Consider the following 56,379-nt stretch of genomic DNA (forward strand, 5'->3'; position numbering starts at 1 on the left):
TTCCCCTGCGCGACGCCCCTATATCCTGATTCAGCGCACCAAGTCCCTCTGCTGCGCGATCTGGCGGCGGACGCGCCCCCCGCTCCCCCCTCTATGCATGCGCGTCCGCCGCTTTTTACCTCCGCCGGACCCCCCCCCCCCAAAGCCTCCTGACCTCGCGTCAGGCGCCGTCGCGGATGCGGCGCCGTCTCCCTTGTCCGGCGCGCCGGAGGGGTCTACCTCTGCGCCTTCCACGAGTTCGCAGGGGGGCGCGCATGTATCCTTTCGTCAGATTGATCGGGCTCTACGCCTCCGCGCGGCGCCGTCCCGCGCTGACCTGGGAGGAGACGAGCGAGTTCTCCACCTGGACGCGCCCCTGGGACTGCGACATGTTCGGCGAGATGAACAACGGCCGCCATCTGACCCTGCTGGATCTCGGACGCTTCGACTACGCCATCCGCATCGGCATGATGGAGATGCTCAGGAAGCAGGGCTGGGGTCTGGTGGTGGGCGGCGGCTCGGTGCGCTACCGCAGGCGGCTTCTGCCCTTCGACCGCTTCTCGATCCGCACGCGCCTGGCGGCGGTGGACGACAAGTGGTTCTATTTCCAGCAAAGCCTCATCCGCAAGGGCGAAGCCTGCTCCTCGGCGCTGATGCGCACCGCCGTGACGCGCGGCTCGGGCACGGTGCCGACCGCCGAAGTGGCCGCCGCCCTGGGCGTCCCCGACTTCTCCCTGCCGACGCCCGATTGGGTCCGGGCCTGGATCGAGGCCGACGCCGCCCGGCCCTGGCCGCCCGATTCCGACCTCAAGGCGCCCGCCCGACGAGTCGGGGCCCAAGTCTCCGCAGATTGATTCTTTCTCTTCACGCGAGAGTCTGCGAAGAAGAAATATCTTTTATGGCGTAAAAATCTCCGGAAACGAAGTCTCCGTCGGCCCCGAGACGACCTTGCGGCCTCCGCGAGGTCGTTCCGGGGCTTTTTCACTGTGGTTATTATGTGTCTCTCGCCTTTTCGGCGCAGGGGGCGGAATCTCTTCGGATGACCTTTGGAGGACTATTCCAAAGACGTAGGTTTCTTGCGGATTTTCTCGAATCCTGTCCGGAATCCGGCGATTTTTTTCTTTGACGATATTTATCTGTATTCTGATTAACCCCCTGAGTTCTTCACCGCTCCGCGTGAGTTCTGAAAAATCGTTATTCTTCGGGAGTCTGGCGCTTGGCAGGGGGCGGGCTGAGGCATATGCCTTACGAAGTATGAGAGAGTGCACCAGTGAACATAAGAACCATAAGGAGATATCATGCTGAAGACAGGGCTCCTGACTTGCGCTTTGCTCGCCGCCGCCGCATCTCCCAGCCTTGCGCAAGTGGTCGCCGCCAACCCCGCCGCCTTCACCCAGAGCCTGCGCGACGCGCGCGTGGGGATCATCACGGGCGGCGCAGGGGGGACCTATCTGCAACTCGGGGCTGATCTGCAGCGCCTCGTCGAAGGAGCCGCCCAGGGCTCCGATCTGCGCGTCCTGCCCACGGTGGGGCGCGGCTCGGTGGGCAATCTCCAGGATCTGCTCTATCTGGAGAACGTGGACTTCTCCTTCGTCCAGGCCGACGTGCTCCACTCGATCCGGCTGAAGAAGCCCGAGGAGTTCGAATATCTCAAGAGCCGCGTGGCCTACGTGACGCGCCTCTATCCCGAGGTGATCCACATCGTGGCGCGCGGAGGCGCGCGGAGGCCCGAGGATCTGCGCGGCAAGACCGTCGCCATCGGCGGCGCGGGCGGCGGCAGCGCCCTGACGGCGCCCATCGTGCTGCGCGACCTGCTGAAGGTGGAGTTCGCCGCCTCGCCCATGGGGCCTCAGGAGGCGCTGAACAATCTGCTCTCGGATTCCCCGACCATCGACGCCTTCGTCTATGTGTCCGGGCGGGGCTCTCCGCTCTTCACCTTCTTCTCGCCCGAGATGGAGGCCCGCATCCGCGAGAAGGGCGTGGGCTTCGTGGCCCTGCCCGAGCCGCCGCAGAACTCCGGCGCGCCCTACGAGCGCATGACCATCCGCGATTCCGACTATCCGGCGCTGATTCCGGAGGGCGCGGGAGTTTCGGCCTGGGGCGTCCCGGCGGTTCTGGCGGTCTACAACTGGGACACCGACCAGACCTCCCGCACGCGCCAGCGCTATCGGCGGATGGAGCAGTTCATCGAAACCTTCTTCAGCCGCCGCCATGATCTGAACGACGGGCCGGGCGGCTATAACGAAAACTGGTGCAACGTCGACATCGGCCAGAGCCTCGACGGCTGGGACGGCTGGACGCGTCTGCGCGCCGGACAGGAATGGCTGACCGCCCATCCGCGCGCCAAGACCGCGGTCTGCGCGGCGCGGCCCGGAGACGTCGGCTTCCTGATGGCCTACGAATGCGCGCCCTTCCACGCGCATCTCGCCCGGATCGACCTGCGTCTGGAGGATCTGGCCGAGCCCGAAACCATGTTCGAGCGCTGGCTGGAGAGCAATCCGAACGGCTGCGCCGGCACGCTCTGAGCTTCGGGAGCCTTTCCGCCCATGTGAGCGGTCTCCGTCGGCCGCGGCCTCGGGGGATCTCCCGGCCCGCCGCGGGGGTTCGCGCGCTCCGGAGCGCGCGTCCTCCGGGGAGGCCGCGGCGGAGCGGCTCCCGGTTTTCCTTCGAAGGGAATCCTGATGCGGATCATCATCGGTGTGATGAATGTCCGTATAAGGATTTATCTATCTTCGGGACCAGACGTCATTCTTCGTAACGCTTCGGGAAAACTTGTCGTAGCATGCGCGGCCAGAGCGTCGACGTCGGGCTCCGCTTGCGCGGTCCGGCGGAGGGGAAAGGCGCTCCAGGAGGCGAGGGTCGACGCGTCGGAGACGGCGCGCAAGCGCGCCGAATCGCGCAAGAAGATCGCAAACTGGAGGGAATGATGCTGAAATGGGGGATTCTCGGCGGTCTGGCGGCGTGTTTCGCCACGCCGGGACTTGCGCAGGTGGTCGCGCCGGATCCGGGCGCCTTCGCGCGGAATCTCCGCGAGACGCGGATCGGAATCATGACCGGCGGACCGGGCGGCGTCTACATCCAGCTCGGGGCGGATCTCCAGGGCCTGGTCGAGAAGGCGCAGGACGGCGGCCTGAGGGTGCTGCCCATTGTGGGACGCGGCTCGGTGGGCAATCTTCAGGATCTGCTCTATCTGGAATACACCGATTTCGCGCTGGTCCAGGCGGACGTGCTGCTCTCCATCCAGCAGGGCGATCCGCAGGAGTTCGATTTCCTCAAGCGGCGCATCTCCTATGTGACGCGCCTGCATCCCGAGATCATCCACATTCTCGCGCGTGAGGGAATCCGCAGGCCCGAGGATCTTCAGGGCAAGACCGTCGCGGTGGGCGGCGCGGGCGGCGGCAGCGCCATCACGGCGCCGGTCGTGCTGCGCGACCTGCTCGGGGTGGAGTTCGAGAGCTCGGATCTCGGCCCGGGCGCCGCGCTCAACGACATGGTTTCGGAGGAGCCCGACGTGGACGCCCTCGTCTACGTGGCCGGAAGGGGCTCGCCGATCTTCCGCGAATTCTCGGAGGAGATGCAGGAGCGTCTGCGGGAGAAGGGCGTGGGTTTCGTCTCCCTGCCGCCGCCTCCGGGCGAGGGCGCGCCCTATCAGCCCGCCGTCCTCCGGCATGAGGATTACCCGCTTCTCGTTCCGGAGGAGGAGGACGAGGTCTCGGGCTGGGCGGTTCCGGCGGTTCTGGCGGTCTACAACTGGGACGCCGACAACAGCGCCCGCACCCGTCAGCGCTATGGCCGGGTGGAGACCTTCATCAACGCCTTCTTCGACGCCCGCCACGAGCTCAACGACGGGCCGGGCGGATATAACGCGAACTGGTGCGACGTGGATCTGGGCGCCTCGATCCAGGGCTGGACGCGTCTGCGGGCGGCTCAGGAATGGCTGAACCGCCATCCCCGGGCGGTGACTCAGGTCTGCGGGGTGAAGCCGGGCGGCCCGAGCGTGATTCTCGCGGCCGATTGCCGACCCTTCCTCGACCATCTCGGGCGGGTGGGTCTGCGTCTGGAGGATCTCGTGGATCCCTACGCCCAGTTCGAACGCTGGCTGGTGGCCAATCCGAAGGGCTGCACGCCCTCCTGAGGGGGCGTCGCCTCGCGAGGAGGACTGACGAAGATGGTACCACCTCCCCGGCTCGAACGGGGGACCCCCAGATCCACAATCTGGTGCTCTAACCAACTGAGCTAAGGCGGCGCCTGTCTTCGTGGCGCGCACCTTAACGGCTTCGTCGCCCCGAGGCAAGAGCCGATCGCGCCCGGGCGCGCGCTCAGGATCAGGACGGAGAAGGAGAGGCTTCGGGCTCCCTTCTCCCCCTCGTGCGCCCGCCTCCGCGCCGGGCCTGTGACGCCCAAGCCCCTTTCGCCCGGACGCGGAATGCGCTACCCCCGTTCGGGACAGCGGATGACGGCGCAGGAGCGGCGCCGGCGAGGAGGGCCTCATGCCGATAGTGACCATGTTCGGCGGTTCGGGATTCATCGGGCGCTATGCGGCGCGCAAGCTCGCCCGACGCGGCTGGCGGGTGCGGGCGGCGGTGCGCCGCCCCAACGAGGCGCATTTCCTGCGTCCTTACGGCGACGTCGGGCAGATCGAGCCCGTCCAGGCCAACATCCGCGATGAAGACTCCTGCCGCCGCGCCCTCGAAGGCGCCGACGCGGTGGTGAATTTCGTCGGGATCCTCAGCCCCTCGGGCAAGCAGAGCTTCGACGCCGTCCAGGCCGAGGGCGCCGGACGCGTGGCGCGTCTGGCCGCCGAGGCGGGCGTCCGGCGCTTCACGCAGGTCTCGGCCATCGGCGCCGATCCGCGATCCGACGCCGATTACGCCCGCACCAAGGGCGAAGGCGAGGCTCTGGTCCGCGCGGCCATGCCCGAAGCCGCGATCCTGCGGCCCTCCATCGTCTTCGGCGAGGAGGACGCGTTCTTCAACCGCTTCGCGCGCATGGCGCAGTTCACGCCGGTCCTGCCCGTGGCGGGGGGCGAGACGCGCTTCCAGCCGGTCTATGTGGACGACGTGGCCGAAGCCGCCGTCCGCTCCCTTGAGGGCGAGATCGCCGCAGGCCGCATCTTCGAGCTCGGCGGCCCCGAGGTCCTGACCATGAAGGAGCTGATGGAGCTCATGCTCCGGATCACCCAGCGCAAGCGCGTGGTGGCCGACGTGCCCATGGGGCTGATGCGCTTCGGCGCGGCGCTCACCGACTGGCTGCCCTTCGCGCCCGTCACCCGCGACCAGCTGAAGATGCTCGCGCATGACAATGTGGCCTCGGGCGAGCTGGCGGGCTTCGAGGCTTTCGGAATCGAGCCCAAATCCCTGGAGAGCGTGCTTCCGGGCTATCTCTACCGCTTCCGCCCCTACGGGCAATACGCCCGCATGGAGAAGCCCGCCCGTCCCGACGAGGCCTGAGGCCGGGCGGCGCTTCTGGCGGGGGCTGGCGGCGGCGCGGGGGCGAATTCGCCCTTGCGCCGATGCGCGTCCTGAGCCAGCATCCGGTCAGAGACAGACCACGCGCGCTGGAGGCCGCTTGACCGACGAGACCGGGTTTCCGTCCGACGCTCCATCCTCTCCCGAGGGGGTGGTCCTTGAATTTCCAGACAATCGTGTGGCGGCGGCCGTCTTCGGGCCGTTCAACCTCCACCTCGCCGAGATCGAGCGGGGCCTCGGGGTGAAGATCGACCAGCGCGGCAACCGCCTCGGGATCCGCGGTCCCGAGCTGGAGGTGGCGGCCGCTCTGGCGGCTCTGGCCCGCCTGCGCGAGCGCGCGCAACGCGGCGCGCCCATCGAGGCGGGCGACGTGCTCGGCGCGATCCGCTTCGCCCGCGAAGGCGACGAGGTCGGCGAAGCCTCGGGCGGATCCGGAGGAGGGCGCTCCTCGGGCCGCGCCGAGGCCGTCCGCACCCGCAAGAAGCTCATCGAGCCGCGCACCCCCGCGCAACGCGCCTATCTGGATCTGCTGGGGAAGAAGGATCTCGTCTTCGGGATGGGGCCTGCGGGCACCGGCAAGACCTATCTCGCGGTGGCCGCCGCGGTGGCCGCCTTCCTCGACCGCAAGGTGGAGCGCGTGGTCTTCTCGCGCCCCGCCGTCGAGGCGGGCGAGCGGCTCGGCTTCCTGCCCGGCGACATGAAGGAGAAGGTCGACCCCTATCTGCGCCCGCTCTATGATTCGCTGCACGACATGCTGCCGCCCGAGCAGGTGGCGCGGAATCTCGAAAGCGGCGCCTTCGAGGTGGCGCCTCTGGCCTTCATGCGCGGCCGCACCCTCGCCAACGCCTATGTGGTGCTCGACGAGGCCCAGAACTGCACCGTCATGCAGATGAAGATGTTCCTGACCCGCCTCGGCGAAAACGCCCGCATGGCCGTGACGGGCGACCCTTCGCAGGTGGATCTGCCCGGCGGAGTGGAATCGGGGCTGGCTCATGCGGTCAGGCTGCTGGAGAACGTCGAGGGCGTGGGCGTGGCCCGCTTCACCGGAGACGACGTCGTGCGTCATCCTCTGGTGGCGCGGATCGTCAAGGCCTATGACGCCGAGGGCGCCCGCCGCTCCGAGGCGCGGCAGCCGGGCCTGAAGTCGTGAGCGGAGCGCCCGAAGTGGAGGTCGACCTCAGGATCGCCGATCCCGCATGGGAGGCGGCGCTCCCCGAGGCCGAATCGCTCGTCGCGCGAGCTCTCGCGGCGCTCTTCGCCGGAGAGGAGGCGCGGGCGGCTCTGGAGGGGGCTCCGGCGGCGGAGCTGGCGGTCCTGCTGACCGACGACGCCGAGATCGCCGGGCTCAACGCGCGCTGGCGCGACAAGCCCAGACCCACCAACGTGCTCTCTTTCCCCGCCGATTCCTCAGGTTTCGGGGGGACTCCGCCCGGCGCGCCGCGCTTTCTCGGCGACCTGGCGCTGGCCTTCGGGGTCTGCGCGCGCGAGGCGCAGGAGGGCGCAAAGCCCTTGGCGGATCATCTCGCGCATCTTATCATGCATGGGGCTCTGCATCTTCTCGGCTTTGATCATGAGCGCGGCGACGCGCAGGCCGAAGAGATGGAGGCTGTTGAAATCGCCGCTCTGGCGCGCATGGGGGTGGTCAATCCCTATGCGGCCTGACGCGGCCTCGGGAGTTTGACCCTTAATGAGCGACGGCTCATCCGGCGGAGGCTCGCCCTCCGCAAGCGGCGCATCCCCTTTGTTCGAGCGTTTCAGGCGTTTCGCCGGCCTGGCCCCGAGGGGCGCCCCCGAATCCGGCGCTTCGGAGAACGCCGACGAGGCCTCCGAGCCTCCCAGTCCAGGGCGCGATTCGTCCTCGGCGGCCTTGCGGACCATTCAGGAGAACGTGCGCCGTCTCGGCGGATACACCGTCGCGGACGCGATGGTCTCGCGCGCCGAAGTCGAGGCGCTGGAGGAAGGCGCCAGCTTCGACGAAGTGGTCGAGGCCTTCCGCAACGGGCGCCATTCGCGCCTCCCGGTCTATCGGGAGACTCTGGACGATCCCATCGGCTTCGTCCATGTGAAGGACATCTTCAAGCTTTACGGAGCGGAAGGGGGTCTGCGCGCCTTCCACCTGCGCGACCACATGCACGCCGCGCTGATGACTCCGCCCACGATGCCTGCGGCGGCGCTGCTCCAGCAGATGCGCACCGAACGCGTCCACATGGCCTTCGTCATCGACGAATACGGCGGCGTGGACGGGCTCGTCACCAACGAGGACCTCGTGGAGCTGATCGTCGGCGACATCGTCGACGAGCATGACGACGAGGACGTCGAATGGACGCGCGAGGGCGAAGACGCCTGGCTCGTGGACGGCCGCGCCTCCATCAAGGATTTCGAACGCGAGATCGGCGTCGAGCTCTACGACGAGGACGAAGAGGTGGATACGCTCGGGGGGCTGGTCACGGCTCTGGGCGGGCGCGTGCCGCAGACCGGCGAGGTCGTGGCGCATCCCGACGGCCATGAATTCGACGTGCTCGAAGCCGATCCGCGCCGTGTGAAGCGGCTGCGGCTGCGCGTGGCGCGGGCGCGTCCCGAGGAGGCGCCTGCGGCGCCCCAGACGGAAGGAGCCTCTTCCGGCTCCGGCGAGGGTCCGGGTGGCGGTTGAAGCCGCGCCTGCGGTCGGGAGCGATCTGCGCGCGGCCTTCTGGCCGCGGCTCGCGGCGGCTTTCGCGGCGGGCCTGCTGGCCTCTGCGGGTCAGCCGCCGGCGCCGGGCTGGGCTTTCGCGGGGCTGGCTCTGGCCTTGCCGTCGCTGTTCCTGCTCCAGGGGAGCGCCGAGACGCGCCTGCGCGCCTTCCTGACCGGCTGGGCGGCGGGGTTTTCCTCTTTCGCCTTCGGGCTGCGCTGGATCGCCGAGGCCTTCCAGGTGGACGCCGCCGCTCACGCCTGGATGGCGCCTTTCGCCGTGGGAGGGCTTGCGGCGGGACTGGCGCTCTTCTGGGGCGCGGCCTTCGCTCTGGCGCCGAGGGGGCGGGGACTGGCGGGAGGCCTCGCTCTGGCGGGGATCTGGGCGCTGGCGGAGTTCGCCCGCGGCCATGTCCTCACCGGCTTTCCCTGGGCGCTCTTCGCCTACGCCGCCGTGGAGACTCCCTTCGCCCAGACCGGCGCCCTGATCGGCCCCTATGGCCAGACTCTCGTGATTCTCGTCGCGGCGGCGCTGCTGGCGGGCTTCTGGCGGAGCGGAGCCTCCCGGGGGCTTCTGCGTCTGGCGGGAGCGGCGGCGCTGATCGGCGGCGGCTGGCTCTACGGGACGGCCCGTCTGGCGGAGATCCCCGCCGCCCGCGCCGATGCGCCCATGATCGGAATCGTCCAGCCGAACATTCCGCAGAAGGAGAAATGGGATCCGGCGCTGATGCCCGGACATCTCCAGCTTCTGCTCGACCAGACCCGGGCGCTCGTGGAGGCGGGAGCGGCGGCGGTCGTCTGGCCGGAATCGGCGGCGCCCTGGCCTCTGGAGCATCCGCGGATGCGCGAGCTGGCCGCCTCGGCCCTGAGGGGGGAGGCGCCGGAGAGCCGGGCGGTCCTGATCGCCGGGACCCAGCGCATGGAGCCCGCGCCGCCCGAAGAGGTCGGGATCCTCTCCCGCGCCGCCGGTCGGGACCGCTGGTTCAACTCGGTCATGGTGGTGGAGGCCTCGGGCGAGGCGGGCGAGCGCTTCGACAAGCGTCATCTCGTGCCCTTCGGCGAATACATGCCCTTCGGCGCGCTCATGGAGCGGCTGGGGATCAGCAAGCTGGTCCAGGCGCCGGGAGACTTCCAGGCGGGCTCCGCGCCGCGCCTGATGCGGGCGCCGGGCCTGCCGCCCTTCGCGCCGCTCATCTGCTACGAGGCGATCTTCCCCGGCGAGATCGTCGAGCGCGGCGGCGAGCGCCCCGCCTGGCTGCTCCATCTGACCAACGACGCCTGGTTTGGCGTGAGCGCGGGCCCCTGGCAGCATCTGGCTCAGGCGCGGGCGCGGGCGATCGAACAGGGCCTGCCTCTGCTGCGGGCGGCGAACACCGGGATCTCCGCCGTCATCGACCCCTGGGGCCGGATTCTGGAGAGCCGCGGAATCGGCGTCCGGGGGATGATCCTCGCGCGTCCGCCCTCGCCGACGGCGCCGACGCCTTACGCCCTTTGGGGCGAGACGATCTTCCTCGGGATGGCGGGGCTCTGTCTGCTGGCGGGTTTCGGCTGGCGGCGGCGCGCGCCTGCGGCTCCGGAGCCGCGGAGGGGGCGCGGGGCCTGAAGCCGCCCCTTGCCGGCCCTTGACTCAAGAAGACGTCGCCGGACGTCGCCTCGCAGGAAATAAACGCCCGGATCGCGGCGGATGAATTTGCGAAAATGCGCCCTCCGCCCGGGGCGGGTCTGGAACAGACTCCGAATTCATTCTATCGTATGCCTTGGGCGAGGTTGCGCGAAGATTTTCCAACGCTCCGCATACGGGTTCCTGTTGCGTGCGGGAAGGCGAATCCCTATATGTCGCGACTGTCGCGGAGCTTGGGAACCGAACGTCATCTTGAACTCCTGAGCTCTGCGGGTGGAGCATTGGAGGAGGGCGTTCCGGCGAACCGGGTCTTTACGGTCATGTTCATGTGGGAACACCGCATCTTGAGCCGTCGCCGGTTGATCCGCCTCCGTGTGATCCCCAATATGTTCCTTCAACGCCGGGCGTTCGTGTTTTCTGAGCGCCTTTGACCTTTCGCAAGCCAAAGGAGGCTCTGTGTCCAAATCCCCCAATCCCATCGACGTACACGTCGGATCCCGCGTGCGGCTCCGTCGCATGCTGGTCGGGATGAGTCAGGAGAAACTGGGAGAAAAGCTCAATCTGACTTTTCAGCAGGTGCAGAAATACGAGAAGGGCGCGAACAGGATCGGCTCCAGCCGACTCTACACCATCGCGTCGATCCTGAACGTGCCTGTCCAGTTCTTCTTCGACGACATGCCCGCCAACATCGACATCTCGTCGCTGGCGCTCGCCGAGGGCGGCGTGGCCGAGGACGACGAAACCCCCATCGTGATGGATTTCGTCAACAGCTCCGAAGGCCTGCAGCTCAATACGGCGTTCTCGAAGATCTCCGATTCCGAGACCCGCAAGCGCATCGTGGAGCTCGTGAAGACCCTCGCCTCCGCCACGCCGGAGGATCAGTGAGCCGCGAAAGGGTCCAGAAGGCCTTCGCGTCCACCACGTCAGACCTGTAGCAGTTTCCGCCGCCGTCCGGGGCGGCTGGAAACTGGTCAGGGCGCCCCGCGAGAGAGCGCCCCTTCCCGAGATCCCCAGAAAACCACAAGACCAGCCCGGGGCGAAGACCGCCCTCAGGCCCGCGCGAGCGGGGTGCGATAGCTCATGCGCCGGACCGATCCGGTCTTGGAGCGCATCAGCACGGTTTCGGTCTCCAGATGGGTGCGGGTGCGGCGCGCGCCCCGCAGGAACGACCCGTCCGTCACGCCGGTGGCGGCGAAGATCACGTCGGCGCGCACCATGTCGTCCAGACGGTAGATGCGGTTGAGATCCTCGATACCGGCCTTGCGGGCGCGTCCGCGCTCGGCGTCGTTGCGGAAGAGCAGACGGCCCTGGATCTGGCCGCCCATGCATTTCAGCGCCGCCGCCGCCAGCACGCCTTCGGGCGCGCCGCCGGAGCCCATGTACATGTCGACGCCCGAGTTCTCGGCGTCGGCGGTGTGGATCACGCCCGCGACGTCGCCGTCGGTGATGAGCCGCACCGCCGCTCCGGAGGCCCGCAGCGCCGAGATCAGCCCCTCATGGCGGGGGCGCTCCAGCACGCAGACCGAAATTCCCTCGGGCGAAACGCCCTTGGCCTTGGCCAGAGCCCGCACGTTCTCTTCCGGGGTGGCGTCGAGCCCGACCACGTCCGTCGGATAGCCGGGGCCGATGGCGATCTTCTCCATGTAGACGTCGGGGGCGTGCAGCAGCGAGCCGCGCGGCGCCATGGCGATGACGGTCAGGGCGTTGGGCATGGCCTTGGCGGCCAGAGTGGTGCCCTCCAGAGGATCGAGGGCGATGTCGACCTCGGGGCCGTTGCCGGCGCCGACCTCCTCGCCGATGAAGAGCATGGGGGCTTCGTCGCGCTCGCCCTCGCCGATGACGACCACGCCCTTGATCTCCAGCTGATTGAGCTGGTCGCGCATGGCGTCCACGGCGGCGGCGTCGGCGGCCTTTTCGTCGCCGCGTCCCATGAGTCTCGCCGCCGCGATGGCCGCCGCCTCGGAGACCCGGGCGAGCCCGAGCGACAGCAGACGATCCTTGAATTCCGGCGTCACGGTCTCGGCCATGGCCTCTTCCTTCACACAAACACGACTGGGGGAGCGGGAGCGCCGTCCGGGTCTGGCCGATCCGGCGCTTCGGCGTTTCATGCGGCCGCGCGGATCTCCGGAAGCCGGCTCCGGCTCCCGGAGGGCGCGTCAGATCTCTTCGATGCGCAGCGCCACCGGCGGCTGAGCCAGGGCGGGCAGGGCGCCGATCCGCGCCAGAGCCCGACGCAGGTCGCCTTCGCGCGCCTCATGGGTGACGATGGCGGCGGGAGCGGTCTGGTCGGTGGGGCGCAGCTGGCGCATCGACTCGATGGACACGTTCTCCGCGCCCAGCGCCGCCGTGACGCTCGCGAGGGCGCCGGGGCGGTCCTGGAGCAGGAAGCGCAGATAGAAGCGTCCCGTATGATCCTCGATGGGCCGCGCCCGGATCGGCGCGAGATCCGCCGCCGCCACGCCGAAGACCGGACGCCGGTCTCCGCGCGCGAGGTCCAGCAGATCCGCGACCGCCGCCGAGGCGGTCGGGCCCGCGCCCGCGCCGGGGCCGGTCAGGAAGATCCGCCCGACGGGCTCGGCCTCGATTCCGACGGCGTTGGTCACGCCCTTGAGCCGCGCGATGTCCGACTTGGCGGGCACGAGGCAGGGGCTCACGCGCTGTTCGAGGCGTCCGTCGGCGTGACGCGCCGCCACGCCCAGCAGCCGGATGCGGTAGCCCAGATCCTTGGCCAGGTCGATGTCGGCCACGCTGAGCCGGTCCACGCCCTCGATCTCCATGGCGGAGAGGTCGGGCTCGGCGCCGAAGGCGATGGCGGCCAGGATCGCGAGCTTGTTGGCGGCGTCGAAGCCGCCGACGTCGGCGGTGGGGTCGGCCTCGGCGTAGCCCAGAGCCTGGGCCTCGGCGAGGATCTCGGGGTAGTCGCGGCCCGAGGACTCCATCTCGGAGATGATGTAGGCGCAGGTGCCGTTCAGCACGCCGTAGACGCGGGAGACCTCGTTCGCGGCCAGCCCCTCGCGCAGCAGCTTGATGGCGGGCGCGCCGCCCGCCACCGCCGCCTCGTAGCGCAGCTGCGCGCCGTTGGCCTCGGCCAGCCGGGCCAGAGCCCCGCCATGGACCGCCAGAAGCGCCTTGTTCGCCGTGACGACGGATTTCCCCGCCTTCAGCGCCGCCTCGACGGAATCCCTGGCCGGACCCTCGGAGCCGCCCATGACCTCGACGAAGACGTCGATCTCGGGCGAGCGGGCCAGAGCCACGGGATCCTCGTGCCAGATCGCTCCGGAGAGGTCGAAGCCGCGGTCCCTGCTCCTGTCGCGGGCGGCGACGGCGGTCAGCGCGAGGGGGCCTCCGCCCCGCGCGGTCAGGGCTTCGGCGCGGTCGCGCAGAAGCCGGACCACGCCGCCGCCCACCGTCCCGAGGCCCGCAAGCCCGACGCGCAACCCGTTCTCCCTCATGAAAACCCCACCCCTCAGGCCGATTTCGCCGCTTTCGAGGCCGGCGAGAACTGCCCGTAACGGGCCATGATCGCGTCGGCGTTCTGGAACATCTTCTTCACGTTGCGGGCCGCCTGACGGATGCGGTGCTCGTTCTCCACGAGGCCGATGCGCACGAAGCCTTCGCCATATTCGCCGAAGCCGATGCCCGGCGCCACGGCGACTTCGGCCTCTTCGACCAGCAGCTTGGAGAACTCCATGGAGCCGAGCGCCTTGAAGGGCTCGGGGATGGGGGTCCAGGCGAACATGCTGGCTTCGGGAGGCTCGATCTCCCAGCCCGAGCGGGCCATGCTGTCGATGAGCGTGTCGCGGCGCTTCTTGTAGGTGGCGCGGATCTCGGCGATGCAGTCCTGCGGGCCGTTGAGCGCGGCGACCGCGGCCACCTGGACCGGCGTGAAGGCGCCGTAGTCGAGGTAGCTCTTGATGCGCGTCAGGGCGCCGATCAGGCGCTCGTTGCCCACCGCGAAGCCCATGCGCCAGCCCGCCATGGCGAAGGTCTTGGACATGGAGGTGAACTCCACGGCCACATCCTTGGCGCCCGGAATCTGGAGGATCGAAGGCGGCGGGACGTCGCCGTAATAGATCTCGGAATAGGCCAGATCCGACAGCACCCAGACGTCGTAGCGCTTCGCCCAGGCCACGATCTCCTTGTAGAAATCGAGGTCGGCGACATGGGCCGTCGGGTTCGAGGGGAAGCAGACGATGGTCGCCAGAGGCGAAGGCACCGAATGACGCGCCGCCCGGTCGAGGGCGCGCAGATATTCCTCGGGGTTGAACTTGCCCTCGTGCAGCGCGGGCACATGGCGCAGCGCGGCTCCGGCGATGATGAAGCCGTAGGGATGGATCGGATAGGAGGGATTCGGCGCGAGAATCACGTCGCCCGGCGCGGTGATCGCCTGAGCCAGATTCGCGAGGCCCTCCTTGGAGCCGAGCGTGACGATGATCTCGCTCTCCGGGTTGAGCTTCACCCCGAAGCGGCGTTCGTAATAGGCGGCCTGGGCGCGGCGCAGGCCGTTGATCCCCTTGGAGGCCGAATAGCCGAAGACTCCGGGGCGTCTGGCGGTCTCCACGAGCTTTTCGACGATATGGGCGGGCGTGTCCATGTCGGGGTTGCCCATGCCGAAATCGATGATGTCCTTGCCCGCCGCCCGCGCTGCGGCCTTCAGACGGTTCACTTCGGCGAACACATAGGGCGGCAGGCGCTTGATGCGATAGAAATCGGTCTGCATGGCGGACTTCATGATTGCGAGGGAAACGCGGTGGAATTGCGCGCTGCGGGCCTTATAAGCCCGCGCCCGCGTGAATCCTAGAGTCAAAACCGCGCGCCGGAATGGGCCGGAAGGAGGAGGCTTCAGGGCGCGGCGGCGGGCGGCTCCTCTGCAGGGGAGGCCTCGCGGCGCATCTCCTCCTGACGGCGGCGCAGCTCCTCGACGCGGCGGAGCAGCTCCTCCGCCTCCGGATCCCCGGCTTCGGCCCCGGCCTCCGGAGAGGCGGGCGCGGCCGGAAGATCCGGCGCGCGCATCCTTTCGGCGGCGCGGCGGCGGGCCTCGGCGGCGAGGGAGTCGAGCGCGCCCGCGTCCAGATCGAAGGCCCCCGAGGCCCGGGCCCGGGCGGCGGCCAGAACGGCGGCGTCGGCAGCCGGGGAGCCGGCGGCGCGGGCGGAGCCTGCGCCGAAGGGGCGGGCGGCGCGGGCGCGGGCCTCGGCCAGAGCGGCGGCGTCCGCAGCCGAGAGCCCCGGAGCGGGGGCGGAAGGCGGCGGGCGGGCGATCTGCGGCGAAATCCGGGGGGCGGGGCGGGCGGCCCGGCTCCGGGCCTCGGCTCCCGCCGAATCCAGCGCCGCGACGTCGAAGGGCGCGGCGGCGGGCGGCGGCGCCTGGCGGGCCAGAGCGGCGAGGCGCGTCGAATCGAAGGGGGCGGCGGGGCTCGCGGACGGGGCGCGCCGGGCGAGGGCCTCCAGAGCCCCGACGTCCGCCGGAGCCCCCGGAGAAGCCGGAACGCGCGCCCCCAGAGCCGCCAGCGCGGCGGGATCGGGAATCGGCGCGCCCTGCGGCTGGGGCGGCGGCGTCACGCCGCGCGCCTCGGGGGCCACGTCCACCGCGCCGACCACGACCGCCCGCGCGGCCAGGCCTTGCGCCTGAGGCTCCAGAATCGCCCGAGCCTCGGCGGCGCGGGCGACGGCCTCGCCCAGATCCGTGGGGGCGAGCGGCGCCTCGGCCAGATCCGGCCAGGGCGCGGCCTCGACCCAGGGGCTTTCGGGCAGGACCGGGATCGGCTTGAGCGCGCAGCCGCCCAGAGCCAGCAGCGCGAGAAGCGGGAGGGAGCCTCGAAGGGGGGGCAAGGGACGCCTCCTGACTGATTTCACACGCGCCTTGGCGGTCATAGCCCTCCCTGCGCGCCTCCGGCAAGAGGATCGGACGGAGAAGGGGCCCTTCAGGATGCGGCCCCGGCCTCGGGGCGCCAAGGGGCGAGTGACAGAAGACGAACGTCTTGCTAATTTTCTGAGCGACGCCGCGCTCCGGGATGCGCAGAATGTCCGGGAGGCGTCGGCGCCCCGACCGCAGGCGCAAGCCCGCGCCGGAGCCGCCGCCTCTATACAAGAAACAGGAAGCGTTCCGCGGTCCGCCCGGATCAGAGAGCGCGCCAGGGAGGAGACAGCATGTCCACGACCAAGCCCGCCGATTCGTCGGGCGACAAGAAAGACCCGCAGGCCATCCCCGCCACCCCCGCCGACGCCATCGAGGATCTGAGCGCCTTCGGCGAGAACCTCGCCACCGCCTGGACGCTCGGCCAGCAGGCCTGGGCGCGCATGGCCACCGGACAGAAAGGCCCCCTCGCCGGAAGCGGCTCTCCGGCGGTGGACCCCTTCAACGTCATGCCCGCCTGGATCGAGTTCGCGCGCGGGATGATGACCCGGCCCGACAAGGCCGCCCAGACGGCCATGAACTTCTGGACCGACTACGCCCAGCTCTGGCGCCAGAGCTGGATGCGCGCGCTCGGCGCCAAGCCCGAGGCCCTCGCCTCCTCCAGGGGCGACAAGCGCTTCGCCGATCCCGCCTGGACCGAGAACGCGCTCTTCGACCATGTGAAGCAGAGCTATCTGCTGGCGGGCAACCATCTGCTCTCGACCATCGCCGACCGCGACGACCTCTCCGCCCACGAGCGCCAGAAGGTCGAGTTCTTCATGCGGCGCTTCGTCGAGGCGCTGTCGCCGACGAACTTCTTCGCCACCAATCCCGAGGCCCTGCGCGAGACCCTCGCCCAGCGCGGCGAGAATCTGGTGCGCGGCATGCGCAACATGATCAAGGACATCGAGCGCGGCGAAGGCACGCTCACCATCTCGCAGACCGACACCAGCGCCTTCAAGCTCGGCGAGAACATCGCCAATACGCCGGGCAAGGTGGTCTTCCGCAACGACGTGATCGAACTGATCCAGTATTCGCCGACCACCGAGAAGGTCTATGCGCGGCCCCTGCTGATCTCGCCGCCCTGGATCAACAAGTTCTACATCATGGACCTCGACCCCAGGAAGTCGATGGTCAAGTGGCTGGTGGATCAGGGCTACACGCTGTTCATGATCTCCTGGCGCAATCCGGTTCCGGGCGGCCCGCGCCTCGGGATGGAGGAGTACATCCGTCAGGGCTTCTTCGCCGCCGTGGACGCCGTGCTCAAGGAGACCGGGCGCAAGTCGACCAACGTGGCGGGCTATTGCGTGGGCGGCACCATGGTCGCCACGGCTCTGGCCTACATGGCCAAGACCGGAGACGCCCGGGTGAATTCGGCCACCTTCTTCACCGCCCAGACCGATTTCGACCTCGCCGGAGACCTCAAGGTCTTCGTGGACGACAAGATCCTGGAATCCCTGCGCGACAAGATGGAGAGCGAAGGCGGCGTCCTCGATTCGCAATACATGGCGCAATCCTTCAACATGCTGCGCAGCTCGGATCTGATCTGGAGCTACGTCATCAGCAACTACATGCTCGGCAAGACGCCCTTCCCCTTCGACATGCTCTACTGGAACAGCGATTCCACCCGCATGCCCGCCAAGCTGCACTTCAACTACCTGCGCGACTACTATCGCGACAACCTGCTGAGCCGGGGCAAGCTCACGGTCTTCGGCCAGGAGGTGAATCTGGAGGAGGTCATGACGCCGATCTACTCCATCTCCACCCGCGAGGACCACATCGCGCCCGCCGCCTCGGTCTATCGGGGCATGCGCAAGATGGGCGGAGAGGTGCGCTTCGTGCTGGGCGGCTCGGGGCACATCGCGGGAGTCATCAATCCGCCGGGCAAGGGCAAGTACCAGTACTGGACCCGCGAGGACGGACAATGGCCCGAGACCCTCGAAGCCTGGATGTCCGGCGCGTCCGAAACCGCCGGAAGCTGGTGGCCCGACTGGGACAAGTGGCTGGCGGAGCAGTCCGGCGAGATGGTGGCCGCCCGTCCGCCGGGCCGCAAGCTCGGGGTGATCGACGACGCGCCGGGCGCCTACGTGCGCGAACGGGATTGACATCCCGCCGCAAGCGGAGAGGGTGAAGAAACCGTCACGCTTGCGCGGCCATCAAGGCTTGCGGAAGGCGAGGACGCGTCGCGTCCTCGCCACGACATCATCCGGGAGAGGGGATCCCCCATGCGTCAATTCTTCGTCGGCGCCGCGGCCTCGGCGCTTCTGGCCGGCTTTTCGGGCTTCGCGCCCGCCGCCCGCGCCCAGGAGGGGGCGGAGCCCTTCGCCCTGACCATCCTGCACACCAACGACTTCCATTCGCGGGTCGAGGCGATCAACCGTTTCGACTCCACCTGCTCGGCCGAAGAGGCGGGCAAGAACGAATGTTTCGGCGGCGTGGCGCGTCTGGCGAGCGCGATCCGCGCGCGGCGCAGCGAACTCGACGCCGCCGGACGCCCCTGGCTGCTGCTCGACGCGGGCGACCAGGTTCAGGGCACGCTCTACTACACCCATTACAAGGGCGCGGTGGAGGCCGAATTCCTGAAGGCGCTCGGCTATCAGGCGATGGCCATCGGCAATCACGAATTCGACAGCGGGCCGGAGTCCCTCGGCGAGTTCATCCGCAATGCGGGCGGGGTGCCGGTCCTCTCGGCGAACATCGCGCCGGAGAAGGAGGCGGCCCTGAAGGGCCTCGTCCGCGGCGCGACCATTCTTGAGGCGGGCGGCCAGAAGATCGGCGTCGTCGGCCTGACGCCCGAAGACACCTGGGAGCTGGCCTCCACCGGCGAGGTGGCCTTCCTCGACGCCGTGGCGACCGTGCGCGGCGCGGTGGCGGCTCTGACGGCGGCCGGAATCGACAAGGTGATCCTGTTGTCGCATTCGGGCTATCGCCGCGACCAGCAGATCGCCGCGCAGGTGCCGGGGATCGATCTGATCGTGGGCGGCCATTCCCACACCTACCTCTCCTCGAAGGAGCCCGCCGAGGGCGCCCAGAAGCCCGAAGGCGCCTATCCGACCTGGGTCGACTCGCCGGACGGAAGCCGCACGCCCATCGTGCAGGCCTACGCCTACGGCAAGTATCTCGGCGAGGTGACGGTGGCCTTCGACGCCGCCGGAAACGTGGTCTCGGCCGAGGGCGAGCCGATCCTGCTCGACCACAGCATCCCCGAGGACAACGAGATCTCCGCCCGCGTGACCGATCTCGCCAGGCCGCTGGAGGAGATCCGCAGCCGGGTGGTGGCTCAGGCCGCCGCGCCCATCGACGGCTCGCGCGACACCTGCCGCGCCGGAGAATGCGCCATGGGCGACCTCGTGGCCGAAGCCATGCTGGCGCGCGGGGCGGCTCAGGGCGTCCAGATCGCGATCCAGAACGGCGGAGGCCTGCGCGCCTCCATCGACGCGGGCGAGATCACCATGGGCGAAGTGCTGACGGTTCTGCCCTTCCAGAACACCTTGGCGACCATGCAGCTCAAGGGCTCCGAGATCGTGCAGTCTCTGGAATCGGGCGTCAGCCGCGTCGAGGAGGGGGCGGGCCGCTTCCCGCAGGTGGCGGGTCTGCGCTTCACCTGGACGCGCGAACGTCCCGCCAACGAAGGCCGGATCATCAAGGTCGAGGTCTCCGACGGCGCGGGCGGCTGGAAGCTCATCGATCCCGCCGCCTCCTACATCGTGGCGACCAACAACTTCATGCGCAACGGCGGCGACGGCTATGCGCTCTTCGCCTCCAATGCGGTGAATCCCTATGACTACGGCCCGAACATGGAGGATGTGACGGTCGAATATCTGCTGTCTCTCGGCGGGGCCTACGAGCCGAAGCTCGACGGGCGCATCTCGGAAGTGAAGTGAGCGGCCCATGTGCGGGCGGTTCTTCCTGACGCAAGGCCTCGCCGATCTGGCGGGGCTCTTTCGGGCGCAGCTTGATCCGGCCCTTGCAGAAAGGCCGGAGCTCGCCGAGCCGCGCTTCAACATCCGCCCGACGCAAGAAATTCCCGTCCTCCGGCGCGATCCGGAGGGCGGGCGGCTTCTGACGTCCATGCGCTGGGGCTTCATTCCGGCCTGGTATGGCGCGCCCGGCGCGGGACCTCTGATCATCAACGCGCGCTCGGAGGGGATCGCGGAGAAACCCGCCTTCCGCGAGGCGGCGCGGCGCACGCGCTGCCTCATCCCGACCTCCGGCTTCTACGAATGGACCGAGAGCGCGGGCAAGGGGAAGGAGCCCTGGCTCGTGCGGCGCAAGGGCGGCGCGCCCATGGTCATGGCGGGCGTCTGGCGGGAATGGGCGGACCCTGCTTCAGGCGGGCGGCTCCGGACCTGCGCCATCGTCACGACGGAGGCCAACGCCGAGCTTGCGCCGATTCATCACCGCTCGCCGCTCTGGCTGGCGCCGGAGCATTGGGGCTTGTGGCTCGGCGAGGAGGGCCATGGCGCGGCGCGTCTGATGGTCCCGCCGCCTCCGGGCGAGATCGAGACATGGCGCGTCTCGACGGCGCTCAACAAGCGCGACGCCGAAGGCGAAGGGCTCATGGCGCCGCTGGCGGAGGAGCCGCCCGCAGCCCCGGCCCCGGAGGAGCAGGGGCGGCTGCTCTGAGGTCAGGCTTGCTGATCCGCTGCGGTTTTCGCCTCCGCCTGACCTTCCTGCCATTCGGCGTAGGTTTTCGGCGAGCCGATCACGCGCCATTCGATGCGGCCGTTGGAATTGCGGCCCAGCGCGACCGCTGCGGCGGCGGAGGGGCTTGAGAAGGCCCAATCCTTCGTGAAGCGATGATTTTCCGTTTCGGCGCTCGGCGTGAGCATGCCTTGAGCGATCAGGTCCGCTTTCAATTCCTGATAGGTGTTGGTGGTGAAGCCGCCGTCCTTCAGCGCCTCGCTTCCCTCCATGACGATGAATTCGCCGTCCCGCTCGAAAGCCTGCGTCTTGATCCCGCTTCTATGGCGCAATTCGAATTGCGCTGCGCGCGCAAGAGGAGCGTCGGAAGCTTCGGCGGGCGCGGCTTCAGGCTTCTCCTTCACCGAAGGTTGCGGCATGGGCTTGAGCAGATCGAAGCCGAGGATGGGCAGCACTCCTTCCAGCTCCGCCAGAAAACGCTCCATGTTCGCCTTGTCCGCCTCCGGCAGCTTTCTTTTGTCCGGAGAAGGTCTTTGCGTATTGTCGATGATGCTGCGTCCCGCCGCCGCCGCGTTCTGGATCAGCCTCGCCTCCAGATAGCGCACATGGCCTTTGGTCAGGCTTTCGTCGCTCGTGCCGATCACGGCGACCGTCTCCCAGAAATCGCGCTCATTGGCGCTTTGCTTCACGCGGTCCCGCAAGTCATCGGCTTCGCCGACATAAACCCGCAGCCGCAGGGAATCCTCGGGGTCAGGGCCTTGAAAGATATAGATCCCCGTCCGCTCCATTTCAGGCCGCGCAAGCAGGCTCGGGAAATTGGTGTTGTTGGAGACCAGCACGGAGCCGGTCCAGCCATGGATCGAAGCGATCTTCAGGCCATGCGGCGTTCCGTCTGCGAGGTAGATCTGGATCGTCCGTCCGAGGGCGGAAGCGTTCACGAGGTTTCTCCGGTTCTCGGGGCCTTCAGAAAGGCGCGTCGTCGGATCTGGTCACGAAGCCGGCCTTGATCCGCTTTTCATCGGCCTGATCGAAAGCGACGGTCAGGGTGTCGGCCTCCACCGCGATGACCACCCCCGAGCCGAATTTCGCATGGCTCACCCTTTCGCCCGGCGCGAACTGCGGCCCCGGCGCGGCCTTGCGCGGCGCCGTCGGCAAGGGCGTCGCCTGCCTCGCCTGAGCCTGCATCCGCTTCCAGCCCGGCGAATCATAGGGATTGGAGGCCTGCCGCACCTGCTCCTGAAGCGGCGAGGGGCCGCCCGGACGCCAGGTCTTCGGCTCGACGTCCGTCACGCCATAGCTTCCGCGTCGAGCCGCGCCGTAGGATCCGCCGTAAAGCCCCGGCGGCGTCAGGATCTCCACGACGGCGGGCGGCGTCTCGTCGATGAAGCGCGAGGGCAGGGCCGACTGCCATTGATTGTAGATCCGGCGATTGGCCGCGAAGCTGATGTTGAGGATCTTGCGGGCTCGCGTCATGCCGACATAGGCGAGGCGCCGCTCCTCCTCGAGCCCCTGGCGCCCGCTTTCGTCGAGGGAGCGTTGCGAGGGAAACAGCCCCTCCTCCCAGCCGGGCAGAAAGACCAGATCATATTCCAGGCCCTTGGCCGCATGGAGCGTCATCAGCGTGAGGCGTTCGCCTGCGCCCTCGCCGTCGCGGGAGGCCTCCATGACGAGGCTCACATGCTCCAGAAAGCCTTGCAGCGTCGGGAAGTCGCCGATGGAGCGCACCAGCTCCTTGAGGTTGTCGAGGCGGCCCGGCGCGTCGGCGCCCTTGTCGGCCTTCCACATGGCGGTGTAGCCTGATTCGTCCAGCACCAGAGCCGCAAGCTCCGCAGGCGTCAGCTTCTCGGCTTCGGCCCGCCAGCGGCTCAGGGTCTCGAAGAAGAGGATCAGCGTCCCGCGCGCCTTGCCGCCGATCTCGCCGTTCTGGGCCATCTTCAGCGCCGCCCGCGAAGGCGAGACGTTGTCGAAGCGCGATTGCTGGTGAATCGCCTGAAGGGTCTGTTCGCCGACGCCCCGGCGCGGCAGATTCACGATGCGCTCGAAGGCGAGCCCGTCGTCGGGCTGGGCGACCAGCCGCAGATAGGCGATGGCGTCGCGGATTTCCTGGCGTTCGTAGAAGCGCGGCCCGCCGATCACCCGATAGGGCAGGCCGATGGCGAGGAAGCGCTCCTCGAAGGCCCGCATCTGATGCGAGGCCCGCACGAGGATCGCGGTCTGATCCAGGCCGATCTTCGGCCTGCGCCCGAGGCCCGCCATGAAGGCCTCGATCTCCTCGCCGACCCAGCGCGCCTCCTCGTCGCCGTCGTAAAGACCCATCAGCCGGACCTTGCCGCCGGAGGGATTCTGCGTCCAGAGCGTCTTGCCGAGCCGCTCGCGGTTGCCCGAGATCACCGCTCCGGCGGCGGCGAGGATCTCGGGCGTGGAGCGGTAGTTCTCTTCGAGGCGGACGACCTTCGCGCCGGGGAAATCCTTCTCGAAGCGCAGGATGTTGCCGACTTCGGCGCCGCGCCATCCGTAGATCGACTGATCGTCGTCGCCCACGACGCAGATGTTCCTGTGTCCGCCCGCCAGAAGCCGCAGCCAGAGATACTGGGCGACGTTGGAATCCTGATATTCGTCCACGAGCAGATAGCGCAGCCTTTCGCGGAAGCGCTCCAGAACTTCGGGATATCCCTGCAGGATGGTCAGCATGTGCAGGAGCAGGTCGCCGAAATCGGCGGCGTTCAGCGTGCGCAGACGGTCCTGATATTGCGCATAGAGCTTGGCGCCCTTGCCCTGGGCGAAGTCGTCGCCTTCGCCCTTGGGCAGTTTTTCGGGCGTCAGGCCGCGGTTCTTCCAGCCGTCGACGAGGGCGGCGAGGTTTTTGGCGGGGAATTTCTTCTCGTCGATTCCCTCCGCGACGATCACCTGTTTCAGCAACCGGATCTGATCGTCGGCGTCGAGGATGGCGAAGCTGGAGGTCAGCCCGACCAGCTCCGCATGACGGCGCAGCATCTTCGCCGCGATGCTGTGGAAGGTGCCGAGCCAGGGCATGCCCTCGACGGCCTCGCCGATGATCCGTCCGACGCGCTCGCGCATCTCGCGGGCGGCCTTGTTGGTGAAGGTCACCGCGAGGATCTCGGAGGGCCGCGCCCGGCCCGTGGCGATCAGATGCGCCAGACGGGCGGTCAGCACGCGGGTCTTGCCCGATCCGGCGCCCGCCAGCACCAGCACCGGGCCGTCGAGAGTCTCCACGGCCTCGCGCTGAGGCGCGTTCAGGCCGTCGAGGTAGTCGCGCGGGACGGGGCCTCCCGCCTGCGCCAGCTGCGAGAGGGGAATCCGCTCGGCGTAAGCCGCCAGCGGGTCGTCTTCGGGATCGAAAGGCCATTCGGTGCTCATGGCGCGGAATTTATAAACCTTTCGATCAAAAAGGGAACAGAGAAAAGCCTCCCTCAAGGCCCTTCAAGCTGGATGATCGCGCCTTCGGGCGTGGTCAGCAGGCCTTCGGCGCGGTCGAAGCGCAGATCGGCCAGGCCGATCCCTCCTCTGTGCGAGCGCAGGATTCCGGCGGGCTTGCCCTCGGCGTTGCGGATCTCGGCGCCTTCGGGAGCCTCGCCCTCGACGCGCACCCGCGCCAGACCCTTGCGCAGCTCCGTCTTGTGCTTCATGCGGGCGACGATCTCCTGACCCACATAGCAGCCCTTGCGGAAATCCACGCCCTTGAGCCTTTCGAATCCGGCCTCCAGGATATAGCCGTCGCCCGGGATGAGATCCCGCCCCGAGGCCGGAACGCCCAGAGCCAGACGATGGGCGTCGTGATCGCCGGGCCGGACCTGCGCGAGGGCCGCCTCCAGCTCGGGGAGGGCGCCGTAAAGCCGGGTTCCCAAAGCCGGGTCGCGGGGATCGGGCAAGCCCGGCTTGACGCCCTCGCCCCAGAAAGCCGCCACGCCCTGGTCCTCCACGACGCGCAGCTTCAGCGGACGGCGGAGCCGGTACATGGTCAGGCGCTTGAGCAGATCCCCGATCTGGGCGGCGTCGGCGTCGAGGCGGAGATTCCCCTCGGCATCCTCGAAGATCAGGAAATCCGCGAGATATTTCCCCTGGGGGCTCAGCAGCGCGGCGTAGACCGCCCGCTCCGGAGCCACGCGCCGGACGTCGTTGCTCACCAGGGCGTTGAGGAAGTCGACCTGTTCGGCGCGCGGGCCTTCGAGCGCCAGAATCCGCCGATCCGCCAGGAAAGCGCCCTGGATCGCGCCTTGAAGCTCCGTCGTCACGCTTGAATCTCCATGTTACAAGCCGCCGCAAATCAGGCGCATCAGGAGGCCGCATCATGGCGCAAAGCTTCGATCTCGTCATCAAGGGCGGAACGCTGGTCAATCACGACGGCGTCGGGCTCGCGGATCTCGGCGTGAGGGGCGGCAAGGTCGCGGCCATCGGCGATCTGGGCGGGGCGGTCGCGGCGGAGGTCTTCGACGCGCGGGGACTGCATGTGCTGCCCGGCGTCATCGACACCCAGGTCCATTTCCGCGAGCCGGGCATGGAGGCCAAGGAGGATCTCGAAACCGGATCGCGCGCGGCGGTCATGGGCGGCGTGACGGCGGTCTTCGAGATGCCCAACACGAAGCCGCTCACCACCACGCCGGAGGCCCTCGCCGACAAGGTCGCCCGCGCGAAGAACCGCATGTGGTGCGATTTCGCCTTCTTCTTCGGCGCCACGGCCCAGAACGTGGAGATCCTCCCCGAGGCCGAAATGCTCGAGGGCTGCGCAGGGATCAAGATCTTCATGGGCAGCTCGACGGGGGATCTGCTCGTCAGCGAGAGCCCCGACGTCCTGCGCGTGCTGAAGAACGGGCGTCGGCGGGTTTCGGTCCATTCCGAGGACGAAGCCCGCCTGCGCGAGCGGCTGCATCTGCGCCGTCCCGGAGATCCCTCCTCGCATCCGGAGTGGCGCGACCCCGAGGCCGCCCGCATGAACACCGAGCGCCTGATCCGCCTCGCCCGCGAGGCGAAGCGCCGGGTCCATGTGCTGCACATCTCCACGCTGGAGGAGATCCCGCTTCTGGCGGCCAACAAGGACCTGATCTCGGCGGAGGCCACGCCCCATCACCTGACCCTCGACGGCGACGAAGCCTATGCGCGGCTCGGGACTCTGGCGCAGATGAATCCTCCGGTGCGCGGCGCCGCTCATCGCGACGCGATCTTCCAGGCGGTCAGGGACGGGATCATCGACATCCTCGGTTCGGACCACGCGCCGCATCTGCGTGACGAAAAAGCCAAAGCTTATCCGGATTCGCCCTCGGGCATGACCGGAGTCCAGACCCTCGTGCCGATCATGCTTGACCATGTGGCGGCGGGGCGCTTGAGTCTGCAACGATTCGTCGACCTCACCAGCGCGGGGCCGCAACGCCTGTTCGACATCGCAGGCAAGGGCCGTCTCGCGGTCGGCCATGACGCCGACATCACCCTCGTGGACCTCAAGCAACGCCGTCGCATCGAAGATTCGTGGATCGCCTCGCGATGCGGCTGGACTCCCTATCACGGCCGCACCGTCACCGGTTGGCCGCGCGGGACGATCGTTCGCGGAAGGGTGGTCATGCGGGAGGACGAACTGATCGGCGTCGCTTCGGGGGCGCCGGTTCGTTTTCAGGAAGGATGGCTCGGATGACCTCCGCCCCTCAGACGCGCGCTCCGCGCGACCCCGCCCCGCGCGTTCCGCGGGACCCTGACGAGCCCATCAGCCTGAAGGCTCTGGGCTCCTCCCTCGGCTTCGGCGAGCTGGTCGCCATGCTCGCCACGATCATGGCTCTGGCGGCCTTCGCCACCGACATGATGCTGCCCGCCCTGCCGATGATCGGCGTCGACCTCAAGGCGCCGACCGAGAACGACCGTCAATTGCTCGTGCCGGTGATGTTTCTCGGGATGGCCTTCGCGCAGATCTTCTACGGCCCGATCCTCGACGCCTTCGGGCGCAAGCGCGGGCTCTACATCGGCCTGACGATCTTCCTCGTGGGGACGCTGACCTGCATCTTCGCGCCGAACTTCCAGATGATGCTCGTGGGACGCCTGCTTCAGGGCGTCGGCGCGGCGGGACCGCAGGTCATGGCCATGGCCGCGACCCGCGACCTCTTCGTCGGACGCAGCATGGCGCGCGTGACCTCGCTGATCATGATGATCTTCATGGTGGTGCCGGTCTTCGCGCCGATGCTCGGGGCGCAGATCCTGCGCCATTTCGACTGGCACATGATCTTCTGGGTCTTCGCGCTGCATGCGCTGGTCGCCTGGGCCTGGTCCTGGACGCGCCTGCCCGAGACCCTGCCTCCGGAGCGTCGGCGCCCCTTGTCCGCGAAGACCTCCTGGGCGGCCTTCAAGGAGATGGCCACGCATCCGGTCTCCATCGGCTACGTCATGGCGAGCGGCTTCATCTTCAGTTCGCTGGTGGCCTATCTGACGGCCTCCGAGCAGGTTCTCGGCGAGCTTTACGCATGGGGGCCGGACTTCGTCTATCCCTTCGGCGCGGGCGCCGTGGCCATCGGTCTGGCGAGCTTCGCGAATTCGAAGTTCGTCGTGCGCTTCGGCATGCGCAAGCTGTCCCAGGCGGCCATGACGGTCTTCGTGATCCTGGCGGCCGTCGGGCTGACCCTCTCGCTGCTGAACGAAGGCAAGCCGCCCTTCTGGGCCTTCATGACGCTGCTCTGCGGGCTGTTCTTCTGCTGCGGCCTGATCTTCGGCAATCTGCGCGCTCTGGCGATGGAGCCCATGGGCCATATCGCGGGCATGGCGGCGGGCGCGGGCGGCTCGATCTCGACGCTGGTTTCGGCGCTGATCGGCGGCGCGGTGGCGCGCGGCTATGACGGCTCGGTGACGCCCTTCTTCGCGGGCTTCGTCGGACTGGCCTCGATGGCCGCGATCTGCGTGTTCTTCGCCGAGCGCGGACGCGCCCGGCTGGCCAGGGGAGCGCCCGGCGCGCGCCCCTGAAGGGTCCGGTTCAGGCTCCGGGCTCGCGCCCGTAGCGCTGCAGATCGGGGCCCTGGAGCCTCAACCAGTCTTCGGCCCGCTCGTGATCGGGCCGGAGACGCCGCACCAGAGCCCAGAACCTCGGGCCATGGTCGAATTCGACGAGATGGGCGCATTCATGCGCCGCCACATAGTCGAGGATCTCCGGCGGCGCCAGAATCAGCCGCCAGGAGAAGGAGAGCCCGCCCCCTGCGGCGCAACTCCCCCAGCGGGTGCGCTGATCGCGCAGGGTGATCCGGCCCGGCGTCGCGCCGAGAGCCCCCGCATGACGCGCCACGGCCTCCGCGAGATCCTTGCGCGCCTCGGCCTTCAGCCAGTCTCCGAGAGCTTCCGCGAAGGCCTCCGGCGGGCCGGGGACGTGCAGCGTCTCCCGCGCCGCGAGGACCGGACCCTTGCGCCGGAAGGGATCGGATTTCAGCAGATGGAGAACCCCCCTCAGCGGAACCGCATGGCCCGCCGCGAAGGGCGAAGGCCCCGGCGCGGCGGCGATCCGCTCCCGCAGCCAGTCGCGATGCGCCTTCAGGAAGCGCTCGGCTTCGGCGCGGGTGGCGCGGACGGGCATGCTCAGGCGGGCTTCTCCGGTGCCGCGCCCCACCCGCAAGACGAAACGCCCCGCGCGGGAAGGGCGCAGGGCGACGTCGATTCCATCGATCCGGAGAGAGGCGGGCGGCTGGGTCATGGCCTTGAGCTTACCCCTCCGCTTCTCTCCGGGCGAGAGGGCTTGGAGCGCCTCCGGATCCTGCGGGATGCTTCAAGCGCTCCGGCCTTTCGTCTGATCGCGTCTTCACGACGCGAAGCCGAAGAGGCTTCAGAGGCGGCCCTTCTCGCGGATGAAGGCGGCGACCTTCGGATAGATGTCGCGCCGCCAGCGGCTGCCGTTGAACTGGCCGTAATGGCCGACCTCGGGATGGGTGTAGGCCAGCTTGAGGTCGTCGGGCAGATTCGCGCAGAGATCCAGCGCGGCGTGAGTCTGTCCGGCGCCGGTGATGTCGTCCTTGCCGCCCTCGATGGTCATGAAGGCGACGTCCTTGATGGCCTGAGGCCGCACGGGGCGTCCGCGATGCTTCATCTCGCCCTTGGGCAGAAGATGGCGCTGGAAGACCTCGTCGATGGTCTGGAGGTAGAACTCGGCGGTCAGATCCATCACCGCGAGATATTCGTCATAGAAGGTGTTGTGGGCCGCCGCCGATTCGCCGTCGCCGCGGATGAGGTTGTCGAACTGCTTGCGATAGGCCGTGGAATGGCGCTCGGGATTCATCGCCAGGAAGCTCGAAAGCTGCAGGAAGCCCGGATAGACCGGACGCATGAAGCCCGCGCGCGGCCAGGGCACCCAGGAGATCACGTTCTTCTTGAACCACGACAGCGGCTTGGATCCGGCGAGGCGGTTGGGCTCGGTGGGGCTCACGCGGGTGTCGATGGGGCTGCCCATCATCACCAGAGCGGCGGGACGGAAGGGGTTGTCGTCCTCGCTCATCAGCGAGGCGGCGATCATCGAAGGCACGCCCGGCTGACAGACGCCCATCAGGGTCGTCCCCGGCCCGATGATCTCCAGGAATTCGCGGAGATAATCGACGTAATCGTCGAGGTCGAAGCGTCCGGCGGCCAGCGGCACGTCGCGGGCGTCGAGCCAGTCGGTGATGTAGACGTCATGCTCGGTCATGAGCGTCTCGACCGTGCCGCGCAGGAGCGTCGCGTAATGGCCCGACATCGGCGCCACCAGCAGGATCTTCGGATCCTGCGATTCGTCGAGGCCCTCGGCCGTGCGGCGGAAGCGGATCAGATCGCAGAAGGGCTTGTGCGCGACGATCTCCTCGGAGACCTTCGCCTCCTGGCCGCGCACGTTCACGGTCTCATAGCCGAAGAGAGGCTTGGCGTAATATTTCGTCGCCGATTCGAAGATCTCCAGCATGGCCGCGGCGGCTTTGTGCGGAGGCGAGGACTGCCAGGGATTGCGCGGATCGTTCAGCACGGTCCGCCCGTAGCGGGCGGCCTGACGCCAGGGCGCAAGGGCGGTCTGGGCGAGTTCATACGCATGATACAGCATTGGATTCGGCCTTCTCTCGCGGGGCGCGCCCTGAGGCGGCGGGGCTGGATTTCGTCTCAGGACCGCAGGTCTCGGCGAATTTACAAAACTTTTCTGAAAATGACATATAATTATATTGCGCCGCAAACGATCGGGCGGAGGGGGAGGCGCCCTTCCGCGACCCCCCGCGCAGCGCGCCGGGGCGATCCGCGGAGGGATCCGCAAGCCGCCCTGCGCCGCGCCTCCCGCGCGGCCGCTCCTGCGGGCCGGCTTTCGCGCCGGGCTCCCGGGCGCATCAGGCTTTGACAGCGCGGGCGGGATATGGCAAGCGACCGCGATTCCCGATGGGGCCGACGCTGCGTCGGCCTCGACCGCTCAATTTTTGCAAACGAGGCGCCGAAAGCATGGCGAAACCGGAATGGGGCGTCAAAAGGCTCTGCACGAGCTGCGCCGCGCGATTCTACGATCTGGGCCGTTCGCCCGCCGTCTGCCCCAACTGCGGCGCGACGCTGGACGTGGCCGCCGCCCTGCGGCCGCGCAAGGCCGTCAAGGCCGCGGCCGAGGACAAGGCCAAGATCCGTGACGAAGAGGATCTGGAGGTCGCGGTCTTCGACGACGAGGACGAGGACGGCGTGCTCGACATCGACGAGGACGAGGACGACGCCGACGCGCCCGTGGTGCCGCGCGGCGAATCCAAGAAGGGCGGCGTCGACGACGAGGAGATGGACGGATTCCAGGTCATCGACCCGGACGCCGACCGCTGATCCCCTCCTGAAGCGAGGGGGAGAAGGATTTTCAGGAAGGCCCGATCTTTTCGCTTGCCTTCATCCCGATCCCCCCCTATAGCTCCGGCCCACGCAGCCGGAGCCGCTTCGGAAGAAACGGCGAAGGACGATGCGACCGGAATCCAGACCCTCTCGAAGGGTCGCGAGTTCGGGGCCATAGCTCAGTTGGTAGAGCGCTTGAATGGCATTCAAGAGGTCAGGGGTTCGACTCCCCTTGGCTCCACCAGGTCAGAAGCCGCGCGTCGGGAACGACGCGCGGCTTTTTCACGTCCGGATCCGAGCCCCGCGCAAGACGACGCGCCCCGGAGGGCGCGTCGCGGCGGAAGGACGGCGAATCAAGCGGCGAATCTGGCGGCGAGGGCTCAGATCAGACCGGCCAGCGCCCTGAAGAGATCCGATTGCGGAAAGGCCAGCAGGGAGCCCAGAGCGATGGCCGCGCCATAGGGCGCATGCGCCTGCTTCGCATTCGCCAGACGGCGCATCGAGGGCGAAGCCAGCGTGAGGATCGGCCAGGCGCGCAGCAGCTTGCGCAGCAGGAAGGCCAGCAGCGACAGCACGCCGCCCGCCAGGGTGATGTAGACCACCGCCGTCAGCGCCGTGTCCGAGCCGAACCAGATGAGGGCGGCGGGCAGGAACTTGCCGTCGGCGGCGCCCCAGAGCCGCAGCGCGAAGAGCGCGAAGCCGAAGACCAGCGCGAGCGCGCCCGTCAGCAGATGATCGCCCAGAGCCTGCCAGCCCAGGCCGCTGACCAGAAAGGCCACGAAGAAGGCGCAGATCAGACCCACCGAAAACCGGTTGGGGATCAGATAACGCGCCATGTCCGAACCCGCCCCGAGCAGCAGGAACAGAGGAAAGGGCGCAGCAGCGAGAAGAGTGAGCGACATGCAGGCCTCCGGAACGCCTTCAGGCGGAAAAGAGAAGCGCCGCGCCGTCCTGCGGGGACGGGCGGCGCTCTGAGCTGCGGCGCAGTCCTGCGCAGCGCGGCGACGGCCATCAACCAGGCCGGAAGCGGCCGGGAACGCGGACGGAAGCCGTCTGCGTCCCCGGGCCCTGCGGGGACGTCAGCCGCCCGGCAGGGACTGGGCGGCGCCGATCTCGGTGGCGATCGTGTTGAACTTCGAGCTGACGTTCTCGCCCAGCAGGGTCACGGCGCCGATGATCACGACGCTGATGAGGGCGGCGAGCAGGCCGTACTCGATCGCGGTGGCGCCGTCTTCTTCTTTCACGAAACGGGAGAACATGGTGCGCATCTTCAACTCCTGGATTTTGAAACCCGTCAGCGTTCTTGCGTCTGACAGGTCTGAAATTAGCGGCGCTGGATTAAAGGAATGTAATGAGGGCTGGTTAATTGAAAGAATTACAATGTAACATCATGTGTTTTTCAGTAAATACTCGGAAACTATACTTGAAGAAAAGGAAATGACGCATCCTGTTTCATGCCGTCAGGTGAAGTTCAGGACTCCGGACCCGGGTTCATCATGGGGATCGCGGTCGGAGCGCGATCCGGAGAAGAGGAACGGCGAAGCAGAGGATGCGCCGGATCTGGAAACGCCGGAGGATCTCGCCTCTCGCGCGGGACGGTCTCTCCGGGGGGAGGCTGGCCGCATGAGGAAAACCCCGCCTGCGGGCGCAGGCGGGGTCTCCGGAGTCGTTTCGATGGATTGCGAGGCCTGGCGAAGGCGATCTCGCCTTCGCTTCTTGGCCCTGTGGGGGCGTCAGCCGCCCGGCAGGGACTGGGCGGCGCCGATCTCGGTGGCGATCGTGTTGAACTTCGCGCTGACGTTCTCGCCCAGCAGGGTCACGGCGCCGATGATCACGACGCTGATGAGGGCGGCGAGCAGACCGTACTCGATCGCGGTGGCGCCGTCTTCTTCTTTCACGAAACGGGAGAACATGGTGCGCATCTTCAACTCCTGGATTTTCAAACCCGTCAGCGTTCTTGCGTCTGACAGGTCTGAAATTAGCGGAGCTGGATTAAAGGAATGTAATGGGGGCTGGTTAATTGCAGAATTTACAACGTAATTCTGAATTCATCATCGTGAATTCATGGAAACCATTGAATTTATCTCTGGTCCGGTTTCTTTTATTTCCATGAACTCCGGGATGCGCCCCGATCCGGAGAAGATGCGGCGCGAACGGGCTTCGCGCCGGACTCCGGACTTGCGGATCAGCGGCGGGAATCGACGACGAGCTTGTAGAGCACAAGCAGCAGCGCCGCGCCGACCAGGGCTCCGAGCAGGGCGAAGGCGACGGGCAGAATCACCTTGAGCGCCAGGCCGCCCACGAATCCGCCGAGGCCTCCCAGAGCGGCGGCCGCGAGGGGATCCGCGTCCAGGACGCGATTGCGCGCCGCGAACCAGCCGATGGCGGCGCCGAGGATGATTCCGAGAATGACGATGAAGGACATGAGGGAACTCCTTGGGGACGGGGTTTCCTCATATAGTCGATTCAGGCCCCTTGCGCAGCGGCCTCGGGAGCCCGAGAGCCCCCCTGCAGAAGAGAGGGCGCCCGGAAACGCCGACGCCCCGCCTGCGGACGCAGACGGGGCGTGGAGCGTTCACCGGATGCGCCGGAGCGGCGAAGGCGATCTCGCCTTCGCCTCTTGGACCTGTGGGGGCGTCAGCCGCCCGGCAGGGACTGGGCGGCGCCGATCTCGGTGGCGATCGTGTTGAACTTCGCGCTGACGTTCTCGCCCAGCAGGGTCACGGCGCCGATGATCACGACGCTGATGAGGGCGGCGAGCAGGCCGTACTCGATCGCGGTGGCGCCGTCTTCTTCTTTCACGAAACGGGAGAACATGGTGCGCATCTTCAACTCCTGGATTTTCAAACCCGTCAGCGTTCTTGCGTCTGACAAGGACTAATATGGGCTTTCGACATTAAGGCTCTGTAATGTTATCTGGTTAATTTCGAAGATATACTTCGTATTCGCATGAATTCATGAGATCCGGGGCGATCTTCACGAAAATCCGGATCATTTACTTCGTATGGATTTGCAGGGCGCAGATCCGATCCCAGAATCTTCTTCGGCCCGCCCTCCGAGGCCGCGCCGCGCCTGGAGGACGGCCCCCTCGGACGCGGCCTCGTCGCATTCTCCTCCCGACAGATCCGGAAGACTCCTTCGTCGATCTCTCCCCTCCGGCTTCGCCGCGCAGGAGGCCCTGCGCGATCGCGAGACGGAAGGGGAAGGCCAGGCTGCTGCGGCTCCTCCGCAGGGGCGGAGTCGATATGCTCGTATGAAGAGCATATATTTTTCTTGTAAACTTTAGGAGGTATGTTTTACTGGTTGCATGAAATCCGTATCGCCACTTTTGGTTTCGGAGCCTTCCGCCGGTCTCGGCGGTTCAAGTCGGGGGAGCGTGACGTTCATGGCCAGGAGCATGGTTTTCGCCCTGAGCGCGATCCTGTCGGTTTCGGCGGTCGGCGCTCTTGGGGCGCCGGCGCAAGGCGGCCCGCAGGAGGTCGGTCCGCGGCTGGACAGGGTGGCCCTCCAGCTGGCGGGCGGCGGCTATCGGGAGTTCCTCCCGCGCAGGGGCGGCGCCCTCGACCGCATGAAGAGCGAGCGCCTCAACCTGAATCTGGAGGCCGGACGCCTCTACGCCGTCGCGGTGGTCTGCGACGCCTTCTGCAACGACGTCGATCTGGAGGTCTTCGACGAGACCAACAACCGACTCGCCGCCCACATGCGCAGAGGAGATTCCGCAGTCGTCGAGTTCCGGCCGCGCTGGAGCGGACCCGTCTCGGTGCGCGTGAGGCTCTATGACTGCCAGGCGCCGGTCTGCGCCTATGGACTCGGCGCCTTCATGCGCTGAGCCGCTCCGGAACGGGCGAAGCCCGCACCCCGGAATCCCCCTGAGAAAACCGTAAAGACCCCGGGAGAGGCGCGGCCAGGCCGCGGCGCAGGCGAAGGCGTCGCCGGAAAGGCGGAAGCCTCGCAGCTTTCCAGCTGCGAGGCTTCGCTCGACACGCCGGGGGGACGGCGGGTCTGTCTCGGGAAGATCAGGCGCTGGCGCTGGCGGCCGAGCTGGCCGGAGGCGGAGCGGCGGACTTGTCGTCCTCGGGATCGCGCAGCACGTAGCCGCGGCCCCAGACGGTCTCGATGTAGTTCTCGCCGTCGGTGGCGGTCGAAAGCTTCTTGCGCAGCTTGCAGATGAAGACGTCGATGATCTTCAGCTCGGGCTCGTCCATGCCGCCGTAGAGATGGTTCAGGAACATCTCCTTGGTCAGCGTGGTGCCCTTGCGCAGGCTCAGCAGCTCCAGCATCTGATATTCCTTGCCGGTCAGATGCACTCGCGAGCCGTCCACCTCGACCGTCTTGGCGTCGAGGTTCACCTTGATCTTGCCCGTCGAGATCACCGACTGGCTGTGGCCCTTCGAACGGCGCACGATGGCGTGGATGCGCGCGATCAACTCGTCCTTGTTGAAGGGCTTGGTCATGTAGTCGTCGGCGCCGAAGCCGAAGCCCTTGACCTTGTTTTCCGTGCCCGAAAAGCCCGAGAGGATCAGGATGGGCGTCGCGACCTTGGCCACCCGAAGCTGACGCAGCACCTCGTAGCCGTTCATGTCCGGCAGCCCGAGGTCGAGCAGGATCAGGTCGTAATCGTAGAGTTTGCCAAGATCGACGCCCTCCTCGCCCATGTCGGTGGCGTAGACGTTGAAGCCCTCCTGCTTCAGCATCAGCTCGATGCTGCGCGCCATGGCGCTATCGTCTTCGATGAGGAGAATGCGCATGTCGAAGTTCCTCGGCGTCGAGTCCCGTTAAGCTTTATCTTCGGACAAGCTAACGCGAAAAGGTAAAGAAACCCTGATTGCGCGTCGCCGCCCCAGCAGTAACGAAGGTAAACGGAAAGCCCGATCTTTGCCTATCCCCTAGAAGGTCAGGGCCAGGAAATCACGACGAATGCGGTATTTTACGTAATGAGGAATATATCATTAAGACTAACATATCTGGCGTGATCCGAAATAATACGACTGAATCCCGGGCGCCGGTCCGGAGATTCCGACGCCCCCCGGGCCTCAGAGACGCCCCGACAGCATCCGTCGCGCCAGGGCCAGGGCGCTCGCGTTCTCGCAGGATTCGGCCGATTCCGGGTCCGCGAAGCCCGCAAGGGCGAAGCCGCCCGCCGTCGCGCTGACCGGGCCGCCCAGAGAAGCGCCCTCCGGCACGCAGACGATCAGACGACGCGCGCCCGTCCGCGCGAAGGCCGGAGCCCCCGAAAGGCCGGGACCGGTCTCGCCGTCCGCCACCCCGACGGCCTCCACGCCGCGCGCCTCGGCGAACTTGCGGATCGCGTCGGCGTCGGCGCCGGGCCGCGCCCCCAGAGGAGGCGGCAGGATCCAGGCGCAGCCGCCTTTCGCCCGCCCGCCGAGCGCCTCGCCCGCCGCCGCCAGATCCCGCGCCGTCGTGAAGAAGGCTCCCGAGGCCTTCGCCGCCGCCGCCAGCTTCTCTTCCTCGGGCGAATCGCCCACCGAGATCACGCAGCCCGGCGCCCCCAGACGCGCCGCCCGCTCGGCCATCCAGCCCACCAGAGGCGCAAGCGGAGTCTGCGCCAGGCGCGGCAGGATCAGGGGACGCTGAGGACGCGGATGCATCGGCTCGAAGCGCAGCGCGCAGGCGAGCCCGTCGGCGAGGGCCATCTCGAAAGGCGTCGTCGGCGCGCGCTCCAGAGCCGCTTCCAGGATGCGCTGGCTGAATTCGGGCGAAAAGCCGTGAGACTCGAGAATCGGCGCGAGCCGGCGTCGATGCGCCTCGCGCACCACGCCGCGGGCGAAGCCCCGGGGCGGCAGGAAACGCGGAGCGGTGGGCGGAGCGGCGGGCGCGGCGGAGCCGGAGCCGAAGGAGAAGGGAAAAGCGGCCAAGGCGGGCATCCTCGAAGGGGCGACGCCCGAGCTTTAGGCTCCGCCGGTGTATTTTTCCTGAAGTCTTCCGGGCGCGGAAGCAGGATCGGGCCGGATTCCGGACGCGCTCAGGGAGGGGTCAGTGGGGGGTCTCGCGATATTTCTGCAGACGGGTCGTGCGCAGCCCCTGGAGCCCGTGCTTTTCGATGGCGCGGCTCCAGGCTTCGTATTCCTCGACCGAAAGATTGTAGCGCGCGCAGGCGTCGTCGATGCTCAGCAGGCCTCCGCGCACGGCGGCCACCACCTCGGCCTTGCGGCGAATCACCCAGCGCTTCGTATCCGGCGGCGGCAGATCGGCCAGGGTCAGGCGTTGGCCGTCGGGGCCGATGATGTGCGGCCCACTCTGTTTCTGCTGCTGGCTCATAAGCGGCGATCCCCATGACGTTCCTTGACCACAAGGATAGGTCGGGAAAGCTAAAATTCTGAAAATCAATTCAAAACAAGAGCTTAATCTACATCGCACAAATTATGCGCCTGCGGAACGATTGCAGCTCCGGGGTTCCGCCCGCCACAGGAGATTCAGGGCCCCCGCAGCCGGAGGCCCATCCGGGCGCGGGACCGGACGCGGCGCTTTTGCCATTCCGTGACTTGGGGAAAAGCTTTAAAACCCGCGCATGAACGCTTTCCATCCTTCCGCCGAGAGTCCCATGGCCCCTTCCGCCTCCGCCGCGCCGGAGGTCGATCTCGGATTCGCGCCGCGCGCGCCGGGCGAAGTGCGCGTGGCGGCGGCCATGTCGGGCGGAGTCGATTCTTCGGTCGTGGCGGCGATGCTCGCGCGGGCGGGCTACGACGTGGTCGGGCTGACCATGCGGCTTTACGATCATGGCGCGGCGCTCGCGAAGAAGGGCGCCTGCTGCGCCGGACGCGACATCTACGACGCCCGCCGCGTCGCCGAGCAGAGCGGATTCCCCCATTACGTCCTCGATTACGAGAACCTGTTCCGTCAGGCGGTGATCGAGGAGTTCGCCGACGCCTATCTGGCGGGCGCGACGCCCATTCCCTGCGTGCGCTGCAATCAGCGGGTCAAGTTCGTCGACCTCATGGGGCTGGCGAAGGAGCTGGGGGCGGAATGCCTCGCGACGGGGCATTACGTCCGGCGGATCATGGGGGCTCATGGCCCCGAGCTGCATCGGGCCGCCGATCCGGCCCGCGATCAGAGCTATTTCCTCTTCACGACCACCCGCGAGCAGCTTGCATATCTGCGCTTTCCCCTCGGCGACCGCGAGAGCAAGGCCGAAACCCGCGCCATGGCGCTGGATCTCGGGCTTTGCGTGGCCGAGAAGCCCGATAGTCAGGACATCTGCTTCGTGCCTCAGGGGCGCTATGCGGCGGTGGTCGAGAAGCTGCGTCCGGGCGCGGCGCAGCCGGGGCCGATCCGCCACCTCGACGGGCGGATCCTCGGCGAGCATCAGGGCGTGATCCATTTCACCATCGGCCAGCGCAAGGGGCTCGGGATCGGGGGCAGGGCGGGCGAGGAGACGGAGCCGCTCTTCGTGGTCCGGCTGGACGCCCAGACCCGCGAAGTGGTCGTGGGGCCGCGCGAGGCTCTGGCGACGCGCCGCGCGCCCTTGCGCGAGATCAACTGGCTGGGCGACGGCGAACTCGCCGATCTGCCGCCTGAGGGCCTGGAGATCCTCGCCCGGGTGCGCTCGACGCGAATCCCCAAGCCTGCGATTCTGCGGGCCACGGCGACGGGCGCTGAAGTCGAGCTTCTGGAGGCCGAGGAGGGCGTCGCGCCCGGACAGGCCTGCGTCTTCTACGCGACCGAAGGAACCCGCGTGCTCGGCGGCGGCTGGATCGCGCGGGGCTGAGGCGGGGTCGTCAGCCCTCCAGCGCCGCCTGGACCTTCAGCGCCTGCCGGGTCTGGGCCACGTCATGGACCCGGAGAATCTGCGCGCCCTGAGACGCGCCGTGCAGCGCCGCCGCCAGAGACCCGGGGACGCGCGCCTTGGGGGCCGTCTCGCCGCCCAGAGCCCCGATGAAGCTTTTCCGCGAGACTCCGAGCAGAACCGGACAGCCCAGACCATGCAGCAGGCTCAGGCCGCGCAGCAGGACGAGGTTGTGCTCCAGAGTCTTGCCGAAGCCGATCCCCGGATCCACGATCAGCGACTCGCGCCGGATTCCCGCCGCCTCGCAGGCCGCGACGCGCTCGGCGAGATGGTCGTAGACGTCCAGCAAGGGGTCGTCGTAACGCGGATCGCTCTGCATCCTCTGGGGCTCGCCCCGGGCGTGCATCAGGCAGACCGCTCCGCCCGCCGCCGCATAGGCCGCCGCCGTCGTCAGGCTCTCCGGATCATGGGTCAGGGCCGAGACGTCGTTGAAGATCCGCGCCCCCGCCTCCAGAGCCAGAGCGGCCACGGCGGCGTTGCGGGTGTCCACCGAGAGCAGCGCCGGAGGCGGAGAATCCGGCCCGGGCAGAACCGGCGCGAGGCGATCCCATTCGGCCTCCGGCGAGACCGGCGCCGCCCCCGGACGCGTCGATTCCGCCCCGAGGTCGAGAATCTCCGCCCCCTCGACGATCATCCGCGCCATGCGGGCCTGAGCCGCCGCAGGCGCCTCATGCTCGCCGCCGTCCGAGAAGCTGTCCGGCGTGAGGTTCAGCACGCCCATCAGCCGGGGGCGGTCCAGCTTCAGTCCCGACAAGGCCGCGCGCGGCGCGGTCAGACGCGCGAAGACCGGCGCGAACTCCGGATGACGCCGCCGCGCCAGAGAAGCGGGCAGCGCCTCCACCCGCCGACGCGCGCCCGAAGGACCGCGCTCCAGAACCTCCACCCAGGCGAAGCGTCGCCAGCCTCCTGCGAGGGGGAAGCTCTCCGGGCCGGGCGATTCCGCGCCGCAGGGCAAGGGACGAAAATAGAGCGTCACGCCGGAAACCTCCGCCAACCTTCGCAGGGCGCAGACAAATCCCCCCGCCGAAGCGGGGGGAGGGGAGTCTCAGGCCTGAGGCGCCAGACCGCCGTCGGCAGGCGGGCGCGTCTTGGGCACGGCCAGCAGGGAGGGTTCGGGTTCGCGGCGGGCCGCCTCCTCCGCCGAGACCGCGGCCGCCGAACCCGGCGGCGGACGGTCCATCTTCTCGCCGCGCATGAGGGACTTGATCTCCTCGCCGGTGAGGGTCTCGTATTCCAGCAGCGCCTGAGCCACGGCGTGCAGGGCGTCGATCTTGTCCCGGAGGATCTCCTGAGCCTTCTGCTCGCCGATCTCGACGAAGCGGCGCACCTCGTTGTCGATCATCATGGCCGTCTCGCCGGAGATGGAGCGCCGCGAGGCGCCGCCGCCGAGGTAGTTCTGACGGTCGTCGTCATAGGCGATGGTGCCGAGGTCCTGGCTCATGCCGAAGCGGGTGGCCATGGCCTCCGCGATGCGGGTGACCTGCTGGATGTCCGAGGCCGCGCCGGTGGTCACCTTGTCGTCGCCGAAGATGATCTGCTCGGCGACGCGCCCGCCCATCGCCATGGCGATCTTGGATTCAAGCTGCTCGCGGGTCTGCGAGAGCTGGTCGCGCTCCGGCAGCGACATCACGAGGCCCAGGGCGCGGCCGCGCGGAATGATCGTCGCCTTGTGGATCGGGTCGTGCGAGGGCACGCTCAGGGCCACCACGGCGTGTCCGGCTTCGTGATAGGCGGTGAGGCGCTTCTCCTCCTCGGTCATGAACATCGAGCGCCGTTCGGGGCCCATGAGCACCTTGTCCTTGGCCGATTCGAAATCCGTCATGGTCACGAGGCGCTTGCCGGTGCGGGCCGCCATGAGCGCCGCCTCGTTCACCAGATTGGCGAGGTCGGCGCCCGAGAAGCCCGGCGTGCCGCGCGCGATGACCTTCAGATCCACGCCCGGCGCCAGAGGCACCTTGCGCGCATGCACCGAAAGGATGCGCTCGCGGCCGTTGATGTCGGGGTTCGAGACCACGATCTGACGGTCGAAGCGGCCCGGACGCAACAGCGCGGGGTCGAGGACGTCGGGGCGGTTGGTCGCCGCCACGAGGATCACGCCTTCATTGGCCTCGAAGCCGTCCATCTCGACGAGCAGCTGGTTGAGGGTCTGTTCGCGCTCGTCGTTGCCGCCGCCGTAGCCCGCGCCGCGATGACGGCCCACCGCGTCGATCTCGTCGATGAAGACGATGCAGGGGGCGTTCTTCTTGGCCTGCTCGAACATGTCGCGCACGCGGCTCGCGCCGACGCCCACGAACATCTCGACGAAGTCGGAGCCCGAGATGGTGAAGAAGGGAACCCCCGCTTCGCCCGCGATGGCGCGCGCCAGCAGGGTCTTGCCCGTGCCCGGAGGGCCGACCAGAAGGGCGCCTTTGGGGATCTTGCCGCCGAGGCGGGAGTATTTCTGCGGATCCTTCAGGAACTCCACGATCTCCTGAAGCTCGTCCTTGGCCTCGTCCACGCCCGCGACGTCGTCGAAGGTGACGCGGCCCTGCTTTTCGGTCAGCAGCTTGGCGCGCGACTTGCCGAAGCTCATGGCGCCGCGTCCGCCGCCCTGCATCTGGCGCATGAAGAAGACCCAGACGCCGATGAGCAGCAGCAAGGGCAGCCAGCCGACCAGAGTGAGCAGCAGGGGGCTGCTCTTCTGGGGCTCGACGCGGATCACCGCGCCGGATTTCTCCAGCCGTTCGATGAGCTGCGGATCGTCGGGCGGCGCATAGGTGAGATAGGCGGCGTCGTTGGTCAGACGTCCGCTGATCTTCTCCCCGTCGATGCGCGCCTCCTTGACGGCTCCGCGATTGGCCGCCGCGATGAATTCGGAATAGGGCATCGGCGCCCCCGACTCGCGGCCCGAGCCCTGATCGGTGAACAGGTTGACGAGGGCGACGACCAGAAGGATGATCACCAGCCAGACGCCGAAATTGCGGAAATTGTTCAAAACCTGAGATCCCTCGAGTCGCGGCGGCGGGACGGCCCGCGAAGGTCGCCCGACGAATCCGCTCATGGAAGCGCGTCCTGCAAAGATAGCGCGCCGGAGCCGGGGATCAACGCCTTCTCGCGCTCCCACGCCGGAGGAGGAGCGAAAAACGAAACGCCGCCCCCGGAGGGACGGCGCGAAAGCCGGAGGCCGGGGCGCGGAGGCCTCAGTTCTTCGACTTGTCCACGAGCTTGTTGGCGCCGATCCACGGCATCATCTCGCGCAGCTTGCGGCCGACGGCCTCGATCTCGTGAGCGTCGTTGTTGCGGCGGGTCGCCTTGAAGCTCGCGAGGCCCGAACGATACTCCACCATCCAGTCGCGGGTGAAGCGGCCCTGCTGGATGTCCTCCAGAACGGCCTTCATGCGCTCCTTGGTCTCCTTCTTGGGGAGGATCCGCGGGCCCGAGACGTATTCGCCGTATTCGGCGGTGTTCGAGATCGAGTAGTTCATGTTGGCGATGCCGCCCTCATAGATGAGGTCGACGATCAGCTTCACTTCGTGAAGGCACTCGAAATAGGCCATCTCCGGCGGATAGCCCGCCTCGGTGAGGGTCTCGAAGCCCGAACGGATCAGCTCGACCACGCCGCCGCAGAGAACCGCCTGCTCGCCGAAGAGATCGGTCTCGCATTCGTCCTTGAAGGTGGTCTCGATGATTCCCGAGCGTCCGCCGCCGATGGCCGAGCAATAGGACAGCGCCAGATCCAGCGCCTTGCCGGAGGCGTCCTGATGCACCGCCACGAGGCAGGGCACGCCGCCGCCCTTGACGAATTCGCCGCGCACGGTGTGTCCGGGGCCCTTGGGCGCCATCATGATCACGTCGACTTCGGCGCGCGGCTCGATCAGGCCGAAATGCACGTTCAGGCCGTGGGCGAAGGCGATGGCCGCGCCGTCGCGCAGATTCGCGTGGATGTGGTCGCGGTAGATGTCGGCCTGAAGCTCGTCGGGCGTGAGGATCATCATCAGATCCGCCCATTTCGCGGCCTCGGCCACGCTCTTGACCTGCAGCCCGGCGGCCTCGGCCTTGGCGGCGGTCGGAGAGCCCGGACGCAGCGCGATCACCACGTTCTTCGCGCCCGAATCGCGCAGGTTCAGCGCATGGGCGTGGCCCTGGCTGCCGTAGCCGACGATCGCGACCTTCTTGTCCTTGATGAGATTCACGTCGCAATCGCGATCATAGTAAACGCGCATGGAAGGGCCTTTCCCTGGACATCCTCCGCCGCTCGCCGCGCGGAGCCCCCGAATTTTCCGCGAATCCTCCCTCGAAGACGGGGATTCCGCGAAGCGCCTGCTGAAGCGGGCCTGGCGCCTCCTAACCGAGGCGCGCGCGCCTGTCCAGAGCGCCGAGCGGAGGAGGGGGAGCGTCAACTCCGCGCGAGCGCCCCGGAACGGCCCGCCGCAGTTGAGGTTCTTTCGGGGAATGCGCCGCAAGCTGCGGTTTTCGCAAGGGCTTTCTGAGGATATGCTTTGCGCCGTCTCACGAATCGGAGGTCCGGCGGCGGCCTTCCCGCCGCGGCTCCCCGATTCCCGGATCAACAAGGAGCATCGAGCGATGCGTGGATTGACGGCTCTTGCAGCGATCTTCACTCTGGCCGCCGCGGCGGCTTCTCCGGCCTCCGCCCAGAGGGCGGCGGACCTGCCTCAGCCTTCGGCGGTCGAGGCGCTCGGCGCTTCGGCGGCCGAGGAGGTCAAGGCGCAGTTCCGGGGCCCCACCCGTCAGGCCGCCCAGGCCCTGAGCGGCCCTGCGGCCTCCCCCGCGACCGCGGCGGAGGCGCCTCCCGCCGCCGCGCAAGCCCAGAGCCTGCCCGTCGCGCCCGCCGCCGATCCGGCTCCCGCCGGGCTCCAGACCGCCGCTCCGGCGACCGCTCCGGCCGCCGCGCCCAAGCCTGTCCGCGCCGCCGCTCCGGCTCCGGCTCCCGCGTCCGCGCCCGCCGCCGCGACGGCCCAGCCGCGCACCTCGGTGGCCGCCGCCCGCACGCGCGAAGTCTGGCTCAGCGAGCCGCCCGCCGGCGCCGCTCCGGGAGTCTCCGCGCCGGGCGCGATCCAGCCCGCCGCCGCCGTGAGCATCGCCCAGCCGATGAGCGTCCAGGCGCCCGCCGGACCCGGCCCGGCCTATGGCGTGACCTATGACGCGGCGCCCTCCGCCGTGACCTACGCCGCCGCTCCGGCCCAGGCTCAGGGCGAGCCGCGCATCCCTGGGACGCCGCCCCAGAACCTCGGATGGCTGCCGACTCCCGGCCCTCAGCCCGGCGCGGTGCTGATCCAGCCGCCCCAGGCCTACGCCCCCCAGCCCCAGGCCTACGTCCCGCAGCAGCCCGCCTCCGCGCCTCCGTCGGCTCAGGGGCCTGTGGGGGCGGCCTGGGCTCCGGCGGCCCAGCAGCCTCCGGCGCCCGCGCCCTGGGGCGCCGCGCCCTGGCCCGTCGAGCCCGCTCCGACGGGAGGCGCCGCCATCGCCGGAGCCGACACCATGTTCCTGCCGAGCCATCAGGCCATCTGCGTGGCGCGGCAGATCGAGGCGCAGCTCCAGCAGGGCGGCCCTCAGATCGCTCTGGCCTTCGACCAGTGCCGCTTCTGAACGGGCTTCGGCGGAGCCGCTCCGGCTGCGCCGCCTGAAGACGCCGCCAGGCGGAGACCGGGCGCTTTCCCGAGGGGAGGGGCCTCTCGGGCGAGCCCCGCCCGAAGGCCTCTCCCGGGGATTGCGCCCCCCGGGAGAACCGGTCCGGAGGCGCTCCGGAATCGACGCGAAACCCGGCGGGAGGGGTGAAAAGCCCGTCCCGAGTCTGGACGCAGGCCGCCGTCCCTCCCATATCCTGCCTCGCGCCGCGTTCGCGGCGGCGCGACAGGATCAAGGGAGACGGGCGGCATGAGCAACAAGAGCATTCTCGACGAGCTTCTGAGCGCCGGACGCGGCCTCGCCTCCAGGGGCGAGGACTACGCCGCCGGCAAGCTCGGCGTGGGCGAGGGCCAGAACGAACGCGGCGCCCTGCTCAAGGGCGCGGCGGGCGGCGCCCTCGCGGCGGGCGCCCTGACGCTGCTGCTCGGCTCGGGCGCGGGACGGGGCGTGCTGAAGCTCGGCGGTCTGGCGGCTCTGGGCGGTCTGGCCTACAACGCCTACAAGAGCTACGCCGACAAGAAGCAGGATTCCGGCGCGCCGCTCCAGATCGAGGCGAAGGAGGAGCATCAGATCGTCAATCTCTCCGACGACGCCGCCGAGAAGCGCAGCCGCGCCCTTCTGGCCGCGATGATCTCCGCCGCCAAGGCCGACGGCCACATCGACGACAGCGAACGCCAGATCATCGAGACCCGCATGCGCGGGCTGGAGGGTCTGGATTCGGGCTTCGTCAAGGCGGAGCTGGCCAAGCCGGTGAATCCCCAGGAGATCGCCGCCCTCGCCGACGGGCCCCAGGCCGCCAGCGAGATCTACGCGCTGTCGGCGCTGGTGGTCGAGGTGGATCATCCCGCCGAACGGCTCTACCTCAACGATCTGGCGGCGGCGCTGAAGCTCGATCCCGAGCTCGCCCGCGAGATCGAGACCGCGACCCGCAAGGTGGCCTGAGCCGTCTTCGATCCGGAAGCTTCAGGAAGGCCCGGGGCTCCCCGGGCCTTTCGCATGAGGGGCGGCCTCAGCCGCCGAAGCGGCAGAAGCGGGCCTCCACGTCGGCCAGGGCCTCGACCACGTCCGAGCGCCAGATCCGGTCCGCCTCGAAGGAGCCCAGCCGCGCCTCCAGATCCGCCGGACCGGGCTCGCGCGCCGCCTTCACGAGATAGAGCGGCGTCACCACGGGATAGAACCCCACTTCGGACATCTCGCCGAGCGCCAGCATCACGCCCTTCATGTAGCTCTCGCCGGCGTTCTCGCGCAGGAGCGTCGCGGCCGAAACCCGCACCGCGCCCTCGCCGACGATCATGAAGTAGAGCACTCCCAGGCCCGCCGGAATCGAGACCACGCCGCGAAAATCATAGTCGCGCTTGCGCGCGCCGTCGCGATTGCGCTGGCGCTCCTCGAAGGCGAGGCAGTTCTGGGCCGGATCCCAGTGGATCCGCAGGCTGTGGCAGATCACCCGGCCGCGATAGTCGAAGCTGCGGCGGAAGCCCCACCACCAGCCTTCGTAAGCCCGGTAATGCGCCCGCACATAGGCCCCGAGCCGGACGGGCGCGGCGTCGGGATGGGCCTCCTCCTCCTCGCGGAGGGAGGGCTCGGCGCGCAGGGAGGCTCCGAGCGCCGTCTCGATCCAGGCCAGGGTGCGCAGACGCACCGGCTCGCCGCGCCGCAGACGGTCCACGGTCTTGCGGTCCACGCCCGCCCGGTCGGCGAGCGCCTGCGAGGACAGATTGCGCGCGGCCAGAAGCCGCTCCAGCGTCTCGCCCGCCTCGGTCCAGTCCATCTGGCGGGGGCGCCCGGTCTTGAGGGGATGGTCGGTCACCGGTTTCCATTCTCGTCGGGGGCGCGCCCTCGGGCTAGATGCTTACCGAATAGGCGCGGATTTTCACTTCCGTCAAGGGGTTGGCCCGAGACTCGCCCCAAATTGGGGCGAAACGGATCGCGGGTTGCAAGAAGGGCGAGGCATGTCCGGAAATTCCCGGAAACGCCCGATCTTGGGCGAAGACCTCCGGCGAAGGGCCCGTTCATCGCCTTTTCAAAGGCGTTTTTTCATGGTCATAATCACCGCGGATCATGGGCTTCCCCACACCCATGGAGCGCTCGTGGTCCGATGTTCGTTTGCGACGTCACACCTCGTCCGGCGGAGCGGAAGCGCAAGCTTCGTCGGCAAGGTTTCCTCAAGCGTCCATCGAAGTCGCCCGGACGGCGCGCCGTCGTTCGGGCCGGGGATGGCCCTTCGTCTTCCGATCCGGCTTCGATGGACGCCCTTTCCGCTCCTGGCCCCGAAGGCGTCCCGACGCCTGACATCTGCGCCTGGATGTCGTGAAAGAGTCGTTGAAAAACCCCTGAATGAGAAAAAATCGCGTCCCTGCTCCGGAGGGAGCGCCGCGGCGCTTGCCTTTTCGCCGGGGAATCCTTTCATCGCTGCATCATGAAGAATAAAAAAGAAGACACCCCTCCTTCCCGCGAAGCCCTCCTGGCCTTCCTGCGCGACTCGCCCGCCGCCGCCAACAAGCGCGAGATCGCGCGGGCCTTCGGGCTCAAGGGCGCCGAACGCATCGCCATGAAGGAGCTGCTCCGCGAGCTCGAAGCCGCCGGAGAGATCTCCAGGGCCGAAGGCCGCCGCTTCGGAACCGAAGCGGCCCTGCCGCCCCTGACCGGGGCGAAGATCGTCGCGCGCGACGATCAGGGCGATCTGATCGCCGAACCTCTCGAATGGGCGGGCGAAGGCCCTGCGCCGAAGATCCGCGTGAGCTTCCGCAAGGGCGACGCCGCGCCGGGACTCGGCGGGCGGGTCCTGCTGAAGGTCCAGAAGGCCGGAGACTCCGATCTGCCCTATGAAGGCCGCGTGGTGCGGATCCTCGAATCCGCGCAACGCATCCTGGCCGTCTATCGGCGCGGCGAGGAGGGCGGACGCGGAGTCCCCGTCAGCCGCAAGGCCGACACCGAATATCGCGTCGAGGCCGGAGACGAGAACGGCGCCAGAGAGGGCGAACTCGTCGAGCTGGAGGTGAAGCCGGGGCGCGGCTCCTATGGCCTGCCCCGCGCGAAGGTGGTCGAGCGGCTCGGCGACGTGAGCGCGCCGCGCAGCATCTCGCTGATCGCCATCCACGAGCGCGAGATTCCGGTGATCTTCCCGGAAGCGGCTCTGGCGGAGGCGGCCAGGGCGGGTCCGGCGCCCATGGCCGACCGCGTCGATCTGCGGGCGGTTCCCTTCGTCACCATCGACCCCGCCGACGCCCGCGATCATGACGACGCCGTGGCGGCCATGCCGGACACGGATCCGGGCAATCCCGAGGGCTGGGTGGTCTGGGTCGGCATCGCCGACGTGGCCCATTACGTCCGCCCCGGAACGGCCATCGACCGCGAGGCCCGCAAGCGCGGCAATTCGGTCTATTTCCCGGATCGGGTGGTGCCCATGCTGCCGGATGATCTCTCCGGAGATCTCTGCTCGCTGCATGAGGGCGTCGAGCGCCCGGTGATCGCGCTGAAGATGCGGCTCTCTGCGGATGGCCGCAAGCTGGATCACCAGTTTCACCGGGGGATGATCCGCTCATGGGCCAGCCTGACCTACGAGCAGGTGCAGCAGGCCTCCGACGGACTCAAGGGCCACGGGTTGTCCGAGCCCATGATCGAGGACGTGGTGAAGCCGCTCTACGGGGCCTACGCCTCGGCGGCCCGCGCCCGCGACCGCCGCGCGCCGCTCGACCTCAACCTGCCGGAGCGCAAGGTCGAGCTGAACGAGGCCGGCCAGGTGACCGCCATCCGCATGCGCGAGCGTCTGGAGGCCCATCGGCTGATCGAGGAGTTCATGATCCTCGCGAACGTCTGCGCCGCCGAGACTCTGGAGCAGAAGCGTCAGGCTCTGGTGTTCCGGGTGCATGAGGCGCCTTCGCCGGAGAAGCTGGCTTCTTTGCGCGAAACGCTGGATCAGATCGGCGTCAATCTGGCCAAGGGCCAGAACCTCACGCCGAAGCGCCTGAATGAAGCCCTCGACAAGGTGGCGGGCACCGCCCATGCCGAGGCGGTGAACATCGCGGTGTTGCGCTCTCAGGCTCAGGCCTATTACGGGCCTGACAATTTCGGACATTTCGGTCTGAATCTGGCGAAATACGCGCATTTCACCTCGCCGATCCGGCGTTATGCGGATCTGCTGGTGCATCGCGCGCTGATCTCGGCCCATGGCTGGGAGGGCTGGCGCAAGGAAGGCCTCACGCTGGAGGAGGAGCGCGACCTCGCGGAGATCGCCGAACATATCTCCGAGACCGAGCGTCGGGCCATGGCCGCCGAGCGCGATTCCACGGATCGTTATCTCGCGGCCTATCTCGAAGACCGCATGGGCGCCGAATTCGAGGGCGTGGTCTCGGGGGTGGCGCGGTTCGGACTCTTCGTGAAGCTCGACGAGACCGGAGCGGACGGGCTCTTGCCGATCTCCTCTCTGGGGGCGGAGTATTTCACCCATGACCCCGACCGCCATGCGCTGATCGGCTCGCGCACGGGGACGACCTGGCGTCTGGGCGACCGCATGCGCGTGCGGCTCGTGGAGGCCACGCCGATCACCGGCGGCCTGCTCTTCGAGCCGGCAGGCGGCTCGGAACGCAGAGCGGGCAGGGCGGGGCTGAAGCCTCTGGGCCGCACCCCCGGCGAGAAGCCCCATGCGGCGCAAAGGGCTCTGGCGCGCAAGGCCGCCGTGGGCAAGGCCAAGGCGGCGCGTAAGGCGAAGCGGGCGGGGCCTCCGAAGAAGCGTTAGGCCCCTTCGACCGCAGGAGCCGGGGCGCTCTGGATGTATTTCAGGGCGGTGTTGCGGAGCCTCTCGGCGAAGGCGTGGATGCCGTCCACGCCTTCGATCTGCACCCGCTCCTCCTTTTCGCCGTCGAAGAGGCCGAGGTGCTTCACGGCCCTGTTGAAGTGCATTCTCGCCAGAGGACGCCTGTTGTTGTCGTCGATCAGCACGCCGCAATAGGACTTCTGATCCCGGATATGGACGCGGCCCGGATTGATCACGCTGGCGACGATGGCCTTGATCGTGATGAAGCCCGCCAGCTCCTCCGGCGTCGTGGCGATCTGCTCTTCCTGCGCGGGAGGCGTCTCCGGGGCCTCCGCCTCCGGAGCGGCGGGCTGATCCTTGCGCGAGGCGCTTTCGAGCGCGGAGGAGATCCTGTCCTGCACGGAATCGCGGATGAACTCCCGGAAGGCGCCCTTGAGCAATTCCCGATACTGATCGAGAATCTGCGCGGTGAATCTGCCGGAATGCACGCCCGAGGACAGGACCCTCACGAAATCATCGGAGGGCGTTTCGATCTGCTTCTGGATTTCGGCCCTCAGAAGCGCGGTGTATTTCAGCCGCTCGGCGTTGGCGAGAATGCCTTCCTCGTCGAAGCCCGCCCTTTCGAACTTCTTGAGCTCGTTCAGAAGGGGGCCATGCGGCTCCAGCAGATCGACGGTCAGGAAGGGGAGGGCGTCGAGTTTGTTGGGACTCTCCAGATCGCTGTGGAACTGGAAGAATCTTCCGTTCGTCAGGATGGCGAATTTCGCATCCGTCACCGAGAAATACCGGTAGAGCTGCGCGAGGTGGATGGGCGCCAGCACGGTCGTGAGCGGCTTGCATTCGATGAGGATGCGGATCTTGTCGTCGATGCGGATCGCGTAATCGACCTTCTCGCCTTTCTTCCCGACGGCGTCGGCGGTGAATTCCGGAACGACTTCCCGGGGATTGAAGACGTCGTAACCCAGAGCGCGCAGGAAGGGCAGGACGACCGCCGTCTTGACGGCTTCCTCCGTCAGCATGGTCTCCGCGTGTTCACGAATTCTTCCGGTCAGTTCTCGCAGAGCCAGGTCCATGTTCATGTTCGCCGCCTTGGGGGTGCAACTGGAATCAGTCGTCACGACGCTGATGTCCCACCCATAGGCGCGAAGACGGGGATCTGCAACAGGGCGGATGAATCCGCCCCGCCGCAAGATCCCGGATCGTCAATCGATGGGGGCGTCCTCGAAGAGGCGCGAAACCGAATCGTAATCGGCGGTGCTCTCGATGGCCGCCGCCAGCATCGGCGCGATGCTCGCCACATGCACCTTCTTCGAAGCCAGAGTCGCCGCCGTCGGCTGGATCGTGTCGGTGATCCACAGGCTCTCCAGAGCCGAGCCCTCCACGCGCTTCACCGCCTCGCCCGAGAGCACGCCATGCGTGCAATAGGCGTGCACGCTGGCCGCGCCCCGCTCCTTCAGGGCCTCCGCCGCCTTGCAGAGAGTCCCCGCCGTATCCACGATGTCGTCGAAGAGGATGCAGGCCCGGCCCGTCACGTCGCCGATCACCTGCATCGACTCGACTTCGCCCGCCTTCTCGCGGCGCTTGTCGATCACCGCCAGATCCGCGTTGATCTTCTTGGCGAAGGTGCGCGCCCGCACCACGCCGCCCACGTCCGGAGACACCACCATCAGCCGGTCCCGCGAGCTGAAGTTCTTCAGCGCATGCCGCGCGAAGACCGGAACCGCGAAGAGATTGTCCACCGGAATGTCGAAGAAGCCCTGGATCTGGAGCGCGTGCAGATCCACGGTCAGGATGCGGTCGGCCCCGGCGTGGGTGATCATGTTCGACACCAGCTTGGCGCTGATCGGCGTGCGCGGCGCGGATTTGCGATCCTGACGGGCGTAGCCGAAATAGGGGATCACCGCCGTGATCCGTCCCGCCGAAGCCCGGCGCAGGGCGTCGGTGATGATCAGCAGCTCCATCAGGTTGTCGTTGGCGGGCGAGGAGGTCGACTGGATCACGAAGACGTCGTCGCCGCGCATGTTCTCGGAGATCTCGACCCAGACCTCTCCGTCCGAGAAGCGCTTGACCTCGCTCGGCACGAGGTGGCGGTGGAGCTTCTCGGCGATCTTGGCCGCGAGCGGGCGATTGGCGTTGCCCGTGATGAGCTTCAGGTCGGGATTGGGCTTCATGGCGGAGGTCGGAGCCTTTTTGCTGCGCCGCCCGCTGGCGAAAGGCGGCGCGGGCCTCCTACCAAAGCGGAGGGGCGCTTGTAAACGCTCACGGGCCGGGGCGCGACGTTTTCAACCCCTGCTTCCGGAGAGGGCGCCCCGCCGCTCCGGCGGCTTCAGGGCGCGCCGACGGGCAGATTGTCGATCAGACGCGCCTTGCCCAGATGCGCCGCCGCGAAGATCCGCGCCGGACGCGACGGATCCCAGATCTTCACCGGAGCCAGGCTTTCGGCGTCGCGCACCTCCAGATAGTCGATCTTCGCGAAGCCGGCCTCGCGCAGGGCCTGGGCGGCCGCCTCGGAGGCGGCGTCGGCGGGCGCGCCCCGCGCCACATAGGCCGCGGCGCCCGCCAGCGCCTTGTTGAGCTTGCCCGCGATGCGGCGCTCTTCGGGCGTCAGGTAGCGGTTGCGCGAGGACATGGCCAGGCCGTCCGCCTCGCGGCGGGTCGGGGCGCCGAGAATCCGCACCGGCATGTCCAGATCGCGCACCATGCGGCGGATCATCGTCAGCTGCTGCCAGTCCTTCTCGCCGAAGACCGCGACGTCCGGCAGGGCCTGGTTGAACAGCTTGGCCACCACCGTGGCCACGCCGTCGAAATGGCCGGGGCGCCGCGCGCCGCAGAGCGACTCCGTGACCTCGCCCACCGAGACGATGGTGGCGAAATCGGCCGGATACATCTCCTGGACCGTGGGGGCGTAGAGCAGGTCGCATTCCACCCGGGCCAGAAGACGCGCGTCCTCGGCCTCCTGGCGGGGATAGGAGCCGAAATCCTCGTGAGGAGCGAACTGGGTCGGATTCACGAAGATCGAGGCCACCACCCGCTCGGCTTCGCGGCGCGCGGCCTCGATGAGCGACAGGTGGCCGTCATGGAGCGCCCCCATGGTGGGCACGAGCGCCACGCGCTCGCCTTCGGCGCGCCAGCGACGCACCCGGGCGCGCAGATCCGCCGCCGTGCGCACGATCGGCAAAGGCGCGAAGACCGAATCGACCATGAACGAAATCCTCCCCCGGCTCGGGGCGGGGCATAGCAGGTTTCGGGCGCGCGCGAAAGGCGAAGCCCGCGCCCGAAGCCCCGGAAGAGGGAAGCCTCAGGCCGAGAGGATCGCCGCGATCTGGACGTTGTTCGCCACCACCATGGCCGTGACCACCGTCATCACCGCCATGATCGACAGCACCATCCGGTTCGGAGACCACACGATCATCGCGGCCACCAGAGCATGCGCCATCGCCTTGGGCACGAACCAGAAGGGCCCGAGGCTGTCCTGAAGCCAGCGCATGGCGCCGTTGACCTCGAAGGCGCCATGGCTGAGCGCCCAGTTGGTCGAGAGCGCGTCGCAGATCCCGACCAGCATGAACATCCCCGCCACCAGACGCCCCGTGCGGGCCAGGTCGACGTCGGAGCGGGCCTTCTCGGCGAGGCGATGATAGCGCGCGTATCTGTTCTGCATGGCTCTGGCGACGATCCTCAAAGGTTGCTCCATGACGATCTCTCCCTGCGCCCTAAGGTTCTGTGAACGACGGGAGAGGAAGCAAGGGACGGGCCGTCCGATCCTGCGCCGGAACGGGACCGGCGGCGCGCGCCTGGTAACCATCCATGTCCCTGAAGGAGCTCGGGAGGGGCGCCGAAGCGCCGCGGAGCTCCGGCGGAAGTCCCGCGCAGGCGCCGCCGCGCGCCGCCTCGGGCGGCGGGGCGCGTGCCATTCCGGAGCGATCACGAAAGCGCGTCGATCTCCTTCAGGGTTTCCTCCAGCAGCGCGAGTTCGGCCGGTTCGCTCAGGCGATGCCCGGCGCCCCGGATCAGGATCAACCGCGCGTCGGGGCTCTCCAGATGCTCCAGCAGGGCGAGCGCCGTCGAGACGGGCACTTCCGAATCGGCCGTCCCCTGGAGCAGGCGGACCGGGCCGGAGATCGCCAGAGGAGAGCGCAACACCAGATTCTCCCGACCGTCCTCGATCAGGCGGCGGGTGTAGACGGTCGGACGCTCCGGATCATGGGGATTGCGCACCACGACGCGCCCTTGCGCCGCCATTTCGGCGTGCTGGGCGGCGGTCATGCGGCGGGCGACGAGATCCTCTGTGAAGTCGGGGGCCGCCGCCACGCCGAGGAAGCCCGCCACGCGCTCCGGACGGGCGCGCGCCAGCAGAAGCCCGATCCAGCCGCCCATCGAACTGCCGACGAGAATCTGCGGGCCTTCGGTCAGGGCGTCGAAGAGGTCGAGGGCGTCGCGGGCCCAGTCGCCGAGGCATCCTTCCTCGAAGAGCCCCGAGGAGGCGCCATGTCCGGTGTAGTCGAGGCGCAGGAAGGCGCGGCCCTCGCGGAGGGCCCAGGCGTCCAGAGCCAGGGCCTTGGAGCCGGTCATGTCCGACTGGAAGCCCCCGAGGAAGACCACGCCCGGCCTTCCGGCCTGCGCCGCGGAGGCCGCGCGGCGGACATGGGCGAGACGGCGTCCGTCGGGGGCGGCGAAGAAGGCGGGGGCTTCGGTCATGTCCGGGACTCCTGAAGGGATGGGGCGGCCGGGAGGCGCTTCGAAGGCCGCGTCCTCCGGCTGCGGAGCCTGCGTCCTTCCTGCGACTTCGTGATCGCTTGTGAAGAGGGCGGCGGGCGTGAGCCTTGCGGCTGCAAGGGTTTTTCGGCATCTTCGCGCCAAAATCAATGGACTCCCGCGCCCTGCGCGCCGGTCCTTCTCCGCAGATCCCAGCCGAGGCCGCTCCCCCCATGCGCCAGCCCCGTCAGCCCCGCCGTTTCGCCCGATTCTTCGCCAGCCTGCTCGCGCTCGGCGCGGCGGCCCTCGCAGCGCCCCAGAAGACGGAGGCGGCCGTCTGGACCGCGACCAACCAGTGGGACGAGAACTGGGAGCGCCTCTATGTGGACTGGGTCCGCGACGCCTTCCACAAGGATTACTTCCACAACTCCGCCGACCGCCTGACCTTCGGCCTGGAGCTGGATTGCGCCGACGCCATCTACACCATGCGCATCCTCTTCGCCCACAGGAACGGCCTGCCCTTCGTCATCAACGCGCCGGGCGGCAAGGGCGTGCTCAGCAACGAGACGACCCGCTGGGACAACTATCGCCCGACCCTCCGCGAGGAGCAGGACGACGGCAGATGGACCACCTATCAGGGCCCCGTCTATGACGACCAGCAGAAGCTGCGCGCCTTCATCGAGCATGTGAACGAAGCGACCGTCACCTGGTCTCTGGTCAACGACACCTATCCGGTGGCGCTCTCGGAGGTGCGTCCGGGCGACATCTACCTGATCCCCGGGACTCACGCCTACATCGTCAAGGACATCGCCCCGACCGGCGCCATGACCACCCTTTCGGCCTCCAGCCCCAAGGCCTGGCGCCCCATGGCCGTCGTCGACAACTTCCCCTCCGAAGTGCCCAAGGACGCCAGCAACCGCGACGGCTATCGCCGCTTCAAGCCCGAAGCCCATCTGCGCACGGCTCCGGCGCGGGTGCCCGGCGCCAGCCTGGAGCAATGGAGCGTGGCGAAATCGGTGGGCGGCGACTGGTCGGCCTTCGCCATGGCCACCCAGGAGGCCCTCGCGAAGATCCAGGAGACCTTCCCCCAGAAGGCCGAACGCCTCTTCGGCACGCTCTGCAATTACGCGATCCAGCGCGTGGACGTGGTCAACATCGCCCTCGACGCCCTGCGCCGCAAGGAGGAGAACCACGGCTCCAGCTGCTTCGGCGCGGGCGAATACGGCGAATACTCCACCCCCACCCGCGACGCCAAGCTGGCCGGACATTTCCGCGTCCTCCAGACCCTGACGCAGGATCCCCAGTGGGGCGCCCAGGACTTCCCCGCCAAAAGGGCGATCCAGTCGGTCTTCGCGCGGGGCGGCGGCGCCCTGAACGACGAGGAGATGATCGCCGCCTGCGCCGTGCCCTTCGACTACATGGGCGGACGCCGGATGGATCTGCGTCAGCTGCGCGAGGCCGTCGAGGCCAGGCGCGTGGCCTCGGATCCGCATGCGCCGCTCGACTACCGCTGGGGCGTGGCCGGACAGGCCTGGCGTCCGACCTGCCCTTCGGCGCGCGGAAGCTGAGCCGCAAGCCGCAGGACGGGCGAGAAACTCGCGCCCTCGCGGAGGATTTCGGTTAGAAGCGCCTCCGCGGATCTCTGGTCCGCGGAGGTTTCCTTTGCGCGGAGGGCGTCTGTGGAGGGAGCGGAGAGGTCGGCCCTGATCGAGGTCGAGGCGCTGGAGATCCGCCGCGCCGGACGCCGCGTGGTGAGCGGCGCGAGCCTGAGGCTCGGGGCGGGCGAGGCCGCGATTCTGCGCGGGCCCAACGGCGTGGGGAAATCGACGCTGCTGCGGGCTCTGGCGGGGCTTTGCCCCATCGCGGGCGGCGTCGCGCGGATCGGCGGCCATGACCTGCGCGAGACTCCCGCCGCCGCTCAGGCGGCTCTGGCCTATGCGGGGCATCTCGATTCCCTGAAGCTCCCGGAGACGCCGCTGGAGGCGCTGCGATTCCACGCCGATCTGCTCGGCGGAGACCGCGCCCGCATCCCCGAGGCCTTGCGGGCCTTTCATCTCGACAGCCTGGCGGAGGCTCCGGCGCGGCATCTCTCGGCGGGGCAGAGGCGGCGTCTGGGTCTGGCGCGGCTGCTCCTGACGGATCGTCCGGTCTGGCTGCTCGACGAGCCGACCACGGCGCTCGACGCGGCCTCGACGGCGGCGCTCGTGGAGGCCATGAAGGGACATCTGGCGCGGGGCGGCGCGATTCTCGCGGCGACTCATCTGGATCTGGGGCTGTCCGGCGCGCGGAGCTTCGAGCTGACGCCGGGGCCTTCCGGGTCTCCCGAAGCGGCGGAGGCCGAATCCTGGTGAGGCCGAATCCCGGCGAGGCCGAATCCTGACGAAGGTGGAAACATGATGCGGGCTCTGGGCGCCGTGCTGCGGCGGGATCTGGCTCTGGCGTTGCGGTCGGGCGGGGGGGCGGGTCTGGGCGTGGCCTTCTATCTGATCTTCGTGACTCTGGCGCCTCTGGGGATCGGTCCGGATCCTGCGGCTCTGGCGCGGGTGGCGCCGGGACTGGTCTGGCTGGGGGCCCTGCTGGCGGCTCTGCTGACGCTGGAGCGCATCTTCCAGCCCGACGTCGAGGACGGAACGCTGGATCATCTGGCCCTGGCGCCTGCGCCTCTGGAGGCGACGGTCTTCGTCAAGGCCTTCGCGCACTGGCTGACGACGGGCGCGCCTTTCCTGCTCGTGGCGCCTCTGGCGGGGCTTCTGCTGCGGCTGCCCGCCGAGGCGACGCCGACGCTCGTGCTCTCCATGCTGGCGGGAGGGCCCGCCTTGTCCTTCATCGGCTCCATCGGGGCGGCCCTGACGGCGGGCCTCAAGCGGGGGGGCTTGCTGACCAGCCTTCTGGTGCTGCCGCTTTACGTGCCCACGCTGATCTTCGGGGCTCTGGCGGTGGAGGCGGCGGTCCTCGGGACGGATCCCTGGCCCATGCTGGCCATCGGCGCCGCGATCAGCCTGGGCTCGATGGCTCTGGCGCCGGTTGCGGCGGCGGCGGCCCTGAGGCTCAACCTCTCCTGAGGCCTTAACGCTCTGTTTCTGACCTGGGCCGTACAAGAGCCGGAACAGCTTCCGGTTTTCGAGGGCTTCATGTCCATTCCCCTGACGCGCCCCGCCTCCGTGGTGTCGCAGCGCATCCAGATCTTCGCGGTCGGCTGCTTTCTGGCGACGGCGGTCTGGCTGCGCGGCTCCGACATGGAGTCGCTGCCCGCCGCCTTCCTGCTCTGCGCGAGCTACGCGCTGCCCGTGGCCCTGCTCGAACGCTGGCGCATGAGGCCTCATCGCTCGCCCTCGGCGGGCCTCGACTGGGATTCGCCGCCGCGTCCGGCGAACTGGGGCCGCATCGCCGTCAAGCTCTTCGGCTTCTGGGCCACCCTCGCGATCATCGCCTTGCTCTACCGGCTC

The 56,379-nt window shown here is 68.3% G+C and carries 50 protein-coding genes and 2 tRNA genes (1 of these 52 only partly in view); 25 read left to right on the top strand and 27 right to left on the bottom strand.

Features of this window, described 5'->3' with window-relative positions; all coding sequences use genetic code 11:
* Positions 1 to 254 precede the first annotated feature (254 nt).
* The 3 genes from PHN62_RS09775 to PHN62_RS09785 all read left to right on the top strand — a co-directional run bounded on the left by PHN62_RS09775 (position 255) and on the right by PHN62_RS09785 (position 4,114).
* On the top strand, positions 255 to 833 hold the full coding sequence (locus tag PHN62_RS09775; RefSeq protein ID WP_300149738.1) for an acyl-CoA thioesterase: 579 nt from the start codon (positions 255 to 257) through the stop codon (positions 831 to 833).
* Between the two features lie 444 nt (positions 834 to 1,277).
* Entirely contained in the window at positions 1,278 to 2,504 is a 1,227-nt protein-coding gene (locus PHN62_RS09780) for a TAXI family TRAP transporter solute-binding subunit (RefSeq protein ID WP_300149741.1), read from the top strand.
* 398 nt (positions 2,505 to 2,902) lie between these two features.
* On the top strand, positions 2,903 to 4,114 hold the full coding sequence (locus PHN62_RS09785; RefSeq protein WP_300149744.1) for a TAXI family TRAP transporter solute-binding subunit: 1,212 nt from the start codon (positions 2,903 to 2,905) through the stop codon (positions 4,112 to 4,114).
* A 34-nt stretch (positions 4,115 to 4,148) separates the two neighbouring features.
* On the opposite strand, the gene PHN62_RS09790 is transcribed toward PHN62_RS09785, so the two are convergent.
* Positions 4,149 to 4,225 (bottom strand) — tRNA-His (locus PHN62_RS09790).
* A gap of 244 nt (positions 4,226 to 4,469) precedes the next feature.
* On the opposite strand from PHN62_RS09790, the gene PHN62_RS09795 reads away from it, so the two are divergent.
* The 6 genes from PHN62_RS09795 to PHN62_RS09820 all read left to right on the top strand — a co-directional run bounded on the left by PHN62_RS09795 (position 4,470) and on the right by PHN62_RS09820 (position 10,621).
* Entirely contained in the window at positions 4,470 to 5,429 is a 960-nt protein-coding gene (locus PHN62_RS09795; RefSeq protein ID WP_300149747.1) for a complex I NDUFA9 subunit family protein, read from the top strand.
* Between the two features lie 118 nt (positions 5,430 to 5,547).
* Positions 5,548 to 6,597 carry a PhoH family protein gene (locus tag PHN62_RS09800; protein WP_300149750.1) on the top strand — a complete coding sequence of 350 codons (1,050 nt, stop codon included), beginning with the start codon at positions 5,548 to 5,550 and terminating at the stop codon, positions 6,595 to 6,597.
* A gap of 14 nt (positions 6,598 to 6,611) precedes the next feature.
* The gene (gene ybeY / locus PHN62_RS09805) at positions 6,612 to 7,109 is read left to right on the top strand and encodes an rRNA maturation RNase YbeY (RefSeq protein ID WP_300149752.1); all 498 of its coding nucleotides are present in this window, start codon (positions 6,612 to 6,614) and stop codon (positions 7,107 to 7,109) included.
* Positions 7,110 to 7,335: 226 nt separating this feature from the next.
* A complete protein-coding gene (locus PHN62_RS09810; protein WP_300149754.1) occupies positions 7,336 to 8,097 on the top strand; it encodes a hemolysin family protein in 762 nt (253 codons plus the stop codon).
* Complete coding sequence (lnt, locus tag PHN62_RS09815) at positions 8,087 to 9,718, top strand: apolipoprotein N-acyltransferase (protein WP_300149757.1); 1,632 nt, start codon at positions 8,087 to 8,089, stop codon at positions 9,716 to 9,718. The genes PHN62_RS09810 and lnt overlap by 11 nt, the downstream gene beginning before the upstream one ends.
* A 474-nt stretch (positions 9,719 to 10,192) precedes the next feature.
* Complete coding sequence (locus PHN62_RS09820; RefSeq protein WP_300149760.1) at positions 10,193 to 10,621, top strand: helix-turn-helix transcriptional regulator; 429 nt, start codon at positions 10,193 to 10,195, stop codon at positions 10,619 to 10,621.
* Between the two features lie 164 nt (positions 10,622 to 10,785).
* On the opposite strand, the gene glpX is transcribed toward PHN62_RS09820, so the two are convergent.
* From glpX to PHN62_RS09840, 4 genes are all read right to left on the bottom strand, one after another.
* Positions 10,786 to 11,763 carry a class II fructose-bisphosphatase gene (gene glpX, locus PHN62_RS09825; protein ID WP_300149762.1) on the bottom strand — a complete coding sequence of 326 codons (978 nt, stop codon included), beginning with the start codon at positions 11,761 to 11,763 and terminating at the stop codon, positions 10,786 to 10,788.
* A gap of 129 nt (positions 11,764 to 11,892) precedes the next feature.
* The gene (locus PHN62_RS09830; RefSeq protein WP_300149765.1) at positions 11,893 to 13,188 is read right to left on the bottom strand and encodes a homoserine dehydrogenase; all 1,296 of its coding nucleotides are present in this window, start codon (positions 13,186 to 13,188) and stop codon (positions 11,893 to 11,895) included.
* A 14-nt stretch (positions 13,189 to 13,202) separates the two neighbouring features.
* Positions 13,203 to 14,456 (bottom strand): LL-diaminopimelate aminotransferase, encoded by a 1,254-nt coding sequence (locus PHN62_RS09835; RefSeq protein ID WP_300149768.1) that lies wholly within the window; start codon positions 14,454 to 14,456, stop codon positions 13,203 to 13,205.
* 122 nt (positions 14,457 to 14,578) lie between these two features.
* Positions 14,579 to 15,565, bottom strand: coding sequence for a hypothetical protein (locus tag PHN62_RS09840; RefSeq protein ID WP_300149771.1), 987 nt, complete (start codon positions 15,563 to 15,565; stop codon positions 14,579 to 14,581).
* Positions 15,566 to 15,883: 318 nt separating this feature from the next.
* Between PHN62_RS09840 and PHN62_RS09845 the strand changes: the two genes are divergently transcribed.
* From PHN62_RS09845 to PHN62_RS09855, 3 genes are all read left to right on the top strand, one after another.
* Positions 15,884 to 17,734 carry a class I poly(R)-hydroxyalkanoic acid synthase gene (locus PHN62_RS09845; RefSeq protein ID WP_300149774.1) on the top strand — a complete coding sequence of 617 codons (1,851 nt, stop codon included), beginning with the start codon at positions 15,884 to 15,886 and terminating at the stop codon, positions 17,732 to 17,734.
* Positions 17,735 to 17,854: 120 nt separating this feature from the next.
* Positions 17,855 to 19,513, top strand: a complete 1,659-nt coding sequence (locus PHN62_RS09850; RefSeq protein WP_300149776.1) for a bifunctional UDP-sugar hydrolase/5'-nucleotidase — start codon at positions 17,855 to 17,857, stop codon at positions 19,511 to 19,513.
* Between the two features lie 7 nt (positions 19,514 to 19,520).
* Positions 19,521 to 20,255 (top strand): SOS response-associated peptidase, encoded by a 735-nt coding sequence (locus tag PHN62_RS09855; protein WP_300149779.1) that lies wholly within the window; start codon positions 19,521 to 19,523, stop codon positions 20,253 to 20,255.
* Between the two features lie 2 nt (positions 20,256 to 20,257).
* Here PHN62_RS09855 and PHN62_RS09860 read toward each other — a convergent pair whose 3' ends face one another.
* From PHN62_RS09860 to PHN62_RS09870, 3 genes are read right to left on the bottom strand one after another with little or no spacing between them, the layout of a single operon-like run.
* Positions 20,258 to 21,211 carry a GIY-YIG nuclease family protein gene (locus PHN62_RS09860; protein WP_300149782.1) on the bottom strand — a complete coding sequence of 318 codons (954 nt, stop codon included), beginning with the start codon at positions 21,209 to 21,211 and terminating at the stop codon, positions 20,258 to 20,260.
* Between the two features lie 25 nt (positions 21,212 to 21,236).
* Positions 21,237 to 23,651, bottom strand: coding sequence for an ATP-dependent helicase (locus PHN62_RS09865; RefSeq protein WP_300149785.1), 2,415 nt, complete (start codon positions 23,649 to 23,651; stop codon positions 21,237 to 21,239).
* A 53-nt stretch (positions 23,652 to 23,704) separates the two neighbouring features.
* Positions 23,705 to 24,487, bottom strand: coding sequence for a folate-binding protein (locus tag PHN62_RS09870; protein ID WP_300149999.1), 783 nt, complete (start codon positions 24,485 to 24,487; stop codon positions 23,705 to 23,707).
* A 95-nt stretch (positions 24,488 to 24,582) separates the two neighbouring features.
* Here PHN62_RS09870 and PHN62_RS09875 point away from each other — a divergent pair, with 95 nt between their 5' ends.
* Both PHN62_RS09875 and PHN62_RS09880 read left to right on the top strand, forming a co-directional pair.
* Complete coding sequence (locus PHN62_RS09875; protein WP_300149788.1) at positions 24,583 to 25,917, top strand: dihydroorotase; 1,335 nt, start codon at positions 24,583 to 24,585, stop codon at positions 25,915 to 25,917.
* Positions 25,914 to 27,227 (top strand): multidrug effflux MFS transporter, encoded by a 1,314-nt coding sequence (locus PHN62_RS09880; protein WP_300149793.1) that lies wholly within the window; start codon positions 25,914 to 25,916, stop codon positions 27,225 to 27,227. Before PHN62_RS09875 ends, PHN62_RS09880 begins: the two co-directional genes overlap by 4 nt.
* Positions 27,228 to 27,237: 10 nt before the next feature.
* On the opposite strand, the gene PHN62_RS09885 is transcribed toward PHN62_RS09880, so the two are convergent.
* Together PHN62_RS09885 and PHN62_RS09890 are read right to left on the bottom strand one after the other, a co-directional pair.
* Positions 27,238 to 27,945 (bottom strand): M48 family metallopeptidase, encoded by a 708-nt coding sequence (locus PHN62_RS09885; RefSeq protein WP_300149795.1) that lies wholly within the window; start codon positions 27,943 to 27,945, stop codon positions 27,238 to 27,240.
* Between the two features lie 129 nt (positions 27,946 to 28,074).
* Positions 28,075 to 29,310 carry a polyhydroxyalkanoate depolymerase gene (locus PHN62_RS09890; RefSeq protein ID WP_300149798.1) on the bottom strand — a complete coding sequence of 412 codons (1,236 nt, stop codon included), beginning with the start codon at positions 29,308 to 29,310 and terminating at the stop codon, positions 28,075 to 28,077.
* Positions 29,311 to 29,693: 383 nt separating this feature from the next.
* Here PHN62_RS09890 and PHN62_RS09895 point away from each other — a divergent pair, with 383 nt between their 5' ends.
* Together PHN62_RS09895 and PHN62_RS09900 are read left to right on the top strand one after the other, a co-directional pair.
* Positions 29,694 to 30,053 carry a TIGR02300 family protein gene (locus PHN62_RS09895; RefSeq protein WP_300149801.1) on the top strand — a complete coding sequence of 120 codons (360 nt, stop codon included), beginning with the start codon at positions 29,694 to 29,696 and terminating at the stop codon, positions 30,051 to 30,053.
* A 171-nt stretch (positions 30,054 to 30,224) separates the two neighbouring features.
* Positions 30,225 to 30,300: transfer RNA gene (locus PHN62_RS09900), tRNA-Ala, on the top strand.
* 136 nt (positions 30,301 to 30,436) lie between these two features.
* Here the strand turns inward: PHN62_RS09900 and PHN62_RS09905 are convergent.
* From PHN62_RS09905 to PHN62_RS09925, 5 genes are all read right to left on the bottom strand, one after another.
* Entirely contained in the window at positions 30,437 to 30,958 is a 522-nt protein-coding gene (locus tag PHN62_RS09905) for a prepilin peptidase (RefSeq protein ID WP_300149803.1), read from the bottom strand.
* Positions 30,959 to 31,135: 177 nt separating this feature from the next.
* Positions 31,136 to 31,324 carry a Flp family type IVb pilin gene (locus tag PHN62_RS09910; RefSeq protein ID WP_300149806.1) on the bottom strand — a complete coding sequence of 63 codons (189 nt, stop codon included), beginning with the start codon at positions 31,322 to 31,324 and terminating at the stop codon, positions 31,136 to 31,138.
* 465 nt (positions 31,325 to 31,789) lie between these two features.
* Positions 31,790 to 31,978 (bottom strand): Flp family type IVb pilin, encoded by a 189-nt coding sequence (locus PHN62_RS09915; RefSeq protein ID WP_300149808.1) that lies wholly within the window; start codon positions 31,976 to 31,978, stop codon positions 31,790 to 31,792.
* Positions 31,979 to 32,241: 263 nt separating this feature from the next.
* The gene (locus tag PHN62_RS09920; RefSeq protein WP_300149811.1) at positions 32,242 to 32,481 is read right to left on the bottom strand and encodes a GlsB/YeaQ/YmgE family stress response membrane protein; all 240 of its coding nucleotides are present in this window, start codon (positions 32,479 to 32,481) and stop codon (positions 32,242 to 32,244) included.
* Positions 32,482 to 32,693: 212 nt separating this feature from the next.
* Positions 32,694 to 32,882, bottom strand: a complete 189-nt coding sequence (locus PHN62_RS09925; protein ID WP_300149808.1) for a Flp family type IVb pilin — start codon at positions 32,880 to 32,882, stop codon at positions 32,694 to 32,696.
* Positions 32,883 to 33,441: 559 nt separating this feature from the next.
* On the opposite strand from PHN62_RS09925, the gene PHN62_RS09930 reads away from it, so the two are divergent.
* Positions 33,442 to 33,885, top strand: coding sequence for a hypothetical protein (locus PHN62_RS09930; RefSeq protein WP_300149814.1), 444 nt, complete (start codon positions 33,442 to 33,444; stop codon positions 33,883 to 33,885).
* A gap of 187 nt (positions 33,886 to 34,072) precedes the next feature.
* Here PHN62_RS09930 and ctrA read toward each other — a convergent pair whose 3' ends face one another.
* The 3 genes from ctrA to PHN62_RS09945 form a co-directional block, all read right to left on the bottom strand.
* The gene (ctrA, locus tag PHN62_RS09935; RefSeq protein WP_300149817.1) at positions 34,073 to 34,804 is read right to left on the bottom strand and encodes a response regulator transcription factor CtrA; all 732 of its coding nucleotides are present in this window, start codon (positions 34,802 to 34,804) and stop codon (positions 34,073 to 34,075) included.
* Between the two features lie 285 nt (positions 34,805 to 35,089).
* The gene (locus tag PHN62_RS09940; RefSeq protein WP_300149819.1) at positions 35,090 to 35,932 is read right to left on the bottom strand and encodes a hypothetical protein; all 843 of its coding nucleotides are present in this window, start codon (positions 35,930 to 35,932) and stop codon (positions 35,090 to 35,092) included.
* Between the two features lie 118 nt (positions 35,933 to 36,050).
* Positions 36,051 to 36,335, bottom strand: a complete 285-nt coding sequence (locus tag PHN62_RS09945) for a DUF1153 domain-containing protein (protein WP_300149822.1) — start codon at positions 36,333 to 36,335, stop codon at positions 36,051 to 36,053.
* A gap of 283 nt (positions 36,336 to 36,618) precedes the next feature.
* Here PHN62_RS09945 and mnmA point away from each other — a divergent pair, with 283 nt between their 5' ends.
* Positions 36,619 to 37,782, top strand: coding sequence for a tRNA 2-thiouridine(34) synthase MnmA (gene mnmA / locus PHN62_RS09950; RefSeq protein ID WP_300149824.1), 1,164 nt, complete (start codon positions 36,619 to 36,621; stop codon positions 37,780 to 37,782).
* A 10-nt stretch (positions 37,783 to 37,792) separates the two neighbouring features.
* Here the strand turns inward: mnmA and folP are convergent, their stop codons facing one another.
* The 3 genes from folP to ilvC form a co-directional block, all read right to left on the bottom strand.
* Complete coding sequence (gene folP, locus PHN62_RS09955; protein WP_300149827.1) at positions 37,793 to 38,836, bottom strand: dihydropteroate synthase; 1,044 nt, start codon at positions 38,834 to 38,836, stop codon at positions 37,793 to 37,795.
* Between the two features lie 69 nt (positions 38,837 to 38,905).
* On the bottom strand, positions 38,906 to 40,834 hold the full coding sequence (gene ftsH, locus PHN62_RS09960) for an ATP-dependent zinc metalloprotease FtsH (RefSeq protein ID WP_300149830.1): 1,929 nt from the start codon (positions 40,832 to 40,834) through the stop codon (positions 38,906 to 38,908).
* 205 nt (positions 40,835 to 41,039) lie between these two features.
* On the bottom strand, positions 41,040 to 42,062 hold the full coding sequence (gene ilvC / locus PHN62_RS09965) for a ketol-acid reductoisomerase (RefSeq protein ID WP_300149833.1): 1,023 nt from the start codon (positions 42,060 to 42,062) through the stop codon (positions 41,040 to 41,042).
* A 361-nt stretch (positions 42,063 to 42,423) separates the two neighbouring features.
* Between ilvC and PHN62_RS09970 the strand changes: the two genes are divergently transcribed.
* Positions 42,424 to 43,446: a hypothetical protein gene (locus PHN62_RS09970; RefSeq protein WP_300149835.1), complete on the top strand. Its 1,023-nt coding sequence runs from the start codon at positions 42,424 to 42,426 to the stop codon at positions 43,444 to 43,446.
* Positions 43,447 to 43,734: 288 nt separating this feature from the next.
* Positions 43,735 to 44,427: a tellurite resistance TerB family protein gene (locus PHN62_RS09975; protein WP_300149838.1), complete on the top strand. Its 693-nt coding sequence runs from the start codon at positions 43,735 to 43,737 to the stop codon at positions 44,425 to 44,427.
* A gap of 67 nt (positions 44,428 to 44,494) precedes the next feature.
* Here PHN62_RS09975 and PHN62_RS09980 read toward each other — a convergent pair whose 3' ends face one another.
* Positions 44,495 to 45,295, bottom strand: coding sequence for a helix-turn-helix transcriptional regulator (locus PHN62_RS09980; RefSeq protein ID WP_300149841.1), 801 nt, complete (start codon positions 45,293 to 45,295; stop codon positions 44,495 to 44,497).
* Positions 45,296 to 45,904: 609 nt separating this feature from the next.
* On the opposite strand from PHN62_RS09980, the gene rnr reads away from it, so the two are divergent.
* Entirely contained in the window at positions 45,905 to 48,223 is a 2,319-nt protein-coding gene (rnr, locus tag PHN62_RS09985) for a ribonuclease R (RefSeq protein ID WP_300149843.1), read from the top strand.
* Here the strand turns inward: rnr and PHN62_RS09990 are convergent.
* From PHN62_RS09990 to PHN62_RS10010, 5 genes are all read right to left on the bottom strand, one after another.
* Positions 48,220 to 49,320, bottom strand: a complete 1,101-nt coding sequence (locus tag PHN62_RS09990; protein WP_300149846.1) for a type I restriction enzyme HsdR N-terminal domain-containing protein — start codon at positions 49,318 to 49,320, stop codon at positions 48,220 to 48,222. The two genes, rnr and PHN62_RS09990, sit on opposite strands and share 4 nt — an antisense overlap.
* A 123-nt stretch (positions 49,321 to 49,443) precedes the next feature.
* Positions 49,444 to 50,412, bottom strand: a complete 969-nt coding sequence (locus PHN62_RS09995; protein WP_300149849.1) for a ribose-phosphate pyrophosphokinase — start codon at positions 50,410 to 50,412, stop codon at positions 49,444 to 49,446.
* Between the two features lie 155 nt (positions 50,413 to 50,567).
* Positions 50,568 to 51,443 (bottom strand): pantoate--beta-alanine ligase, encoded by an 876-nt coding sequence (panC, locus tag PHN62_RS10000; protein WP_300149852.1) that lies wholly within the window; start codon positions 51,441 to 51,443, stop codon positions 50,568 to 50,570.
* 96 nt (positions 51,444 to 51,539) lie between these two features.
* Positions 51,540 to 51,932: a DUF5658 family protein gene (locus tag PHN62_RS10005; RefSeq protein WP_300149855.1), complete on the bottom strand. Its 393-nt coding sequence runs from the start codon at positions 51,930 to 51,932 to the stop codon at positions 51,540 to 51,542.
* Positions 51,933 to 52,162: 230 nt separating this feature from the next.
* Positions 52,163 to 52,936, bottom strand: a complete 774-nt coding sequence (locus tag PHN62_RS10010; protein ID WP_300149858.1) for an alpha/beta fold hydrolase — start codon at positions 52,934 to 52,936, stop codon at positions 52,163 to 52,165.
* A 230-nt stretch (positions 52,937 to 53,166) separates the two neighbouring features.
* On the opposite strand from PHN62_RS10010, the gene PHN62_RS10015 reads away from it, so the two are divergent.
* From PHN62_RS10015 to PHN62_RS10030, 4 genes are all read left to right on the top strand, one after another.
* Positions 53,167 to 54,501, top strand: coding sequence for a hypothetical protein (locus tag PHN62_RS10015; protein WP_300149861.1), 1,335 nt, complete (start codon positions 53,167 to 53,169; stop codon positions 54,499 to 54,501).
* A 111-nt stretch (positions 54,502 to 54,612) separates the two neighbouring features.
* Positions 54,613 to 55,284 carry a heme ABC exporter ATP-binding protein CcmA gene (gene ccmA / locus PHN62_RS10020; RefSeq protein WP_300149863.1) on the top strand — a complete coding sequence of 224 codons (672 nt, stop codon included), beginning with the start codon at positions 54,613 to 54,615 and terminating at the stop codon, positions 55,282 to 55,284.
* 54 nt (positions 55,285 to 55,338) lie between these two features.
* Entirely contained in the window at positions 55,339 to 55,995 is a 657-nt protein-coding gene (gene ccmB, locus PHN62_RS10025; protein WP_300150002.1) for a heme exporter protein CcmB, read from the top strand.
* A 69-nt stretch (positions 55,996 to 56,064) separates the two neighbouring features.
* Positions 56,065 to 56,379, top strand: partial view of an isoprenylcysteine carboxylmethyltransferase family protein gene (locus PHN62_RS10030; RefSeq protein WP_300149866.1) — the 5' portion only. 1,230 nt of this gene lie beyond the right edge of the window; only the first 315 of its 1,545 coding nucleotides appear in the window; its start codon is at positions 56,065 to 56,067; the stop codon falls past the right edge of the window.

Source organism: Neomegalonema sp., assembly GCF_028688855.1.
GTDB lineage: Bacteria > Pseudomonadota > Alphaproteobacteria > Rhodobacterales > Rhodobacteraceae > Neomegalonema.

Coding starts and splice junctions, on each gene's coding strand:
- PHN62_RS09775 (WP_300149738.1), top strand. CDS start 255: ATGTATCCTTTCGTCAGATTGATCGGGCTCTACGCCTCCGCGCGGCGC.
- PHN62_RS09780 (WP_300149741.1), top strand. CDS start 1,278: ATGCTGAAGACAGGGCTCCTGACTTGCGCTTTGCTCGCCGCCGCCGCA.
- PHN62_RS09785 (WP_300149744.1), top strand. CDS start 2,903: ATGATGCTGAAATGGGGGATTCTCGGCGGTCTGGCGGCGTGTTTCGCC.
- PHN62_RS09795 (WP_300149747.1), top strand. CDS start 4,470: ATGCCGATAGTGACCATGTTCGGCGGTTCGGGATTCATCGGGCGCTAT.
- glpX (WP_300149762.1), bottom strand. CDS start 11,763: ATGGCCGAGACCGTGACGCCGGAATTCAAGGATCGTCTGCTGTCGCTC.
- PHN62_RS09830 (WP_300149765.1), bottom strand. CDS start 13,188: ATGAGGGAGAACGGGTTGCGCGTCGGGCTTGCGGGCCTCGGGACGGTG.
- PHN62_RS09835 (WP_300149768.1), bottom strand. CDS start 14,456: ATGCAGACCGATTTCTATCGCATCAAGCGCCTGCCGCCCTATGTGTTC.
- PHN62_RS09845 (WP_300149774.1), top strand. CDS start 15,884: ATGTCCACGACCAAGCCCGCCGATTCGTCGGGCGACAAGAAAGACCCG.
- PHN62_RS09850 (WP_300149776.1), top strand. CDS start 17,855: ATGCGTCAATTCTTCGTCGGCGCCGCGGCCTCGGCGCTTCTGGCCGGC.
- PHN62_RS09855 (WP_300149779.1), top strand. CDS start 19,521: ATGTGCGGGCGGTTCTTCCTGACGCAAGGCCTCGCCGATCTGGCGGGG.
- PHN62_RS09865 (WP_300149785.1), bottom strand. CDS start 23,651: ATGAGCACCGAATGGCCTTTCGATCCCGAAGACGACCCGCTGGCGGCT.
- PHN62_RS09875 (WP_300149788.1), top strand. CDS start 24,583: ATGGCGCAAAGCTTCGATCTCGTCATCAAGGGCGGAACGCTGGTCAAT.
- PHN62_RS09880 (WP_300149793.1), top strand. CDS start 25,914: ATGACCTCCGCCCCTCAGACGCGCGCTCCGCGCGACCCCGCCCCGCGC.
- PHN62_RS09885 (WP_300149795.1), bottom strand. CDS start 27,945: ATGACCCAGCCGCCCGCCTCTCTCCGGATCGATGGAATCGACGTCGCC.
- PHN62_RS09890 (WP_300149798.1), bottom strand. CDS start 29,310: ATGCTGTATCATGCGTATGAACTCGCCCAGACCGCCCTTGCGCCCTGG.
- PHN62_RS09895 (WP_300149801.1), top strand. CDS start 29,694: ATGGCGAAACCGGAATGGGGCGTCAAAAGGCTCTGCACGAGCTGCGCC.
- PHN62_RS09905 (WP_300149803.1), bottom strand. CDS start 30,958: ATGTCGCTCACTCTTCTCGCTGCTGCGCCCTTTCCTCTGTTCCTGCTG.
- PHN62_RS09910 (WP_300149806.1), bottom strand. CDS start 31,324: ATGCGCACCATGTTCTCCCGTTTCGTGAAAGAAGAAGACGGCGCCACC.
- PHN62_RS09915 (WP_300149808.1), bottom strand. CDS start 31,978: ATGCGCACCATGTTCTCCCGTTTCGTGAAAGAAGAAGACGGCGCCACC.
- PHN62_RS09920 (WP_300149811.1), bottom strand. CDS start 32,481: ATGTCCTTCATCGTCATTCTCGGAATCATCCTCGGCGCCGCCATCGGC.
- PHN62_RS09925 (WP_300149808.1), bottom strand. CDS start 32,882: ATGCGCACCATGTTCTCCCGTTTCGTGAAAGAAGAAGACGGCGCCACC.
- PHN62_RS09930 (WP_300149814.1), top strand. CDS start 33,442: ATGGCCAGGAGCATGGTTTTCGCCCTGAGCGCGATCCTGTCGGTTTCG.
- ctrA (WP_300149817.1), bottom strand. CDS start 34,804: ATGCGCATTCTCCTCATCGAAGACGATAGCGCCATGGCGCGCAGCATC.
- PHN62_RS09945 (WP_300149822.1), bottom strand. CDS start 36,335: ATGAGCCAGCAGCAGAAACAGAGTGGGCCGCACATCATCGGCCCCGAC.
- mnmA (WP_300149824.1), top strand. CDS start 36,619: ATGGCCCCTTCCGCCTCCGCCGCGCCGGAGGTCGATCTCGGATTCGCG.
- ilvC (WP_300149833.1), bottom strand. CDS start 42,062: ATGCGCGTTTACTATGATCGCGATTGCGACGTGAATCTCATCAAGGAC.
- PHN62_RS09970 (WP_300149835.1), top strand. CDS start 42,424: ATGCGTGGATTGACGGCTCTTGCAGCGATCTTCACTCTGGCCGCCGCG.
- PHN62_RS09975 (WP_300149838.1), top strand. CDS start 43,735: ATGAGCAACAAGAGCATTCTCGACGAGCTTCTGAGCGCCGGACGCGGC.
- rnr (WP_300149843.1), top strand. CDS start 45,905: ATGAAGAATAAAAAAGAAGACACCCCTCCTTCCCGCGAAGCCCTCCTG.
- PHN62_RS09990 (WP_300149846.1), bottom strand. CDS start 49,320: ATGAACATGGACCTGGCTCTGCGAGAACTGACCGGAAGAATTCGTGAA.
- PHN62_RS09995 (WP_300149849.1), bottom strand. CDS start 50,412: ATGAAGCCCAATCCCGACCTGAAGCTCATCACGGGCAACGCCAATCGC.
- panC (WP_300149852.1), bottom strand. CDS start 51,443: ATGGTCGATTCGGTCTTCGCGCCTTTGCCGATCGTGCGCACGGCGGCG.
- PHN62_RS10005 (WP_300149855.1), bottom strand. CDS start 51,932: ATGGAGCAACCTTTGAGGATCGTCGCCAGAGCCATGCAGAACAGATAC.
- PHN62_RS10010 (WP_300149858.1), bottom strand. CDS start 52,936: ATGACCGAAGCCCCCGCCTTCTTCGCCGCCCCCGACGGACGCCGTCTC.
- PHN62_RS10015 (WP_300149861.1), top strand. CDS start 53,167: ATGCGCCAGCCCCGTCAGCCCCGCCGTTTCGCCCGATTCTTCGCCAGC.